44 protein-coding genes and 2 pseudogenes are annotated in these 45,852 nt (G+C 52.9%); 5 read left to right on the top strand and 41 right to left on the bottom strand.

Annotation, left to right across the window (positions count from 1 at the left end):
• Positions 1-209: 209 nt before the first annotated feature.
• The 36 genes and pseudogenes from OVA10_RS22625 to OVA10_RS22800 form a co-directional block, all read right to left on the bottom strand.
• Entirely contained in the window at positions 210-578 is a 369-nt protein-coding gene (locus tag OVA10_RS22625; protein ID WP_268196841.1) for a hypothetical protein, read from the bottom strand.
• Positions 579-731: 153 nt separating this feature from the next.
• Positions 732-1,070, bottom strand: a complete 339-nt coding sequence (locus OVA10_RS22630; protein ID WP_268196842.1) for a glycine zipper family protein — start codon at positions 1,068-1,070, stop codon at positions 732-734.
• Positions 1,071-1,152: 82 nt separating this feature from the next.
• Positions 1,153-2,013, bottom strand: coding sequence for a small-conductance mechanosensitive channel MscS (gene mscS / locus OVA10_RS22635; RefSeq protein ID WP_268196843.1), 861 nt, complete (start codon positions 2,011-2,013; stop codon positions 1,153-1,155).
• A gap of 617 nt (positions 2,014-2,630) precedes the next feature.
• Complete coding sequence (locus OVA10_RS22640) at positions 2,631-3,278, bottom strand: hypothetical protein (protein ID WP_268196844.1); 648 nt, start codon at positions 3,276-3,278, stop codon at positions 2,631-2,633.
• Positions 3,279-3,307: 29 nt separating this feature from the next.
• Positions 3,308-4,684: a VasL domain-containing protein gene (locus OVA10_RS22645; RefSeq protein ID WP_268196845.1), complete on the bottom strand. Its 1,377-nt coding sequence runs from the start codon at positions 4,682-4,684 to the stop codon at positions 3,308-3,310.
• A gap of 81 nt (positions 4,685-4,765) precedes the next feature.
• Positions 4,766-5,236 (bottom strand): hypothetical protein, encoded by a 471-nt coding sequence (locus OVA10_RS22650; protein WP_268196846.1) that lies wholly within the window; start codon positions 5,234-5,236, stop codon positions 4,766-4,768.
• A gap of 14 nt (positions 5,237-5,250) precedes the next feature.
• Positions 5,251-5,703: a type VI secretion system baseplate subunit TssE gene (gene tssE / locus OVA10_RS22655; protein ID WP_174339233.1), complete on the bottom strand. Its 453-nt coding sequence runs from the start codon at positions 5,701-5,703 to the stop codon at positions 5,251-5,253.
• On the bottom strand, positions 5,696-6,232 hold the full coding sequence (tssJ, locus tag OVA10_RS22660) for a type VI secretion system lipoprotein TssJ (protein ID WP_202665841.1): 537 nt from the start codon (positions 6,230-6,232) through the stop codon (positions 5,696-5,698). Before tssJ ends, tssE begins: the two co-directional genes overlap by 8 nt.
• The gene (gene tssG, locus OVA10_RS22665; protein ID WP_174339231.1) at positions 6,213-7,316 is read right to left on the bottom strand and encodes a type VI secretion system baseplate subunit TssG; all 1,104 of its coding nucleotides are present in this window, start codon (positions 7,314-7,316) and stop codon (positions 6,213-6,215) included. The genes tssJ and tssG overlap by 20 nt, the downstream gene beginning before the upstream one ends.
• Positions 7,271-9,034: a type VI secretion system baseplate subunit TssF gene (gene tssF, locus OVA10_RS22670; protein ID WP_268196847.1), complete on the bottom strand. Its 1,764-nt coding sequence runs from the start codon at positions 9,032-9,034 to the stop codon at positions 7,271-7,273. Before tssF ends, tssG begins: the two co-directional genes overlap by 46 nt.
• A 95-nt stretch (positions 9,035-9,129) precedes the next feature.
• A complete protein-coding gene (locus OVA10_RS22675; RefSeq protein WP_174339229.1) occupies positions 9,130-9,558 on the bottom strand; it encodes a hypothetical protein in 429 nt (142 codons plus the stop codon).
• A gap of 7 nt (positions 9,559-9,565) precedes the next feature.
• Positions 9,566-9,925: a hypothetical protein gene (locus tag OVA10_RS22680; RefSeq protein WP_268196848.1), complete on the bottom strand. Its 360-nt coding sequence runs from the start codon at positions 9,923-9,925 to the stop codon at positions 9,566-9,568.
• Positions 9,925-10,350, bottom strand: a complete 426-nt coding sequence (locus tag OVA10_RS22685) for a hypothetical protein (protein ID WP_268196849.1) — start codon at positions 10,348-10,350, stop codon at positions 9,925-9,927. The genes OVA10_RS22680 and OVA10_RS22685 overlap by 1 nt, the downstream gene beginning before the upstream one ends.
• 34 nt (positions 10,351-10,384) lie before the next feature.
• Positions 10,385-11,980 (bottom strand): type VI secretion system protein TssA, encoded by a 1,596-nt coding sequence (gene tssA / locus OVA10_RS22690; RefSeq protein WP_268196850.1) that lies wholly within the window; start codon positions 11,978-11,980, stop codon positions 10,385-10,387.
• Entirely contained in the window at positions 11,980-15,399 is a 3,420-nt protein-coding gene (locus tag OVA10_RS22695) for an ImcF-related family protein (protein ID WP_268196851.1), read from the bottom strand. The genes tssA and OVA10_RS22695 overlap by 1 nt, the downstream gene beginning before the upstream one ends.
• Positions 15,386-16,547: pseudogene (locus OVA10_RS22700) on the bottom strand (hypothetical protein). The gene OVA10_RS22695 and the pseudogene OVA10_RS22700 overlap by 14 nt, the downstream one beginning before the upstream one ends.
• A 3-nt stretch (positions 16,548-16,550) precedes the next feature.
• A complete protein-coding gene (locus tag OVA10_RS22705) occupies positions 16,551-16,817 on the bottom strand; it encodes a PAAR domain-containing protein (protein ID WP_268196852.1) in 267 nt (88 codons plus the stop codon).
• Between the two features lie 29 nt (positions 16,818-16,846).
• Positions 16,847-17,530 (bottom strand): hypothetical protein, encoded by a 684-nt coding sequence (locus tag OVA10_RS22710; protein WP_268196853.1) that lies wholly within the window; start codon positions 17,528-17,530, stop codon positions 16,847-16,849.
• A gap of 50 nt (positions 17,531-17,580) precedes the next feature.
• A complete protein-coding gene (locus OVA10_RS22715; protein ID WP_268196854.1) occupies positions 17,581-18,249 on the bottom strand; it encodes a hypothetical protein in 669 nt (222 codons plus the stop codon).
• The gene (locus tag OVA10_RS22720) at positions 18,246-20,150 is read right to left on the bottom strand and encodes a LysM peptidoglycan-binding domain-containing protein (protein ID WP_268196855.1); all 1,905 of its coding nucleotides are present in this window, start codon (positions 20,148-20,150) and stop codon (positions 18,246-18,248) included. The genes OVA10_RS22715 and OVA10_RS22720 overlap by 4 nt, the downstream gene beginning before the upstream one ends.
• Positions 20,151-20,158: 8 nt before the next feature.
• A complete protein-coding gene (locus tag OVA10_RS22725) occupies positions 20,159-20,689 on the bottom strand; it encodes a hypothetical protein (RefSeq protein ID WP_268196922.1) in 531 nt (176 codons plus the stop codon).
• A 1-nt stretch (position 20,690) separates the two neighbouring features.
• Entirely contained in the window at positions 20,691-23,327 is a 2,637-nt protein-coding gene (locus tag OVA10_RS22730) for a type VI secretion system Vgr family protein (protein ID WP_268196856.1), read from the bottom strand.
• A 77-nt stretch (positions 23,328-23,404) separates the two neighbouring features.
• Positions 23,405-23,614, bottom strand: coding sequence for a hypothetical protein (locus OVA10_RS22735; RefSeq protein ID WP_268196857.1), 210 nt, complete (start codon positions 23,612-23,614; stop codon positions 23,405-23,407).
• Between the two features lie 17 nt (positions 23,615-23,631).
• On the bottom strand, positions 23,632-24,048 hold the full coding sequence (locus OVA10_RS22740; protein WP_375336647.1) for a putative T6SS immunity periplasmic lipoprotein: 417 nt from the start codon (positions 24,046-24,048) through the stop codon (positions 23,632-23,634).
• Positions 24,049-24,092: 44 nt separating this feature from the next.
• Positions 24,093-24,665 (bottom strand): type IV secretion protein Rhs, encoded by a 573-nt coding sequence (locus OVA10_RS22745; protein WP_268196858.1) that lies wholly within the window; start codon positions 24,663-24,665, stop codon positions 24,093-24,095.
• Positions 24,666-24,679: 14 nt separating this feature from the next.
• Entirely contained in the window at positions 24,680-27,328 is a 2,649-nt protein-coding gene (gene tssH / locus OVA10_RS22750; protein WP_268196859.1) for a type VI secretion system ATPase TssH, read from the bottom strand.
• Between the two features lie 231 nt (positions 27,329-27,559).
• Positions 27,560-28,921 carry a group II intron reverse transcriptase/maturase gene (ltrA, locus tag OVA10_RS22755; protein WP_268196860.1) on the bottom strand — a complete coding sequence of 454 codons (1,362 nt, stop codon included), beginning with the start codon at positions 28,919-28,921 and terminating at the stop codon, positions 27,560-27,562.
• Positions 28,922-29,364: 443 nt separating this feature from the next.
• Positions 29,365-29,856, bottom strand: coding sequence for a type VI secretion system effector Hcp (hcp, locus tag OVA10_RS22760; protein WP_024558534.1), 492 nt, complete (start codon positions 29,854-29,856; stop codon positions 29,365-29,367).
• A 15-nt stretch (positions 29,857-29,871) separates the two neighbouring features.
• Positions 29,872-31,584, bottom strand: coding sequence for an OmpA family protein (locus OVA10_RS22765; RefSeq protein WP_268196861.1), 1,713 nt, complete (start codon positions 31,582-31,584; stop codon positions 29,872-29,874).
• A gap of 3 nt (positions 31,585-31,587) precedes the next feature.
• Positions 31,588-32,241 carry a type VI secretion system protein TssL, short form gene (gene tssL, locus OVA10_RS22770; RefSeq protein WP_268196862.1) on the bottom strand — a complete coding sequence of 218 codons (654 nt, stop codon included), beginning with the start codon at positions 32,239-32,241 and terminating at the stop codon, positions 31,588-31,590.
• Positions 32,238-33,575, bottom strand: coding sequence for a type VI secretion system baseplate subunit TssK (gene tssK / locus OVA10_RS22775; RefSeq protein WP_174340227.1), 1,338 nt, complete (start codon positions 33,573-33,575; stop codon positions 32,238-32,240). The genes tssL and tssK overlap by 4 nt, the downstream gene beginning before the upstream one ends.
• Positions 33,576-33,588: 13 nt before the next feature.
• Positions 33,589-35,136 carry a type VI secretion system contractile sheath large subunit gene (gene tssC, locus OVA10_RS22780; protein WP_268196863.1) on the bottom strand — a complete coding sequence of 516 codons (1,548 nt, stop codon included), beginning with the start codon at positions 35,134-35,136 and terminating at the stop codon, positions 33,589-33,591.
• A gap of 34 nt (positions 35,137-35,170) precedes the next feature.
• Positions 35,171-35,662: a type VI secretion system contractile sheath small subunit gene (tssB, locus tag OVA10_RS22785; RefSeq protein ID WP_050862708.1), complete on the bottom strand. Its 492-nt coding sequence runs from the start codon at positions 35,660-35,662 to the stop codon at positions 35,171-35,173.
• Positions 35,663-35,929: 267 nt separating this feature from the next.
• Positions 35,930-36,562 carry a PAS and helix-turn-helix domain-containing protein gene (locus OVA10_RS22790; protein WP_050862711.1) on the bottom strand — a complete coding sequence of 211 codons (633 nt, stop codon included), beginning with the start codon at positions 36,560-36,562 and terminating at the stop codon, positions 35,930-35,932.
• A 187-nt stretch (positions 36,563-36,749) separates the two neighbouring features.
• Entirely contained in the window at positions 36,750-37,061 is a 312-nt protein-coding gene (locus OVA10_RS22795; protein ID WP_268196864.1) for a putative quinol monooxygenase, read from the bottom strand.
• A 17-nt stretch (positions 37,062-37,078) separates the two neighbouring features.
• Complete coding sequence (locus OVA10_RS22800; RefSeq protein WP_268196865.1) at positions 37,079-37,825, bottom strand: SDR family NAD(P)-dependent oxidoreductase; 747 nt, start codon at positions 37,823-37,825, stop codon at positions 37,079-37,081.
• Positions 37,826-38,335: 510 nt separating this feature from the next.
• Between OVA10_RS22800 and OVA10_RS22805 the strand changes: the two genes are divergently transcribed.
• The 5 genes from OVA10_RS22805 to OVA10_RS22825 all read left to right on the top strand — a co-directional run bounded on the left by OVA10_RS22805 (position 38,336) and on the right by OVA10_RS22825 (position 41,260).
• Positions 38,336-38,557, top strand: a complete 222-nt coding sequence (locus OVA10_RS22805; protein WP_268196866.1) for an ANR family transcriptional regulator — start codon at positions 38,336-38,338, stop codon at positions 38,555-38,557.
• A complete protein-coding gene (locus tag OVA10_RS22810; protein WP_268196867.1) occupies positions 38,550-38,792 on the top strand; it encodes a TraR/DksA C4-type zinc finger protein in 243 nt (80 codons plus the stop codon). Before OVA10_RS22805 ends, OVA10_RS22810 begins: the two co-directional genes overlap by 8 nt.
• A gap of 608 nt (positions 38,793-39,400) precedes the next feature.
• Positions 39,401-40,629, top strand: a protein-coding gene (locus OVA10_RS22815) for an IS3-like element ISEc36 family transposase (RefSeq protein WP_172686953.1) whose coding sequence is annotated in 2 segments (ribosomal slippage) — positions 39,401-39,716 and positions 39,716-40,629 — 1,230 coding nt in all. Because the reading frame shifts where the segments join, the coding sequence is not laid out codon by codon here.
• 198 nt (positions 40,630-40,827) lie between these two features.
• The gene (locus OVA10_RS22820; protein ID WP_268196923.1) at positions 40,828-41,070 is read left to right on the top strand and encodes a YfaZ family outer membrane protein; all 243 of its coding nucleotides are present in this window, start codon (positions 40,828-40,830) and stop codon (positions 41,068-41,070) included.
• Positions 41,030-41,260, top strand: coding sequence for a YfaZ family outer membrane protein (locus OVA10_RS22825; protein WP_268196868.1), 231 nt, complete (start codon positions 41,030-41,032; stop codon positions 41,258-41,260). Before OVA10_RS22820 ends, OVA10_RS22825 begins: the two co-directional genes overlap by 41 nt.
• 56 nt (positions 41,261-41,316) lie before the next feature.
• On the opposite strand, the gene OVA10_RS22830 is transcribed toward OVA10_RS22825, so the two are convergent.
• The 5 genes and pseudogenes from OVA10_RS22830 to OVA10_RS22850 form a co-directional block, all read right to left on the bottom strand.
• Complete coding sequence (locus OVA10_RS22830) at positions 41,317-41,976, bottom strand: OmpA family lipoprotein (protein ID WP_268196869.1); 660 nt, start codon at positions 41,974-41,976, stop codon at positions 41,317-41,319.
• 971 nt (positions 41,977-42,947) lie between these two features.
• Positions 42,948-44,060 (bottom strand): IS256 family transposase, encoded by a 1,113-nt coding sequence (locus OVA10_RS22835; RefSeq protein ID WP_268196924.1) that lies wholly within the window; start codon positions 44,058-44,060, stop codon positions 42,948-42,950.
• A gap of 170 nt (positions 44,061-44,230) precedes the next feature.
• Positions 44,231-44,682: pseudogene (locus OVA10_RS22840) on the bottom strand (transposase); the annotation flags it as partial.
• A gap of 320 nt (positions 44,683-45,002) precedes the next feature.
• Entirely contained in the window at positions 45,003-45,542 is a 540-nt protein-coding gene (locus OVA10_RS22845) for a putative zinc ribbon protein (RefSeq protein ID WP_268196870.1), read from the bottom strand.
• Complete coding sequence (locus OVA10_RS22850; protein ID WP_268196925.1) at positions 45,424-45,828, bottom strand: putative zinc ribbon protein; 405 nt, start codon at positions 45,826-45,828, stop codon at positions 45,424-45,426. Before OVA10_RS22850 ends, OVA10_RS22845 begins: the two co-directional genes overlap by 119 nt.
• Positions 45,829-45,852: the final 24 nt, after the last annotated feature.

Consider the following 45,852-nt stretch of genomic DNA (forward strand, 5'->3'; position numbering starts at 1 on the left):
CCGTGCGCAAATGCAGACCGGTTAATACAGGATTGAAACTGGTGTAACCGACAGCGCATCAGTGCACCTGCAAAATGGCATTCTGGTCGGGCACGATCTTCCCCTCGTCGGTATTCGCGATTTGGTACCGCTCTTCTGGATGCATTTGCACCGCCGGTAACTCGTTGCTGTGGCTCTGTGTCAGTTGCCATGGTTTGCCACAGACAAGACTACATTTCGCCGCCCTTCAGACACAGCGCGGTGAGTCCCCGGAAAAAATCCCCCACGCTGATATCTGCCTGCACCGGCAAAGGCGCGCCCCGCAACCGGCACAACACCCATGCGGGTGAGAGCGACAGGCTCTCCTGCGGAGTCAAAAGATATTCATGTGGCAGGAGGGAAAAGAGCTCCCGCAGGGCATTTTCATCAGATGGAAATCTAATGCCAAAACGCCATTCCGCTTCGTGAAGCAGCTCCTCCATGTCATCACTGCAGAATCCCAGACCTGAAACAAGCCGGGTTTCTGTCGTAATAAAACCCGGGGCACTGTCGCAGCGACTGCGGATCAGATGGATAACCTCCGCGAGTGAGGGGGGCATAAATTTACCTGTACGAGTTGATGTGATGGCGCATAAGCCCGGAGCGTTTTCTGTTCTGCCTTAAAAAGCCCTTTTACTAAGCAGCCAGAACTCGTGCCGCCAGTCCACGCGATCGGCAGAAAGGGCAGTATGTTCGCTGCCCTGTCTCGTTTATTAGTGCAGGGCCTCGCCGGCCAGTCCGCCTGCGCCCGCCCCCGTGACGGCACCTTTCACCACGCTTTTACCCGTTGCGGCCGCGACGACTGCACCGGTAGCTGCGCCTGCCGCACCGCCCTGTCGGGCTGCCTTGCCTGTGTCACCGCTTTTGGTCATTGCTCCGGTGCCTGCACCGACAACCGCGCCCCCGACGGCTGATTTCACATCCTTCCCGGCAGCAGCGCCGACGGTTGCGCCAACAACGGCACCGGTCGCTGTTTTATCCATTGCCACGGCGGATACGGCAGGTAACAGCGCGCTCAGTAACACAAACGCACACGTTATTTTTTTGTTCATTGCTTCATTTCCTTTAGTTCATTGAGTCTGATGAAACTCTTAATCACACGACAACCGTCTGGTTGCACGGGATGAGCATGGTTCAGTTTCTATCTAGCCTGTCGCCATTTCGGATGCTGACATCCATCTGCGGGCGTGGTGCAGGAATACCGTTGTCGTCGAGCCCGCGCTTGATGGCTTCCGTCAGGTCAAACCAGACATCCCAGTAAAGGGCGGTATCCGTCCAGCAGCGCACCACGAAGTTCAGGGCCGGCGGCGCCATCTCGTTCAGTCGTACCGTGATGCCATTTTCCTGGATAATCCGGGCATCGGCCGTAACGACATTACTCACCACGCGCTTCACCTGCTCAATATCGGCAGACCAGGCAACCGACACGGTGATATCCACCCTGCGACGCGGCTCGCGCGAGAAGTTGATAATGTCCCCGGCGATGATTTTGCCGTTCGGCACGATAATGATTTTGTTGTCAGGCGTGCGCAGGGTGGTGGAAAAGATATTCACCCGGTCAACCGTACCGGCCACGCCGCCCACATCCACAAACTCACCGGTACGCAGGGGACGCAGCGTCACCAGCAGCACGCCGGCGGCGAAGTTCGACAGCGAACCCTGCAGGGCAAGCCCCACAGCCAGACCGGCGGCCCCCATCACGGCAATGACCGACGCGGTCTGGACACCCAGGCGGCCGAGTACGGCAATGATGGTGAAGGACACGATGGCATAGCGGACCATGACCGCAAGGAAGCCCGACACCGTCACGTCAATCCCGCGACGGGAGAGCACCCGCTCCAGCGCCGTACCGACAAGGCGGGCAAGTATCAGTCCGGTAATTAACAGAACGGCGGCCGAAATAATATTGACCGCATATTCGGTTAATAACCCCTGGTTTTTTACAAGCCACTCACCGGCCTTATCAACTTCATCTGTAATGTTCAGTTCTTTCATTTACTACTCCATTTTAAAATCTCACCCAAACGGGTGCTGGTTGAAAATAAGTTCAGGAAATGACGCTCCGTCATCCTGTATATACAGGTCGCATATATCACCCGTAAAAAAAAGTAAATACGACAAAGCCGGCAAGTAATAAGGCACTCAGTATCCACGGCAGTAAATATCGACCCCATCGTCCGGAAAAGGGGCTTATGACTTTACAGTGTCCACACTGTGTGGCATCAGTTGAAATAAGCGCCCCACAATGCCGGCATGGTCTTATGATTTCTTGACGCTCCAGACCCTCCCTAATTAAAATATAAAGTTACTCACAGCATTTCTTTGCTATTTCTTTTTTGATTTGATTTTTCACTTGCGAATTTCGAATGTTACGAACCGCGCCAGGGATTTATGATGCGGGGTGGATATAAGCGAAATATCGTTATTGCTTAAAGTGGGATTTAAATTAACGATGCCTGTCAGCGGGCCGTTATTGCGTATTCCGCTCCGGGCGGGCATGGTCTGGCATCGACGTTACGGGAAAATGCTCACCACAAAGTTGAGGCGTTGCCTGTGGCGGACAGCACGGTTCGCCTGGCGTTATCCGGCACTAAAGACAACTGGCTAACGCATCACGCCTTAAGCTCGCGGCAAAGAGCCCGTTTTTTTTTGAGTAATCGCTCGCGGGCCTTCTCCACTGCTCGTTTTGTTCTGTCCGGAAACAGTGTTGCCTGCTGCTCAGCAATGCTGAGATGAATGTTTTCCTCCAGCAGCCTCCACTCTGCGTCGCTCCACGGACGAAACCCCTCGCGGCTGCTGCTTGATTTACGAAGCCCCATTCTTCCCGCAATTATTTTGATAGCCTCAGGGGTTCTGCCTGGCAGCAGATTAAGCACCCCGGAACCGATAGCAGGATAGTGTTCCTTCAGAATTCGACGCTCCTCCTCCCGCCAGTACCTGCCGCTGGTCACTCCCAGCGTATCGGCCCGGGTAAAGACAGCCGAAGACGTTCTGTCTTTAAGAAGCGTCGCAATGAATGCAGCGCCTGCGCCTGAAGCATAGTGCTGACGAATGATATCGTCTTCTTCTGCGGTCCATCGTGGCGATGCCTTTTCCTGACAGTCCAGTTTATGAGCCATCAGGCGAACGGAGCCGGGCGTTCGCCCCAGAATGCGGGCAAGCTCAGGCAGGGGCATGGTACGGTAGTTGACCTCCAGAAAAGTGAGGTCTGCAGCTGACCATTCGCACCAGTGATTTCTGTGAAGCTCGTTCTCATCCATTGAAACTCCGAAAATACGCGTAGGGACGGTTACTGGCGTTCTGTTACGGCGGAATACCGCGTGATTAACTGCTTAAGATGCAGTTCTGTCTGCATCTTTTGCGCGGCCGGGATTGTCTGTGAAAGACCCGGAATGCTCATTTGCCGCAGCTGTTCTTCAACCGGTACCGTTTTACCAAATGCTTGTGTAGCAGCAAAAACCTGTGATTTGAGCTCGCTGACCGTCATGTATTTCCCTTTCTGCTCATCCAGCCCGTTCAGCCTGTCGCTCAGTTTTTGCAGGATTGTCATTCCCTGATGCCAGCCGTTCAGCTGTTCCGCTGGCAGTAAGGCGCTACTGAGCTGCTGTTCCCACTGTTGTACCAGAGGCTTAGCCTGCTCCGGCCACAGCGTCCGTGCCTGTTCAGCGAGTTTTCTGCCATAGGCGATATTCCAGTCGGGAGGTAATTTTTCCAGCCTGGCCAGCTGCTGCTGTGTCTGAGCGATTACCTGTGGTGGTAACGATGACCGCTGTTGCAGAATGGCCAGTTGCTCAGGCGTGAGCACTGCCGGTAACGGTGCCAGGGAGGCGGCAAACTGAATCTGTAGCGGGTCGGAACGGTGAAGAGACTGCCAGACGAATGCGGCAGCTGAGCTTATCAGCAGCATGGTACACATCCCGCCCGCGAAGGATTTCCACTTTTTAACCGGAGCGGGCTTTGTCAACAGCACTTCCACATTTGGCTGCGGTTCCGGTTGCGCGACATATACCCACTTCACTGCACTGCCTGGCTCCCTGAAATCGTCATCCGGACCACCAGCAAGGTCTCTCGAGGCTGCTGTCGAACCATTCATTATGGTGGAAGGCAACACGATACCGGGCTGAATGTTCGCTCCGGTGCCATCGCTGTTTTCCAGCCGGACGGCGCTGTTGTGCATCAGGGTACGCAGCACATCCAGCTGGCTCAGATGCTTAAGCTCCAGGCGCTGCAGTACCGTACCCAGACGGCCAAGCAGCTGTTCCGCCCGGTACAGCTGGCTGAGGTCGCCGTAATTCAGCGCCAGCGTGCGCATCCGCTGCTGCAGGCGCAGGCTCAGGCTGCTGAGGATTTCCATGCGGGCATGCACCGGCTGCGGCCAGAGCGTCCCCCACTGATGGCTTATCAGTGCTTCCAGTATTGCCAGCCCCTCATTGAGGCCGGACAGGCCGGCCAGTTGCATACGGGCAAGCGTATACCAGGCTGCCGTCTGCAGCTCCACGCCGTTCTGCTCAAACAGTGAGAGGCAGAGTTTTTCGGCATATCGCCAGTCAACATCCGGACGCGCCGGATGCGTCAGTTTGCACAGCTCATCGCGCAGGGCGGCATAATCCGGCAGCGCCCTGGGGTCGCCACCGGTTTTGATTTTACGGGGAGTCATGTTATTCACGGCTGAATATCCATATCAGAATGACGGACGTTGTTTTCTGGTTAAGCGGCTTCGCGCGGGTTTGCGGGCTCTGCAGGTCCGCTATGGCAGCCGCGATAAAATCAGGCCAAAAAATGCGCCTTCGTCAAAATGCTCTCCCGGCATGGCCGGTGCCCCTGGCTGAGTCAGTCGCCAGTCGTTAAGCTGACCTGCCTGCATGAATAAACGCCCCACTGAAGTGATGCACCCTTCTGCGTGAAGGGTCACGTCCACACGTCCGACCACGCTCTGGCCGTACAAAAATACCGGCGTAAACTTTACCGCCCGGTCGTCCACGCGCAGAACGATGCCGTCGATATCAAATGCTCCGACCTCCGCCAGCAGGTCCGTAACGCAGACGCTGAAGGTCCCCACCTTCAGGCCGGTACCGTCGAGCCACGCGTCCATCTGCTCCTGAAGCAGCGTCATTCTCAGGTGAAACTCTGCGATATCGGCCTGACGCCAGGTGGCTGATGCAACCGGAGCGGGCTGTCCGGCCTGCTCCTGTTTCAGAAACTGTGATTTTAGTGACATAATGTTATCTGACCTCAGAGACGGGTTGCTGAGTCCACATACTGCTGACTCTTCAGGTGTCGCAGCAGCACGCGACCTTCGGGCATAAATTCAGTGCCGTAGCGCACCAGACCGACACCTTTAAGTTCAGCATCAATCGCGTAGCACAGCTCGCCGGGGACGTTCTGCTCCAGCAGGACCACGGCGATTTTTTTCAGACGCGGCTCATATCTGAGCAGGACGGCAGACAGGGTGCCCATCAGCTCATGGGCCGTTCCCGGCATTCCCTGGAGAATTTTGGTCATATCCGGCAGGCCATAGTCCGGCAGATGAGCCAGCGTACCGGCACGGCAGTTGAGGATACGCTGCATATTATCGAGCACGGACAAAATCACCTGATTTTGCTCGCTTACCTGGTGGAGATCGAGGCCGCCGGTGAAGTTGCCATAAAGAGTTTCATACAATGAAGGACGGGATGGTTCACTCATCTTTCAGCACCTTCAGGGTCAGTCGGTTGTTGCCCGCTTCGATGACACGAGCCTTATCCGGATCAAGGTCCTCACGGCTCAGCACCACGCGCCAGGTGTTGCTCACCTGGTCCGGGGCCATGAACATGCCGGCCACCGCCACATACTGCGCACTCTCTTCCATCGGAATATCAATCATCACCGCCCCACCCGGCTGCAGGCGAATATCTTTCTCCGCCACAAGGTCTGCTTTGATGGCCTGACTGTCAGTCTTAAACAATGACGGGTAGTCGGTGCTGTCGAAGGTTTTGCGGTCCTTAAGCTGGTAGATGCGCACCACCGTCGACAGTGCCACGCCGCCAGCGTTAATGTTAACGGCCTCTCGGGCACGAATATCCAGATGCAGGGTTTTCACCTGCTTATAAAAAATCGATTTGGTCACGGCGACGGTGCCGTCCGTGACACTCTGGGTCAGCCCACAGCCAGCGAGCATCAGGATGATACCCGCGGCAAGGGCCGCCAGGGGGAATTTACCAGCGGTACTCGCCATGTTCATCGGTCTCCCTGCGGTGAAGATTTTCCTGAACCCGCTCATAGCGGCCCAGATTAATGGTGATTGTTTTGGGGTGTGTAGCTGTATTCGCCGCATTCAGCGGTCGCATCACGGCAGTGCGGCCCAGTTGCACGGCGCCTGCCTGCGGTTTACTGCTCATGGTCGCGTCCGGCAACAGGCTGCGGTCGACGCAGAGCTGCAGACGGACATCGAGGCGCGAGCCAAGGTAGACATTTAGCAGCGCCATCAGGTCCGTGTGCAGCTCCCCGCCGGGCAGCCAGCCCTGCACTTCTGCCGGATTAGTGGAGGTCAGGCGCATCAGCACCTGACTGTTCACGTCGGTGGCATAGTTACCCATCACCGGCCGACTGGTCAGGGTGACGGGCTGACTGACACTCATGGTCAGCGGCTTCTTCAGGGGCACGCGGCGCTTGTCGTGGTGCCAGATTTTCGCCTGTGTGTCTGGTGCCAGCAGGCGCACCAGCGAGGCCATGCCTTCTGCTGTTCGTCCCGGCAGCAGCATCACCGGCAGGAGTGCCAGGAAGCGTGAGGCGGGGGCGGCAATGCTGTCCGTGCAGCCATCGATGCCCAGGCCTGCCATGCCCAGCAGATACTGCGAGATGTTGTCCTTACCGCCGGCTTCAAAACTCGCCGGGTAAGAGTATTTACGCCAGATGCGGTAGTACTGGGCAATCAGCCGGTGGTTGAAGATATCGAGAAAATCCGCTGTCGCCTCATAGCCTTCACGGCGCTGGGTGATGTCATCGATATAGTGCGTCGGCAGTGGGGATTCCACGCCGTAGAGCCCCATAAAGGTTATGCGTACCGTCGGCGGCAGATGCGAATGCTCAGACAGCTCAATCCCTTTGACTTCAGAGGCCGGGAAGCCCATGCCCGGATGCGGCCGGAAGCGTACCGGCTCATGACGCACCTGCCAGGAACTACCGGTGACCGGTTTATCCGGCTGGCTCTGCTCGAGTAGCTGGCAGAAGCGATAAAAGTTCATGTACGGCATGTACTGCAGTAGCTGCTCCATCAGCCGGGCAGGCGTGGACTGTGATTCTCTTTCCACCGGATGCATTTTCCTTCTGGCTGAACGATGAGGGTGAGCTGGTTAAACTGGTTCATGTCGGCATAGAGCGCAAAGAAGCGGTTGAGCATTTCACCGAACAGGTGAATGTCACCCTCACCGGTGAAGCCGTTGCTGTCGAGGGTTACTTCGATATCCAGCCCCCGCAGCAGGTAGCCCTGCTCAAAACGCTGCAGGCGGTGGTGCTCCACATGCTGAATCGCCTCCAGACGGCGGGTGTTCAGTTCATCTTCCTGCCAGTTATAGAGTGCCAGCGTGCCGCGCAGCACTTCGGCGGTGCTCATCATGTTCAGGAACCCGGAGCCGAGGTGGCTCAGTACCCGCCAGTGAAAACGGTCTTCTGCTGGCGGGTAAACCGGCAGCGTGGGTTTGCAGAGGTTTTTCACCGTCAATGGCGTCTGCACCACCTGCTCACAGCGGTCAAGCAGCGTGCTCTGCAGCGCCCGGCGCGGTAACTGACCGTTGGTGCCGGTGATTTGCAGCGATACGGCTTCGCGCTCAAACAGCCTGTCATCCTCCCACTGGTGACCACCGAGGATAAGCCAGGTGTCATACAGTCCGGTGACGCCCCGCTTAACGCGGGTGTGGTAATACCGTGGCGGTGCGTGACGGCGCATCATTCCGCCCTTATGGCGGAAGCTGCTGAACGGGACGTATTCGGCATCACTGGTGCGGTTTGAGCCGGTGACCGAATCCACGGCATAAATCTCAGTGTGTCCGTCCTGCAGTCGTTTAGGGCGCAGCAGGTACTCACTTTCAAGGCCTGTAATGGTTAGCGGATCCGCTTCCAGGGTGAACAGGTTAATCACCGGCACACAGTGCAGACGAACCGCGTCATCAGTGACCGGCAGCTCTGACGGCCACGGCGTGCTGAACACGACTTCGATGTCGAAATACTCTGCACCGGCAGGCGGCGTGATACCGTCCAGTCCGTTGAGATGGACGAACATAAACTTGTCGCGGAAGGTGAAGTACTCCAGCAGCAGCTGGTAGCCGCTGAAGGCAGTATCCCCCTTCGGCCACAGCCCGTCTTCCTCTGCAAATCCTCCCGGCGAGAAGTACCCGTCCAGGCGAATACGGTCGGTCTGCCCGGGCAGACGCATATAAAGCGCAGCCTGCCGTCTGGTCAGCATCAGGTGCAGCTGGCTGCTGACAGGCGCATCTGCACCGAGGTACAGACTCAGGTGACTGAGGTCAGCATGAGACCAGTCCGCCTGGGTGCTGCAGGCAAAGCGCATCCGCAGCAACGAGCGTCCGTCAGGCTCGGTGCTCATGGTCACCCCTGAGATGTTCAGCGGGTTGAGCATCACATCACGGGTGGTGCGGTAGCGACAAACCGTGTTTTTCGGCCCCACCGGGCGGGAATACACTTCCAGACCCGCGGGCATCACTTCTGCCATCTTCACGGCCTGAAGTGCGGGCGTGAAGGCCACCACCGAGAGTGAAGGAATGGTACGCAGGTAGTGTGGCCAGAGCATGCTGACCAGCCCTTCGGTCAGTTCAGGCAGGTCGTCGTCGATCTTCTCCCGTAGCCGTCCCATTGAGAAAGCAAAGCCTTCGAACAGCCGTTCAACATACGGATCGGGAGTACCGGCCTTATCCAGATCCAGCATCGCGGCCCGATCCGGATGGGTCTGGGCGAATTCTTTCGCGGCTTCACGGAGGTAGCGCATTTCCGCGTCGTAATAGCGCAGGGTTAGATCTTCCATAATAAACCATTAGTTACATAACAAAATAATAACATCTATTGACACCAATAAATCACAAATAAACACACCGATAATAAAAGATAATTCAGTTGGCATCAGGAAGGAGAAACAGACTGGGCTACACGAAGGAATGTCAACGTACAAATCAAAAAGGCCAAATGAAATGGCAAAACAGTACGAGATAAAAAAGCACAAATGAACGCACGGAAGTTTTGACAGTAATTTCCACGTACAACATTTAAATCAATACTGAGATAATCAGCCAGGCCTGGTTGTATTTTAATGTCATAAAGCTTTCGAAACAAACGCTCATTATGAAGATAGAGAGCATTCAAAAACCAAAATACAACAAGAATGAAACATACCCCTTCAACCACAGCAACAGAGGGTTGAATTACTTTATTAAAAGATATAGACAAACCTAAAATACCACCACTCCATCCTTTGACCAGAAAGGATTTTTGGCTTAACCGAGTAATTGTATCCTGAATAAAATACAGTGCGGTTTTTTGTTCTTCATTCATATCTATTTCAACCCTGGTACAATACATTCAGTGCAGATGGCCCCTGCACTGAGCATTTGCGTTGCCAATTCATAAGTTCAGCCCGTGTTAACCGGGTGACGCCTCGAAGAATGTCACTGACATCATACTCTACACTTAAAGCTTCCAAACCTGCCGACTCATCCATTGCATAAACAGAATCACTCCTGGATATATTTTTTAAACGCTTTGGAGGATTTACTTTAATCAAACGAGATGCCATCAACTCAGTATAAATCCAAGGTGAACTGGTCTTTTCTGAGTCGGGTTCAACGCAGCTCAATGCATTCTCACCTTCAATAAAAATTAAGCATTCTGTTTGGTCCATCATTGATAACAATGATGACATCAACATAACATGGGCGTGTGCTGTTGAAACATTCCTCCCTTTATACGAATAGTGGCCGCTATCAAGCAAGTTATGCCTGTTATCCATTTCCCGGAGAAGATCGTCAGAATACTCCCATAAACAAGCATCAATAAATGCCCGAAGGCCAAAATGTTCGTATAACCAACCAGCAAAGCAAATAGTTTATACACATCTCGGTGAGAATGTGAAATAAATACATCTGCTTCCACTGGTGGAAACCATGCACCAGTCAAAAGACTGGCATCCAAAATACTATTGCCATCAAACAAACGAGATACCACATTAGTGGGAGACTCCGGCTTCATAGTTGCCAAAATCTCATCCCCTTTTCTTTTATAGTAGTCACGACGAGAGCTAATCATCAACTCTGATTCACTAAGGTTTATACGATACTTTTTGTACATTATGTCTCCTTACTGTCAAACGTTTAACCGAAATCTATCCGCACAGTACCGTAGCCCGAACAGGATCAATTGCAATCAACCCTGCCAGTAGTTGTTCCATGAAGGGACTCAGGCGAACCTTATCAGCCTCACTGCGACCGGCTTTCATGCGCAGGAGTTTCAGATGGCGGGCCTGGACCTCAAACAGCAGTTCAGGCTCCCAGTTGCTGAGGGTCACTTCACGGGCCCGTTCACCCAGTTCTGCAAACAGGTGCACCGCCAGGTCATTTTTACCGTACTGCTCGGCAATGCGGCCCATCAGCAGACGCAGCAGCCACTTCTGACGATCGGTGGTCATGCCCGGCCGGGTCTGTAACCAGCCAAGCGCGGCATCCGGACCTTCACTGTCGGCCAGTGCCACGGCTTCCGGCTCCAGCGCCAGAATGTCGTCGTGACCAGAGGTGACCGGGGCGGATGGCGTGTCATCACCCCAGCCGCCGGCGGTGTCCAGCACGCTCTGCTGGATCCAGTTCAGCGTCACTTCATCCGCAAACGGCGTGCCGTCACTGAACGCCAGCGTCTCGAGCCCGGACAGACGAGACAGCAGCCCTTTCAGGTCGGCAGCAATAATGTCAGCCAGGGTGTCCTGACCGGATTTCGTCAGGGCCTGGTGGATGTACCACTGCAAATCCAGCCACAGGTGATTGGCACCGCGCGAAAATGTACTGTCGGCCGTTTCCAGCATTTCAGCCCAGTTCTGCTGCAGGTAGAGGCGTTTGAGTAACGCGCGCTGATCCGCCCTTGGCGGCTCGATGCGTGTACGCCCCTGCGCATCCGGGGCCGGGATGGCCTGCAGTGTATCGTGACGCAGGCTCTTCATCAGATGGTGTGCTGACAGCCAGCCATCTGGCTGCTCGCGCAAATATTCGGTCAGCGTCCGGGCCTGGGCCAGCAAATCCTGACCGGACGTGATCCGCCCGATGGTCGGGGCATCGCTGTGGCTGGCAGACGACGGAGTTTCGCTGGTACTGGCGTTCTGCGGTACCACCGCATCCACGCCGCCCGCTTTCTGCAAACGGCTTTCCAGCGCGCCGTACAGCGCATTGAGGTCAGGACGGGTTTCATCCGGCTCATTTTCGGTAAGTCCGGCTATCAGCAGCAGCGCTCCGGTGGTACGCATCGCCTCTTCCCTGACCACTTCCGGGTACAGGGAAAGCGAGTCGGTCATGCGCGATCCTGCCAGCCATTCCAGTGCGGCCTTACGGCTGCGGTCACGCTGCGGGTGCAACTGTGCACCAAAGCGCTCCAGCAGACCAGCCAGCAGTTCGAGTCCTTCGACCAGCCCCTGCTCACCTTCGCGGTGCAGCTTCGCCCAGCAGTAGTACGTCCCCACGCGAATATCTTTGGCGGTGGTGGTCAGCAGCTTCTCAGCCAGCCGACAGATGAGCTCGGTATCCGCGCCGGAGAGTTTGTTGACCTCTTCACGCATCTGCTGGAAGTCATCGTCATAGCCGGGATCCTCACCAACGGGCGATGAACCGGACAGCGGCTGCAGCCAGCTGTCCCACTGCGCCACGCGCTCACGGGTGGCGTCAAGCAGAGGTGCCTGTTCGGTCTGGCAGGCACTGAGTAAGGCATTGAGTGTGCTCATCAGTACGTCCCCCCGTCGTCACTGGCCGTATCTGTCGCCGGGTCTGAGGGCACGATGCCGGTGGTGCTGAAGATGGTTTCCGGCAGATGGAAATTGCGCAGCTTCAGCAGCACCAGCGGGCCTTCTCCCGCTTCGGTACGCAGGGTGTAATTGAGCGTGCGACCATCCTGTGCCTTCCAGCTCAGGCTGTAACTGCTGCCCACACCCGGGTAAGCACTGACCGCGGCTTTATCGAGCAGGCGGATCCAGCCCCAGGCTCCGGGAATATCGGCGTACTGGCGGGTGCCTGCCTGCGTGCTTATCCAGCTCAGATTCGCACCCGGAGCCTCAGTGTCTGCAGGCCAGGTGAAGCGCTTCCACGCCGGCAGCTGGTTCACGTAGGTCAGCTTCTGGCTGTCGATAATCATGTCGGTCTGCATCACGCCATCGGCAGTACCCGGGCGCAGTTCGAAGTTCATGCCGGCGTTGCCTTCGGTGAAGGCCACATCCGAGATATGACTCAGGGTGTTGATGGCGTTGAGGAATGCCGGATTAAACGCCAGCCCCTGCGAGTTGATGCTGTCCGGCACCCAGTGATTGCCCTCTTTGTGCAGCACACCTTTGAGGCGGGTCTGCAGGAACCGAGCAATACGCCCGGAATCCGCGTTGAGGTATTTGGCGAGCAGCGGCAGAGAAACATCGCTGCTGGAATTGTTAAACGGATAGCGGCCACCAAAGGCACTGTTCCATTCAGCCACCACCGCCTGCTGCCACTGAGCATTGAGGCTCTCGGCCGCCGGGGTCAGCACCTGCTGCCAGGCCTGCTCCATCGGATTCACAAACACCGTACGCCCAAAGCCGCTCCACTCCTGACCGAGGCCTGCGGCAATCAGGCTGCCGTAGTCACGGGTTTCAGTCAGGTCCACGGCTTTGCCCTGGAACACCGTCTGGGCAATGGTCTGGGTCATGGCCTGCGGATCAGCGGCATTGGTGACCTGCTGCAGGCGCAGACGCACCTGCGTCACGCGAGTCAGGTATGACTGCAGGCTCAGCGCCTGCGCACCGGTATTGCTTTTATCCATCAGTGCCAGTACCGGACCAAAGGTTGCATCCAGCGGACCGTGAACGCCGGCGCTCTGGTCAATGGCATCCTTGTTATCACCGCCCAGCAGATTTTTGGCTGATTTCACCAGGGAGTCTGAAATCGCCTCACCAGTCTGCCCGGTGCGCCCCTGCACATTCAGGGTGTTCATCAGCGCCACCAGAGGTGACTGGCGCACATCGGCCATCAGGGTCAGCTGGTCAATGGAATCTGACAGCGTCACGGCCTGGTTCCAGCGCAGGCTGTTGAGGAATTCCAGCCAGGCCCCGCCAAAGTCTGCGAAATAGCGTTCAGTCAGGCGCGTTTTCAGCGCTTCCGGCGAGGTCTCGTCCTGTTTATTCACCTGGCGCTTGCTGTCAGTGAGCACCCAGTCGAGTTCGTCCCGGCGCGCCTTCACCACCTTTTCGATGGCCGGCTGCACGGCCTGCTCCCAGGCCTGACGGGTAAACATGCCCGGTACAATTTCGGTGGTGCTGAACAGACGGGATGCATCAGTATCGCCGGTCATGTCTTCGAGGCGCATATCGACATACAGGTGCGCCACCTGAGAGAGCATATTCTGGTACAGGGTAGATTCACTGTTACGCACGCCCATCAGGCGAACCAGCAGGGAACGCGCCTGGCTGATCATGCTCTCATCTGCCTGCAATTTCCACTCCGGGTGCGCAACCAGCTGCGCGCCATAGAACGACAGCAGCGACGGTGCCACGCCCTGCCAGACACCGTCTTTCACGCCATCACGTTTTGGCCAGTCGTGCAGCAGTGCCGAACTGAACCAGGCGGCGTCCATATGCTCCGGACGCGCCAGCATCATGTAGAGCTTTAGCTGGGCATAGGTGGTTTTTGCCATCTGCTCCCGCAGCGGGCTATCCGGAGGCAGCGCGTTAAAGGCACTGACCTGCTTCTGCAGATGGTCTGCAGCCGCATCCCGCAACAGCGGCAACGCGCTGTCCTGATAGCGTGGCCAGAGTGCGGCCAGCAGGGCGTTATTCTGGCTCAGCCCGGCCTTTTCGTACCACGGCACACCATGCTCAGAACGGTACTGCAGACGGGCCAGCGTTTTCTGCAGTTCAGACAACGCATGCAGGCGCTGCGCCAGCGGCTGGTTTTGTCGGACGGCAAGTGCGGCCTGAGCATTCGCGCCGTCAATCTGGCTGCGGTTGGTGACATAGGCAATGCTCATCCACACAGCCCAGCCCACCATCGCCAGGGCAGCGACTGACACAAACACTTTACGCCATGGAATGCCCGGCTTGCGCGGACGGAGTCCGGCAGGAAGCGTGCGTACAGACTCAGGCAGAATATCCCAGCGCTTATCCATGCCCCAGTGGTGCGTCACGGCACGTTCAGCACCGGCAGAGGGCTGACTGAACACCACACCGGCCAGCGGCAGCGGGCGGTACGGATTGAACATTACCGACAGCGGCGCGGTCACGCTCTCCGGTTCGCGAATGAGCAGGTCGGCAAGCAGCAGCAGGAAATTATGCTTCACCTCGCCGCAGGTCTGCTGCAGACCCTGTGAGGTCAGATCTGGCGTCAGGGCGGAGAGTTGCTCTGCCAGCCCTTCAGTACGACAACCGGCAGGCAGCAGACAGCCGGTCGCCTGCGTAATGCGCCCTTCCGGTTTACCGGCGCTCGGGTGCAGGGACCAGACGTATAAAGGGAGTTTCCAGCCAAGCGTTTCCATACGGGCACTGATGGCATGAGACAGGGAATCCATGGTGCTTTCTGACGGAACCGGCAGCGGCGGCTCCAGCCCTGGCGCAGACAGTTGGTCAAAGGCCGAGGTGACCCACACCAGACCATCCACAGGGCGGCGACGCAGTTTGCGCAGCGCGGTCAGCCAGGCGCTGTCTGCTGGCGTATTGAGGTCACCGCCCCACAGCAACAGTGTACCGCGGTCTTCCTGCCAGAGCTGAGCTGTAAGACCTGGCGTCAGCTGTTCCACCTCAGAGGCGGTGCCGGTTATCAGCAGGATGCGTGTTTTACGTCCCCAACGCCGACCGTAGAGGTTACGCATGGCGTCACGGATGGTATCAACGGTGACATTGCGAGGCGCGGTCTGCTTGACGCGACCTTCATCGGCAGGCAGGACACTTTTACGCTTCGCCTGAAAACGCGACCACTGTTGTTTAATCGCAAGGCTAATGGTTTTGCCATGGCGGACAAGTAGCAGAAGGATTATCACCGCCACAAATACCAGCAGCTTAAGGCCGTTACTGGTCAGTCCGAACGCATCACCCTTTTTCCAGATGGCTAATCCGATCGCGGCAGCAATCAGCGCAGTAATACTGATGCGTCCCCAGTTACCACGCCACACTGAGTTATCCTTCGCCATTCATCAGATTCCCTGTAGTTACGGTATTTACAAATCGCTGCTCTTTGTTACCCGAAAGCATCAGGCAATCTTCTTTTGTGAGCATGGTTATATCACTGACGACGGCGGCCATAATCCACGGTGAGAAAGGGCCGCTGAGTCCTGCATATTTCTCAAGCCAATGGCACTGTTGGGGGCTTCCAGTTGCCTTCATATTGCTTTGCACTGGCCAGAAGAGTGGAAAAATCATCACCCCATTCTATGCTGTCGCCCACAATTGCACGCGCGGCAATAGCCTGCGACTGGGTTGAGAAAAAGGTGTCGAGCTCTTCACTCAGCTTTTGGGTTGATTCAAGCGACATAGGCCGAAGCAGGCGAGCGTGATGGTTTAGCTGATACTTCGTTGCGACATCATCAGAGGTCAGCATTAAAGCCGAGAGCGAATCACTGTACTCATTCCCTCCCTGAGTCTGGTGAACCAACAAAAGCTCAACATCCAGAATCGGGGCTTTAATGCGTTCGCCCACCCAATCGAAGGACCGGTCTTTAAGAATCGTCAGTAATGGTACGGGATACGCCTGTCCAACTAACTGGAGCCAGCATGCTGAAAATTCTCTCTGCAATGTCTCATCAGGATCGTGAGAATCAGTCAGTAAGGTTGCGTGGAAAGGGAGGTCAGATAAGCGCTGTAATTCTGATATGTCCAGGCCCCCAATCAATGCTGAGAAAGCATCCTCACCAACAGGTAACGCTATTCCCCGAGAAAGAGAGCTACCCTGTTCGAGATCTTTGGGGGCCAGCAGAAATGTGGATGGCGTCAGTTCATCAGGCAGGATAACCCGACTATACAGAACCGCCAGATAACGCCCGGCCCAGGAAGTCCATTGCTGCTGTGCATAATCTGCTTCATCGGATTCAAACTGATGACTGTCCATTGCGTGGTTATACATCCAGCCGCGAATACAAATCGTTACGAACCAGATAAAAAGAGGGCCTCCGGCAACAATCCAGAGGTTAAATTTTTGCAATTCACCCAGAAACTGATTGGCATGGAGTACAAAGAGCAACACTCCAGCAATAACAGCAACAAGGCCTGCAATCAGCCAGATGACCAGTGAAGGCTCATCAGGTTCTGCAGCAATTGTGGCTTTCTGACGCTCCCAGCTCATAACTTATCCTACTGAACAATCCGGCGCACTGGAGATAACATGGCAGCCACATTCACATTCGCAGCCATCCACAACAACTTGTTTACCATCCGAAACCCATTCCGGTGATCCTTCGATAATGGCATTAACACCATGCCCTTCAACAGGACAATTAATTTCGTCGCCAACAAGAGCTACTTTCTTTCCGTTCACAATCATGGTCGAAGATGCAGATATAACCTCACCGCCGTGAGTGGTTTTATCTCCGAGCAAAACAAATCCTTTGGACATATCACACCTAACAAATTAGTTTGAATGTTTTAATTGAGTAGACGAAACTGAATCCACCCTTTTTTGATTTGTGGAACAACATCATCATTGAGGAATGCAGAACAAATACCAAGCTCACCGACGGCGAAAACTGTAGCAGGGTATCCGACCAATATATTTTTCCTGCCCGATGGGTCTGACTCCTCAACATCAGGAAGCCCCGTTTCTGCGTAATTATTAGCTTTTAAATATTGATTGCAGTCAATACTAAAACCTTTATCATTGACTTCTTCTAACGGTGCCTTCTCTCCAATATCAAGGCGAACAACCTTACCATTAAATTTATCGCCAACAGAAAATCGTTCTTTCGAATCTCCTTTTAAAAAGCGAATGGTGTTTGCTGAAACAATCATTTCACCCCCTGAAAACTTAGCATCCGCCCAACCAACAACATTTAAATCGGCATCACTGTTTTCATGATAAAAGAATATGGTAGGTACATTGTTCTTTACTTGAATGTATATTTCATCAGTGGCAGCAAGTTCAGGGGCGGGACTTAAAATATATTCACCAGCATCTTTTCTTGGATTGTTAGCCAAAACCCCATATTCTTTTAAAACTCCCTTATCTTTATAAACCCAATAGCCATAATACAAACCATCTTTAATTTTGATGCCATTACTGAATGCAACGGCAGGTAAAAACAAAGCAAGGAAAGACACTAACTTAAACATTATCCCATCTCAATATAGAATGAGTTGCGCATACTTTCCAGATAGCTAATTTAGCTAACTCTCTTGAAAAGCATCCAACCTTTTAACACCTCAACCTTATTATTCTTATTCAAAATGGAGTTGCACAAGCCATCATTACTCAATAAAACACTACTACTATAGTCTTCCATTGGATCGTTTTTTTTCTCTTTACCTCCATGTTCTTCGTTTGATTTAAAATATTCAGAACAGTCGATCTTGAAAACATCATTTTTTAAAATTTCTATAGGCGCAATTTCAGATGTTTTTTTAGCCTTCTTATTTCCAGAGAATTTAACACCCACCTTATATTTTATGTCACGATCACCATCACCATCGGTATTATCATAAAAATTTTTTGTGGTTGGAGCATCGATTAATATTACATTATCATTCAATTGGATGTTTGCCCACCCAATAGTTGGGCCACCTTCAATTTCTTCATGCTTGAAGAACACAGCACCAGAGCCCTTATTGATTGCAATATATATTTCATCGTTGGACTGGTCATCAATTTTATTTTTTAAATAATAAACCCCATCAACCTCATCAATATTCCCAACAATGCCAGCTATAGTCTTATAATTGTCATTAGGTCCATATGCCCATTCGAGATGATATAATCCAGATTCTAAAGAAAAAGCACTTGCATTTGAAAGAAAAGGGAAAATAAACAGAAAAATCACTAAAAATATTTTCATTGTACAATCTCCACGTGGAACGCCGGCTCACCGCTATGCAAAAAAGGGCTGATATATTTAAAACCATCATTATTGGCAGCATATTCCGTAAGAGCCTTATCAAAGGCTAATAACACACTTCGCTTACTTGATAGGTTTTTACTAATATCAAATACATTTCTCTCAGCATACATTTCTTCTGAAACACAGTGACGTGATACTAATCTTCCTTCACTTTGAAGTTGAATTACTTTTTCTGTCATAGCTGCTTTAACTGCAGCTGTTTTGCTATGATCATTCCCACCGGCATCTATGGCCGCTTTAATGACCTCTCTCCCAGCTTTAGCATAATATGCTAACTGTGAATCTATCCCCTTGCTTTGCATATTACCGTACATAGCATTCACTTGTTTTTCAACAGAACGTAACGTACTAGTTATCATGATTTTATGCACCCCTGACGATTTCATTATTTCTTTTATAATATCAAGGGAATGATTAGTTACCAGATTTTTCAAACTATGAGGAATATCTTTAGAAAAATCCACCACCGGCTCAAAGTCGTTAACTACAGATATTTTCTTTACATTCCCCTCGGAAGTAGTCTGATGCTTCTCTGGTTCATTTTTACTTCTACCAACAACAGACTTATCCGTCGTCGTAGTTTTTATATGAATTACATTGCTTTTCTTTTCTGAGTCTGCAGACTGACTTCCTTTAGGCAACACAATATGACTTCTGGCATACTCTATGGCTGCTTTAGTATTAGCATTTTCAATTCCAACACTTTTGAGAATCTCCTTTTTGGTTTGTTCAGAAACATAGCGGCTAACATACCCATGTTTTTGATTACCGTCAGGTATTTTCAATTTAGCACCCACGCGTAACATGTTTACGTTATGAATCTTATTAATTCTTGCCAATTTCTCTACTGATACACTATATTTCTTCGCTATTGCTGATAAGGTGTCACCTTTCTCAACGGTATAAGTTAGAGTCTTATGCGTTTCATCGGTTTCTTTTTTACTAATTGATTTAGCTAATTCTTTGTAATTATCAGCAAGAATAGTAAACACAATTTCTGAACCTGCGATAGCATTGACTGATTCAGTCATCCCGTTTGCATCAGTCACGCCTTTGATAAAAATCAGAGATTTCTCATAGTCTGACACTAAATTTGGGCATATTGAACTTGGAAAGGGAGAGATTGCAGCAATATAATTTTTGTTCTTGAATGCTGTATTATTTCCCGTAGACAGTTTAAATTTAGTATTAACTTCAGTATTTTTTAGTAATCCTTCCAGAGCTGATAAATGCTTAGTGATATAAAGCGCCCACTTCTTGCCATCTGCACTTTTCTCACGTGTACCATCAAGATATTTCCCTAAGCTATAGGCACCATCATGATGCAGTAAATAAAGCCATTCCCAGTATTCACTTTGATCTGATGTGTAACTCTCCATCACCTTCGATTTGTTAAGTAAAAAGGAATAAATTACCGCATAACATCCTTTTTCAGCGTCAAAAACTTCTTCATTACGAAGATCTAGTTGAAAACCAAGAATGTCTTCAGATTGTGTCAATGCATCTTTGATAAAACCAACTGTTCCTTGTGCTAAACCAGCTGCACTAGTAGTCCCTGCTGCCGCATCGGGGTTAAACCCGGACTCGACCTTAGTTGTTAATAATATATATGATATCTCTTTATAACTTAATCCATAGCGGACAGCTATGGTAATTATCATATCTATAATAGCATCCTGAACATCTTTATCAGCATCTCCTGTTGTACGGCTGTTACCTCTTAGCTTTCGGGATGTATCTATATCCGGATAGAGTGAGATTAACGAAAATGGCTTAATCTGATCATCAAAATATGCTTTTCCTTTCTTGGCATTTAAATACTCATATAAATCAGACATACCATACCTCAGCGATTGCTAATAAAGTCTATATTTGTATTGTCGTACGGGTTTTTCATCTCTCGAGATCTAAGCTCAGGAAGCTTGTTACCTGTAATAAAGTCACCTGAAAGATCAATAAATGGGGCATCAATATAGGACAACAATGAACCCTTTACGCTCTCCTCTTCATCCAAGCCTAGATGGTATCCGATCACAATATTTTCACTGTCATAGCATTTCATTGTGGAGGGGACCCAATCACCAGGCTTAACTACATCATTAAAGGAATAACCCTGTCCTTCCAGTAGGACTTTTTGGCTATTCGGGATGTACGGCAAAGAAAACTTTTTGTTATTTGTGCCATTTTTTATTTCCAAATGGTAATTTTTACAAATATTCTCCATTGGGCTTTTTTGATTCACCTGGCATTCAGCACTGACCTTTACCAAAGCTGCGCCACATTGCATTTGTGCTGATTTAGCATTCCATGTGCCACTTGCAAAAGTAAAAAATGGAGCCAGCAACATGCATAACAAAGATTTAAACTTAAAAGTCATATCACGCACTTTTATTTCCCTCACAATCACTGCATTGACAACCATCATCCTGGAATGACATATCTGAAAATGATGAACAATGTACTCTATCCACAATATTCTCACTATCGTACCAATAATCATTTTGAATCATTTCAAGTTCAAAAGGCTCATTCGGGTTTGATGAGTAAACTGGGACTGTTTCACCGTTCTCGTCTGTTTTACCAAATAATTTCTGCCCATTACTTGATGTCAACATGTATGCCGCAGCTGCAACTGGAATACCTGCATCAGACGATGCCGTAAATTTCCCACTATATCCAGACGGAAACTGGGGCATAACACTACTCATGCTTACACTGCCCATTTTCTGCGCATTGGCACATTTCCACAGGATATTACCTTCACAGCCCAGAATAATATTCTTACCCTGAAGCTGGATGAACGACCCATCCAGATTTTTCAGCACGACATCTTTCGCCGCCGTGATTTCAACTCGCCCTTCCGTGCTGGTTACGGTCACATCCTTTTTGGCTATCGCATCAAGCGCATCGTCCTGAGCCTGGATTTCTACTTTTCCCTTAGCCGCAAAGAGTTTCATCCCGGCCTTACGGGCCAGCATACTCACGGCTTCACCCGCTGCCACGGTAAAGCGCTTAAGTGCACTGATGTCAGTGTTTTGTTGTGACATAATCCCGACGCTGGCGCTTCCCGAGGCCATACGCACTGCCTGCGGACTGGTAATGCTTACCCCTTCAGGTGCATTTAACACCATCCCTGGCTGCGCGAGATCTTTGAGGGCATCAGTCAACTTCACCTGGCTCTGAATATCAGCGGGTAGCGCCTGCGCAGTTTCAGCTGCGTCTGACATGCTTCGGGCAATACTCAGTGCATTCTCCAGTTGGGCAATCGCCTCCTGCATGGAAAGCATCTTGTCCCCGGCAAACGGCTGTTTATCTGCTGTGATAAACACCCCGGCACCACCCCGGATAGAAACATGTCGGTCAGTACGCAGCTCAGCACCTTCACCGCGTGGTTCGCGGGAAGCATTGACGTTGTGGCCTAAATTGAGTTGGGTTTTGCCACCATACTCCGTGCTGAGCTTAACGTGCTCTTCGCCGCGTTTATCCTCCATCCGCAGTTTATTCAGACCCGCGGTCCTGACCACATTGCGCGTGCTGTTGGCCTCAGTAACGTGGTCAACGTGGCGGGAGTCGTGCATAGCATGGGCAATATACGGACGATCAGGATCGCCTTCGTGGAATGCAATGGCGACTTCAGTGCCCTGTATCAGCGGGAAGTGGAAGCCGTATTTGTCCCCCCCGTAAGGCTTGGCAAAGCGCACCGGCATACTTTCCATGCCCTGGCGCTTATCATCGCGGTCGGCATCGAACTTCACCCGGTACATGCCCGATGCATCCTGCCAGGCGTAGATGTCGTTATCCTTGGCGCTGGTCACACGCGCCATCAGCGTGCCGCTGACCACCGGGCGTTTTTTCGCGGCTGGACGCCAGCAACGGTTCTCGTAATACGGCATCCCTTCCCACATCACGATCAGGGCATCTTTACGGCTGGCGATATAGCCCGTGCGGGTAATGATAATACCGTTGTCCGTTTCTGATGGCAGTGTCGGTGTTACCACACTTTCACTGATGGTCAACACCTGGGCCGGAGAAAGCAGCGCATCATTAGCGCAGCCGCTTATAGTCGTCTGTCCTGACAGAAAACGCTCGTGTTCAAGGCGAGCCCAGAAGTTGCCGGTTTCTGCTGAAGGTGTGATTTTGTCGCCACGTTCAAGATGACGCGGCAGGTAGTGATAGACCTCACCATAGGTAACACCGTCACCGTCGCCCCGGGTCATGTCCGCCGGTACAGAGGCCAGGACATTCTGGGCTTCACGGTGATTGTAATCACTGGCGGTAACATTACGCTCAACCACGTTCTGTCGGACGTTAACCCCCCATACCGAATCCGCTGCATTGTCACTCATTCCCGATGGACTGCTGAGCGGCAGAGACTTACCGAACGTCCATGCGCTCTGCTTGTCTGCGAAATGTACCACTTCAGTCTGGGTGTCAGGTTGCAGAGTGAAGAAGTAGAAAATCCCCACTTCAGCCAGCAAACGCTCAATGAACGCAAGGTCATTTTCCTTGTACTGGTTAATCTGCTCACGCTTCGGATAGTCGGCTTTGAGAGTGAACTCATACTCCCAGCCTTTCAGGCCATGCTCCTGCAATACTTCGGCGACGACTTCAGGTACCGATTTATTGACAAAAAACCGGTGGGTGCGGAATTGCTTGCGCAGCAAAGACAGGAACGGCTCAATAATAATCTGGTACGTCGCCTGGTCACGTGAGCCACTGATACGCTTAAAATGCGTCACCACACCATGCACCACTTTCTGCCCGGTCAGCCCCATCAGAGGCCCGGTTCCCATGGTCAGCGTGGCAGGTTTGGTCAACAGTTGTGCTGAACTGATATTCTGATCGCTGCTGGTAAAGATGATGTCGTAGTGGTAAAGCTCACTCATGAACTCCTTACCGTTAAACTCTTCCACATCCAGTGAAGCTGTGCAGGACGGAATATCCAGACGGTAGCGGTTCAGCCCGCCTTCTGTTAGCGCAGACAGGGTGTTCTTAAGCGTATCTGTCAGACTCATGATTTTGACTCCATGGGATAACCTGCAGTCCATGACTTTCTTGCCGACGGGCAAGTAACAGGTTTAATCAGGGGTACTCAGCGAGTACGAAAAAGCGTGATTACGGCTCCAGCCCCGAGGGCGCAGGCGAGAGTTTTCATCAGCAAAGCGGTCATTTCAAAATTATTCATGCCGTATTCGCCGTCGCCGCTAATGGGGATAAAGCGCTTAACGAATGTGTAAGAACACGTATCCGGAAGAAACAGCACTCCCGCCACCACTAAAGTTAAAAAGATAAAAACCTTCATGGCGTTCTACCGGGGCACTATTCAGAAACGTCAATAGAGCCATAAGACCTTGAAATTTCGCGGTCGGTCAAAGGAAAGTTATATACCTGGGTATCATTAACGCCTATTCCGACAACAAAATTCCGGGGTTCATCTTTGTTGTTTGCTGAATGAAGCACGAATTCAACAATGTATTTATTACCATCCATGAAATGGTAGTAAGACGGTGGAATGCACAATGCACCATCAACAATCTTAAGATCTGGTGAGAAGTTGAATTCTTTCTCTTTAGGCGGCGTACCCCGAAGATTGATACCCATGTCTGCAGGCTGATAATCTCGCGCATCATTAATACTCATGCAAACGTCATTACCTTTTCTGCTCACCAGCGCAGTTTCATCCAGACTCATTCTGTCGCCAGGGCCCGGGCAACCAGTCAGGGCTACCGACGACATGCCTAATGCAACGATAAAGATAATTTTTCGAAAATGGTTCACACTCACCACGGAAAACCTCTCAGAGAATTTTTATACCCTTCACGTATTGCCGCCTCAGAAATGTCGCCATCAAGCGTAATGTCGGGGTACTTTTTATTTTCAAGGTGCCACCAGATTTCATAACCAAATGTCTGCAAAACAAAATTATCGGCAATAATCTGTGCCTGCTGCTCCATCGGATAGTCACTCAGCAGGCGACCATCAAGCGTATAGCGATAACTGACAAACCAGCTCACCAGACCTCGTCCAATAACATTCATCCCTTTTTCACGCTGCCAGACATGGCTCATTTCGTGAATAAACATATGCTGAAGCGAATACAGCGATTGTGAAAAATCATCCCGGTACTGATTGATGAAGTAGATTTCACCATTAGGCGTCATTGCCGTATTCGCATCCTGCGCATTAAACGGCAGATAGCTGCCATGATGAATTTTCACCTTCTCGTAATCGATCCGGTTACCGAATACCGTTCTGGCTAAGGCGACTTCCCCGGTGGTCAGTTTTCTGACGGAATCGTCGTCCCGCTTTTTGACGTCCTTCTTTTTATTCTTGCTGGCATCATGAATGGTCATTCCCTGCCTCCGGATTAGCGTTCAGCCGCGCCTGAAAATTCAAGCCCAATCCCTTCATCATCATTCCAGCCGAGCGTCAGAGAGTGTGGTTTCTGCTTCGCCGCCATATGGGTCAGCAGCTGCTGACTCAGCACCGGCAGAATCTGCTGATTGAGCAGACTGTCAACGTTACGCGCACCGGTATCCGGCAGCAGGCAGGCAGAAGTGAGAGCGTCATACAGGCTCTCATCTATCTGCGTGGTCAGGCCGTAGTGACGGTTCAGTCGCTTGCTGACCTGTGCGAGTTTCATCTCAACGATGGTGCGCATAGCCGCTTCCGCAAGAGGACGGTAAATCACCGTCTGGAAGCGGGCCAGCAGCGCCGGCTGGAAGTGGTCGCGCAATATCGGACGCAGCAGTTCATGCAGATCGCCTTCGGTGGCCTCCGGCTGTTCGTCAAGCAGTTGCATCAGGTGGTCGCTACCAAGATTCGAGGTCATCAGGATAACCGTGTTACGGAAGTCGATTTCGCGCCCTTCGCCGTCGCGCATAAAGCCGCGGTCGAATACCTGATAGAACAGGTTCATGACGTCACGGTGTGCTTTTTCCACCTCATCGAGCAGCACCACGCTGTACGGGCGCTTGCGAACCGCTTCGGTGAGAATGCCGCCCTGACCGTATCCCACGTAGCCCGGAGGGGAGCCTTTCAGCTGCGAGACCGTGTGCGGCTCCTGGTACTCGGACAGGTTGATGGTGATGAGGGATTTCTCACCGCCGTACAGCACGTCTGCCAGCGCCAGCGCAGTTTCAGTCTTACCGGTGCCGCTCGGACCAACCAGCAGGAACACGCCCTGCGGACCGTTCCCGGACGTAAGCCCGGTTTTCGCCGAACGCAGACGCTGAGCGATAGCGTTAAGGGAGGCATCCTGCCCGACCACACGTTTACCGATTTCATTTTCCAGGGTCAGCAGTTCGGTCTGCTCGTCTTTCATCAGTGAAGCGATCGGCACGCCCGTCCAGTCGGCGATGACCTCTGCGACCGTACGGGTATCAACATCCACCTGTATCAGCACGTCGTTCTCCTGCAGCAGCGAGAGCTGGTGGCGGAGGTCTGCGATGTCCGAATGACGACTGATATCCTGACGACAGACGTTAAGCTCCACGGCGGTCAGCTGCTGCTGTTCAAATTCGCGCGCCAGATGCTGCAGCCGGTCTTCCAGCATCGTGCGCTGCAGGGCAATCACGCTCAGGCGGTCGCCCTGCCGGAGGCTGCCCGCCACGATATCGTCCAGCAGGGCCTGCTCTTCACATTCCAGCGCCGTGAGCTGCGTCTTCAGGCTTACAATGGCTTCCGGCACCGTATCCATACTCATTCGGACCCGTGCTGCCGCCGTGTCCAGCAGGTCAACGGCCTTGTCCGGCAGCTGTCGCCCCGTCAGATAGCGGCGGGACAGTGTCACCGCAGCACGCACCGCATCGTCGGTAATATGTACGCCGTGGTGTTCAGCATAGCGGGATTTGAGACCGCGAAGCATCAGGCAGGCTGTGTCGTCATCCGGCTCGTCGACTTTCACCATCTGGAAGCGACGCTCCAGGGCAGCATCGCGCTCAAAATACTGTTTGTATTCAGACCATGTGGTGGCCGCGATGGTGCGCAGTTCCCCACGCGCCAGGGCCGGTTTCAGCAGATTGGCCGCATCTGCGCCACCTGCCTGGTTGCCCGCGCCAATGATGGTGTGAGCTTCATCAATAAACAGCAAAATCGGGGCCGGTGACTGCTGCACGGCGTCGATGACGTTTTTGAGACGCTGTTCGAATTCACCTTTCACGCCAGCGCCCGCCTGCAGCAAACCAAGGTCAAGGGTGCGCAGGATGACCGGCTTGAGCGATTCCGGGACGTTGCCCTCGGCGATACGCAACGCCAGACCTTCAACCAGTGCGGTTTTGCCGACACCCGGTTCGCCGACCAGAATCGGGTTATTTTTACGGCGGCGTGAGAGAATATCGACCATCTGGCGGATCTCAGTGTCGCGCCCGAATACCGGGTCGATTTTGCCCTCTTTCGCTTTGGCGGTAACATCGAGGGTGAATTTATCCAGCGCGTTCTGCAGCGCCGGGTTTAGTTCGCCTTCTTTCAGCTCTGCACCGACCGGGCGGCCCACAAACTCCACGTCACTGCCATGCTCCTGGGCCAGTTCAGCCTCAAACTGCAGCTCCGGGCGTTCATCAGATTGTGCATCCAGCAGCGGACGCAGGCGGGAGAGCTGGCTCATCCCGAGCGTCAGCAGTGGCCACAGACCGTCGCAGTGAGCAAGTCGTGGATTTTCCGTCAGCGCCATCAGCAGGTGTACACTACGGATACTTTCCTCTCCGGCTAGTGAGGCCTGCATCCAGGCTTCCTGCATCAGTTTCTGAATATCTGCGGACAGCTGCGGGCGGCGGCGTACCGAACGCGGTTGATTGTCCAGCCAGCCGAGCAAATCCTGCCACAGTGCATCCATATCCCACTCGTAGCGGCGTGCCAGTACGGTCAGGTCACCTTCCCCCTGCTCGAGCAGCTTCAGCAGCCAGTGCTCCGGCAAAATTTCCGCATGGGCACGGGTCTGGCAGAGCGAAGCCGCCCCTTCCATCGCACGGGCACAGTAAGGGTTCAGACGTCGCAACAGGATGGCTGGATTTTCCATGAATCTCTCTCTTTGTCGGTTCCTGGACACGCTACCGCCCATCGCTGTTTCCCGTGAAGGGGACCAAAGCGCATACGGTCAGGCTGGCAGTTTGTGGTTTTCTTTGCTGAAAGCCCGTTTCACACAGGCACTCAGATCGGGATAGGGGCAGTCCTCACGGACCGCCTCCTCCCACACCACCGTACGTACGGGTCCGTATACGGCGGTTCAGTTATGTTGATCGTCACCTACCTACATATCAGGCAGGCCCATATCTCGGAAAAATTTATTGGGCATCGCTATACACAGAGGTTGAGACTGGCTTATTGCCCATTGCTTTTGCCGACCACCTGCGGTCATTGCTGCAAGGTCATGATTTACACCTCTCTCTCGAAGTTGATCGTAACGGTTTCGGCATGTTTTCCATTGTTTCCACACCAGACTACGTAACCTTCTCCTGAGCCATTTACCCAACAGTCTTGCTGTAGATACATTCTCGTTGAGAGCGTAATAGTTCAGCCATCCTGTCAGATACTGGCGAAGAGCACTGATCACTCGTTCGAGTTTCCAACCCCTGTTTCTACCTGTCAGTTCTCTTATTCGATTTTTAAATCGTTTAAGCGATTCTTTGGCTACGACACACCGTATTTTTCCGTTGTAACGCCGGAAGCTGTACCCCAGAAATTTGCGGTCATAAGGCGGTGATACCGCGCTTTTCTGCTCATTTACTTTCAGTCTCAGCTTACTATCCAGCCAACGGGTGATGCCTTCTTTAACCCTCTTTCCGGCCCTCTCGCTTCTGACGTAGATGTTGCAGTCATCGGCGTAGCGAACATATTTCAGTCCTCGCTTTTCCAGTTCACGGTCCAGCTCATCCAGTAATACATTCGACAGGAGCGGGGACAGCGGGCCTCCTTGCGGAGTACCTTCTGTCTGGGGTCTGACGACTCCCGCTTCCATCACTCCTGAGTTCAGGAAAGCGCGTATCACCTTCAGTACCCGTTTGTCCGTTAACCGCCTTGCTATCCGGTTCATCAGAACATCGTGGTTCACACGGTCGAAAAACTTTTCAAGATCGAGATCCACCACCCAGTGGTGTCCCTCTTCCACGTAACTTTTCGCCCTATTCACGGCCTGATGTGCAGATCGCCCAGGACGGAACCCGTAACTGTTGTCGCTGAACGTTGGATCCCAGAGGCTTTGCAGTACCTGCAACACTGCCTGCTGGAAAAAACGATCAACTACCGTCGGAATACCCAACTGTCGGGAACCTCCCGTCGGTTTAGGGATTTCCACCTTGCGCACCGGCTGTGGTTGATAAGTGCCTACCAGCAAACTGGTGCGTAATTCCCCCCAGTGCAGCTTCAGGTATTCGGGAAGTTCGTGTACGTTCATCCCATCAATACCTGCGGCCCCTTTATTGGCTTTAACCCTTTTCAGAGCCTGCTTCAGGTTCTCAGGACTGAGAATGACTTCCATCAGATTGTCACCTGACGACGGGCTTTCTTCCTCCGGGTGTGCCAGACCGGCTTCAGCCCCGGGCAGGCGTATGACCCGGGCTTCACCCGGTCTCCGCCTGACAGGGTCGCATTGCGTTTTCTGCTGCATGGCCATTCTGAACCTCCGGTGATACTCACCACTCATAACTGTTCAGGCCTTCAGGTCTCCCCTACTATGCCTTCTGCTGACTTCTGGATGCCGATCGATGCCTCTTGCGAGGCATCCAGTCCCGGGGACGGGACGACATACAGATCTCCCGGGGTAAGCCCGACAGCCTTCGTTACACACCTGCCTGATCTACCTACACACCCCTTGATGGTTATGGCTTTTCGCGACCTTTGGCTCGCTCATCCGAATGCATAGGCCTTATCAGATTCCTGTTCGTCAGGTCATAACTTTGCTCCACACTTCCTTCAGACCCCGCCTCACGACGACGCCCTTGCGCTTCACTAGTCCTTCGCCACCATCAGGCTGGACAGGGGACTCTCACCCCCAAGCTGTCGGGCATGCCCGGCACACCAAAAAACTGCGGACAGGAAAACCTGCCCGCATCAGGATTACGCCGTGGCGCGTTCGTTCCAGGAATCGGAATGAATGATGTTGCCGTCTTTGTAGGTCCAGGTGATTTTTTCGTAACGCAGTTCAATGCGCTCAAGGTGGTTGTGCTTCTCTTTAGAAGGATCCTTGATGTCATACATTTCAGGATTCACTTTAACGACCTTCACGTTTTCCAGTTTGGTGTTGAAGTACTCCACTTCCTGGCCCGCGTCGTTGATTTTGTACCACTTGAATTCCGCAGACTTGAGGGTCTGACCGGTAGTCACAGCCTTGTAGAGGTAAGGGCTGGAGGAGTCGATTTCCTTCGTGAACAGGAACGGGGTGTGGATACGGGTACCGGTCAGTTTGCCGGTGTTGTTATCGGTCGGGATGTACAGGTTATGTTCCTGAGCGACCACTTCGATGCTGCCTTCACGATCCTGAACGTCCACAGAACCTTTAATGTCCGCGCCGCCGTCGTCTTTCAGCCACAGATAAACAGGAATTGCCATGGTTTACTTCTCCATTTATTGAGTTGATGCGTCACTTTCATCCGGTGACGCTGGTTTGCCCGGCACCTGACAGGCGTCAGCCTGCGGCACAAGGCTTATCTCTACACGCCGGTTGGCTGCGCGGCCTTCCGCCGTGTCATTGGTGGCGACCGGTCGGCTTGCGCCATAGCCCTGCACCGCAAAACAGCTTTCCGGCACGTCACCGGTGTCACGCATCCAGTTGCGCACCGATTCAGCACGCTTCAGGGACAACGGCTGGTTGATCTGCTGGCTGCCGGTGTTGTCGGTGTGACCCGCCACCACAATCAGCCAGCCCGGTCGGGCTTTAATCCCCACCAGGGAGTTCACCAGCACTTTGGTCGACCCCACCTTCAGATCCGCTTTTCCGGAATCGAACAGCGACATGCTGTCGAGGCGAACGGTTTTCGGTCCCTGAATAATCTTTTTGATAACCGGAGGCGGAGGCGGGGGCGGAGCCCAGTCATTCACGGCCGCTTCTACCGGCGGGATCAGACGCAGTCCCTGATACAACCCTAACCGGTAGCGAACAGGCTCCCCTCGTCGCTGCCAGTCATCCAGCAGCGCCCCGTCAGCACGCAGACGCTGCTGCGCCCGGAGCTTGGGGGCAACGGGCTGACCGTCCAGATGGTGATAGAGAGCAAGGTGATCACCGACATTGCGGATCAGACGCTGGTTATTCACCCAGGACGCCAGCATCGCCAGTGCCAGGAAAATCCCGCCCAGTAATCCGGCATAGCGCCAGAACACCATTCTGCGGCTGACACCACGTCGGCGCGGTAACGCCGGCATCAGCAGTTCAGGCAGCGGCAGTGGCTCTGTCGTCACAACGGCATCCGGTGGCAGCGCCGTCACGGCGGTGATGTGCTGTTGCCAGAGATTGCCCGCGATACCGCTCACCGGCACCATGCACATACCCTGCACGCAGGGCTTCATCACCGGCAGTTCACCCTGTCGTACCGACAGCAGGTCATTCACCGCGCCGCTCTGCCAGGCAAGCAGACTGTCCAGCCACAGGCCCTGGCTCAGACGCGAAAGACGCCCATCTGAACCGGTCTCCCGGGTCCACTCCGTCAGTGACACATTGCCCTGACCAGGCTGATACACCTGAATACCGCTTCGCTGGCTTACCGTGGTAAACCAGACGGGCTCTGCCTCCGCGCAGGCCACAGGAGGTGATACCCAGGTCACGGTCCACATCGGGGGGATAGTGCCAAATGTCGCACGGCACTGGACGACAGCACGCTGCCAGCCTCGCAGGGACTGGGTAAAATCATCGCCGGAGGTGTGCTGTTCAGGCACCACCGCCAGCATGACGGAGGTTTGCGACACCAGTGCCGGGCGCACCAGACTCAGGTGCTGTGCCAGGAATGGCAGCTGTTCCGCATCCTTCACCCACAGATACCAGCCCTGCCGGGTTTCCCGGTGACGGGAACCGGACACAAACAGCGGGGCGTTATCGCCACAGACGAGGATAACCGCCCCCTGAAAATCTTCCGGCGGCAGGTTTTCATCCACAATTTCCCGTACAGCGGTCGCCCGCGCCTGCGAAGCCCGACGCTGACGCCACAACATCACCCCGGACACCAGAACAACCAGCAGGCTGAGTGCCACGCGGCTACCCGTGGACAGTGGCCAGAATCCCAGAATGAGCCACAGCGCCAGCACGGCACCCAGGGCAGTTAACAGACTTCGGTATGCATCCCGCATCGCTTACACCGGCCTGACGGTCTGGCTTACCAGCTCGGTAAGCGAAGACGAAAGGAAGAACCACAGAGCCACCAGGGCGACAGCGGCCACAACCCAGGTCAGCCAGTACCAGCGACGACCGCTGCGCAGGCGTGATGCCCGGGCAACGATGGGGGCGTCCTGTGCCAGCGTAAAGGCCGGCACCCGCTCACCTAACGCCCGCACCACATCTTCGCGTCGTTCATCGTCTTCGGCCCGGTATTGACCAACAAAGCCCAGTTGCAAAGTGCGGTACATGCAGGTCAGCACCGCGATGTCTGGTGCTGTTTCTTTAAGCAGGTTGCGAATACGTTCCCACAGCTCTTCACCGGCATTGAGGGTGCCAAAGAAGTGGGCCTGTAACGGATCGCGACGCCAGGTCAGGTAACCATCATCGGTGGTTCCGCGATTCATCACGCTCTCATCAAGCAGGGCACACAGCGCATAGACCATGTGATCACGGCTGATGTCGCTGTAGCCCGCCTCCGTGAGCGCCCCTTTTGCCTCCTGCACCAGACGACAGGCCCGGCGGTAAAGCCCCTCCCCGTCCCGGACTTCCTGACCACCCCGCAGCTGGCTGGCCATCAACCAGCCCGGGTAGAAAATACGTTCAATCTGACTGAGTTCGGATTTATTCATGAGCGCAGCACCGCAAAGAGTTCAAGATTCACATCTCCCAGTGAACGCGGGGTATAGAAGGTGCAGCTTCCCGCTTCCAGCATCGCCCGCGCTGCCTCACTACTCAGATCCAGCGAGAAATACTGGTTCTCAAGACGCAACGGGACAGCGGCCGGAACATGCGTCAGCGGTTTGATAACCATCCCGCTCAGGGCCACATTCACCACATCGGACACATCATCCAGGCTGCCCGCTTTACACAGCTGCGGGAATTTCGTCTGAAGTTCATGGTTCGGCATCGAGGAACGAACGGAGAGGTAGAAATCAGCCCCTTCACGCAGGCGAGCATCGTGCAGGGCACCTTTCCAGATCTGATCCTGGTGCTCCAGGTGAATATTCACCACCCGTGACGGCAGGCTCGCTTCCAGCAGCTTATCGAGCAGTGCCAGCAACGGCGGGAATACCCGTTCCGGTGCATCGTGCTGATAGGCAGGAATATCGTCGGCGTCATGCTCCAGTGAGAAGGTCAGCAGGCTGCCGGCAAGACGGGTCAGTTCGCGGTACAGCAGCTCCGGGTGACGTTCAGGCGTCTGAAGCAGTTCCGTCAGCACCGGTCCGACGCTGTTAAGGGCATTCAGCAGCCAGAACAGGGAGACATCCGCGACCGCAAAGTCGGCCATCCGCTCATTGCTTTCACGGCGCATGGACATCAGGCGACGACGGCGGGCCTGCAGACGGACCAGCAGGTCGCCCAGTTCGGTGGCAAGCCACGGGCTTGCAGCAACGGACAGCATCGGCGGGATAAAGGCCGGGTCACGGCTCCACTGCCCCTGCGCATTCCGCACCAGACGAGCCACCGGACAGGTCAGGTATGCCGTGTTTTCCTGGGTGGACAGACGCAGCGTGATGGCATTGCGCAGGATCGCCAGCTCACCGTTTTCATGCCCGGCCAGCTCCTGCACCACCACGCGCTCAGCTTTCCAGCGACGGGGGCGTTCGCTCTCCTGCCCGTTATCGAGGTTGCCACCACTGGCACTCAGCAGCGGTAGTGCGGCAACCACCTCAACAGCTTCAAAGCCGTTTGCGACGGACAAATCACAGACCGGCGGAATATTATCCGCCAGATCCGTATCAACAATTGTGCCGTCCTGAAAACGTACGACCAGACGGGTAGAGTTCAGGCGCGAGAGCACCAGTGCAGCATCATCAAATTCTGCCGCCACCACGCCCCAGGGATGAGAAATACCCATCCGGGCGACCATGTCGGCAACGTACTCATTCCAGCGAACCTGCTGCTGGAACTGTTGCGGGGCCAGAGCGGCCCCATCCTCCCAAAGCGGACGATAAATTTTCATCCCTGCTCCTGGCTTATGCTTTTGCTTTCGGCATCTGGGATACCAGCGACAGGCTGACGTCCATACCTTCCACCTGGAAGTGCGGTACGGCGTAGAGCTTCACGCGGAAGAAGCCCGGGTTGTCCTCGATGTCTTCCACCACCACCTTAGCATCGCGCAGCGGGTGCGAGGCCTGCAGGTCATCGCCCGGGTCGGTCATCTCGGTCACCAGACCTTTCACCCAGGTGTTGAGCTCAAGCTCCAGCAGACGGCGGTCCTTGGTGGTACCGATATTTTCACGCTGAATCAGCTTCAGGTAGTGAGCGATACGCGACAGCAGGAAGATATACGGCAGACGGGCGTTGATGCGGCTGTTGGCGGTCGCATCAGCCGTGTCGTACAGGGCCGGCTTCTGGGTGGAGTTAGCGCTGAAGAAACAGGCGTAATCGCGGTTCTTGTAGTAACTCAGCGGGATGAAGCCCAGGTTCGCAAACTCAAACTCGCGGGTTTCCGGTATCATCACCTCTGACGGGATTTTCACCTGGCTGCCGGTGCCGAGGTCATACAGGTGGATGGGCAGGTCCTGAACGGCACCACCGGCCTGAGGGCCGCGGATTTGTACGCACCAGCCGTTGTTAATGAAGCTCTTCACCATGTTGGCGGCAAAGGCAAACGAGGCGTTGGTCCACAGATACTTCTCGTGGTCAGGCCCTTTGACGTCCTCAACGTAGTTGAAGCTGCGCACCGGCACGGTATCAGGGCCGTACGGTAAACGTCCCAGCACGCGCGGCATCACCAGGCCGATATAGCGGGCATCGTCGGTTTCACGGAAGGATTTCCACTTGATATATTCCGCCCGGTCAAAGTAGTTACCGATATCCTTGATGGCCGCCACCTCTTCCATCGAATCCTTGAGGAAGAATTTAGGGCCGGCCGAGCCGATAAACGGCATGTGCGCGGCAGCAGCGACCTTCGAGATGTTGCGCAGCAGGGCAACGTCCTGCGCGGAGGCATCAAACTCGTACGCGGAAATCAGGGCCGCAACAGGCTCTCCACCCGGAGAATCGTACTCTGAAACGTACGTGTGCTGGTAGAGCCCGCTCTGGATAATCTCCGGCGCGTCCTCAAAATCCTGGCGCAGGTAGTCTTTGGACATATCCAGCAGCTCAACCTTCACGTTCTGGCGAAAATCGGTTTTATCCACCAGGGACTGCACGCCCCGCCACAGGCTTTCAACGGCCTGGAAGTCCGGGTGGTGCATCACCGCATCCAGCTGGCGGCTAATCTGGTAGTCCAGCTCCGCAATATGGTGGTCGATGAGGTTGCGGTCGAGCTTCTCCACCTTTGAGCCCGCTTTCGTCAGGCACTCCAGAAACACCTGCATGCCGGCCGTCAGACGTTCATTCGCGGTCGCCTCCGACATCGCCTGCGCGTCCTGCCAGATGTCCAGCGCGCTGAGCTCAGAAACCGGGTTCAGGCTGATTTTTTCAAACAGGGAGGCATACACCCCGCCGGCGGAAGGACGGTCCAGGACAACGGTTTCGCCACCGGTGTTCAATTCATTCTGTACAGACATGAGCATCTTCTCTTTGTTAATCCGTTACGTGCTGCGGGCGTTATGGCTGTTTCGGGGCAAGGGCGGAGAGTTCACCGCGCAGTTCAGCGCTCAGTGACGGGTCGAGGAGGATTTTTTCCAGCTCCCGGCGAAAGGCGGTGTTGTCCATCAGGTTGGCCTTCAGGTCGCGGAGCAGGCTGCGCATGGCAAGCATGGCTTTCAGCTGTGGAATTTGACGGGCGACCTGTTCCGGTTCAAAATCCTTCATGTCGCGAAAGGCGAGCGTAATCGCATCTTCGCTGCCGTCGCCGGCCAGGGTATTTTCCACCGCCATGCTGACTGACGGCGAGAATTCCGCCAGCACGCTGTTCATGTTATTTTTATTAATGTTGACCTTCTGGCGTTCAGAAAGGGGACGCTGTTCGGCACCGTTGCTGAAATCACCGGCAACCAGCAGCTTCAGGGGAAGTTCAACCTTCTTTTTAGCTGTTCCCGTATGCAGATCGAGCTTTATGTTGACCCGGGACTTCGGTATTTCTGACTGATAGCTCATTGTCTGTCCTCCGTTTGTTTTTTTATTTACCTTGTTTCAGTCAGACTCCTGAAAAGGGCTGAACTGAAAATACATCAGCCAGAAATACGCCATTCGCGCAAACCTGTGACTCATGTTTTTGACAGGGACACCGCCTGTCCTGATGCAGGTTTATCCTTCCCCCTTCGTACAGAGCGGTATTAATCTGGAACCCGCAGAGCCCCTTCCCTGACTTACGGGTATTTAACTTCGTTTTTTAATTCAGGCATACTAGAAAAATTACAGGTTTCAGAATTTAATTGAGAAAGGGATAATGTCCTGATAGCCTCGCTGGTAAGCAAGGATCACCAGCTCTGTCGTATTATCCGCCCCAAACTTTTTCTTAAGGTTTGCCAGATGAAAGTCAACAGACTTTAAAGAAATGCCCGTACTTTCAGAGATAGCTGCTCGTTTTAACCCCTTGAGAAGAAAATACATCACTTTTGACTCGATGGCTGTCAGGTTATATTTCTCACCATAGTTACAAACTTTAATACTTTCTGATTTGCCTGCAAGATTGAAGAAGTTTATGTTTTGCGTAATTTCCACTGCGGTGGCTATGGTTCCTGCCGGTTTACCCGCCGCATCATAAATAACTTTCTTGGTTGTCATCAGATTAACCGGTGTCGTACCGTTCAGAGGCTCAACAACCGAATAATTATCGCCTCTCAGTATGTCTTTTTCATGATTTACATAAATACTTGCATTATCAGCCCAGGGCATATCAAAATCATTTAGGCCGACCAGAGAGTCGAATCTTTTCCCCGCAAGACGGGAAAAAACAGCATTCGATGCAATAAAACGGTGTTTTAAATCCTTTACAAGGATGATACCGCAATCAATCGTTATCAATGGATCTGAAAGGAACTTTTCAATCGTCATGCCTGACATCACAGTTAATCATTCAAAATCAAGCGAAGTTATCAATATCGCAGGCCAGGATATCAGACTGACCTACTTAACGGCCCAGGGTTACTGGGTTGCAATAAAATACACGGGCGAGTGCGAAATATTCACAGGCGTAACCCGGGAAGACGTGATGGAAAATATCCTTAAAGGTCTTAAATGCTTAAACTAATATGCAATAGAGGCGAACATCTGATTTCTCAACAAGTACGGCTGCTGTATTTTCAAAAAATTCAACAACGTAGGGCATTCTGCAGTGAAGATCAAAATCCGCCCTTGATTTCCATTTTTCAATCAGACAGACATCCCATGTTGTGCCATCAGCGCCTGAATACTCGATTTCCCGCGTCAGTTCATAGCCCATACAGCCTTCTTCAGACAGGGTATCCGGGATGAGTTTACGCAGACTGTCTGCAAGCTCATCGGCCATCCCGTTCTTCGCCAGAAACCTTGCCACACAGTGAATCTGCTTCATTTTCCTTAATTCCTTTTTTATCGGGCCGTATAGCCGCCATCAACCGGAAGTAATGCGCCGGTGATAAACGATGAAGCTTCACTCATTAAAAAATCAATAAAATATGCGACATCCTCAGGGGTACCTATTCTGCCTAATGGCTGCGCCTGAGCTTCATCCCTGTGAACCTGCTCAGGATCCAGTCCATTTTTTAAGGCATAACGCTGGACAGCATTTCGATAGAGGGGCGTGTCTATCGTCCCGGGACATACCGCATTACAGCGAATACCAGACTGTGCATAATCCAGAGCAACAGTCCTTGCCATTGAGGCTATTGCTGCCTTTGATGAATTGTAAGCAAAGCTGTCTGGCTTGCCGATAATAGCCTGATCGGAGGATACAATGACGATGCTGCCTTTCCGTTTTTCTTTCATAAAAGGGATCACAGACCTTAACAGGAAGTAGGTGCCTTTGGCGTTGACATCCATAATTCTGTTAAAATCATCTTCTGTCGTTTGCTCTATATTTGCAGAAAAATGCACACCAGCGCTTACCACTAATGCATCAATTCTGCTCTCCCGTGCAAAGACGGAACTGACAGCCTCGTCCACGTCATTACGATTTGTTACATCACATTTGACAAATATTCCGCAAGACTCTGGCGGTTCAGCTTCTGGCGCGAATAAATCAAAATTGTAAACACGATAGCCACGTGACAGGGCAAGGAGCGCGGTTGCTTTACCTATACCGCTGGAGCCACCGGTTACAATACAAATCTCAGACATGACGTCCCTTTCAGTTAAATTATATCAACAGACATAAAAATATATCTTTCACTACCAGCAATAATCAGTTGCGCTGATTGCATCTGAATGGCAGATGCCTTGCATAAGCTGAAAAAGGGATGGTGTTACAGCTTTCACAGCCCGACACAAAGATGCTTTTGATTTGGATTTTCACTCGCTCTCGCCGTAACACCATCAGGTTAAGTTTGCACAATTTATAATGCGATGTAAATGGATGCCAGCCAAAAATAACCCGCCCCTTCAATGTTTAAAATTACACAAAAAAACACCCCAGACTATTTTAAAAAAGAAAACATGTTTATTTTGATATAAAAATAAGATCTAAAAAACACTTGCATTACCCGGAGAATAAAATAATGGTTAATGCTGCATTTATTATTCTCAGCCAATTAACCAGAGTTTCGGGTACAGACTTAATCCCGGCTCTACTATCACGGCCCCCGACAGTGAAAGGGCAAAGGATCGCAGGCACAGGACAAGGAACCAGCAATGAAACCATACAGTGAATTCAGCTGCCTGGCAGAACAGGCGGTCAATGCGGAACGAGAAGGTAATTATCACGATGCCGCGCTGTTCTGGCAGGATGCATCAACGGCAGCGCGGTTCAGGGTTAATCTGGAGTGGGCGCAGGCACGTAAGGCATACTGCGAACAGCGTTGTGTTCGCGGCTCAGCACCTCAAAAAACCGGGGGAGAATACCGTCATGGCTGATATTGCAGATGAGGCGCAGGGCGCAGAAGAACAGCTCATCGCACAGGGCTTAACCTCCATTCGCGCGCAGCTTGCATCTTCTGGCACTGAAGAGTGCCGGCTTTGCGGTGTCAGCATACCCGAACGCCGTCGCCAGCTGCTTCCCGGCGTCAGTACCTGCGTGGAATGCCAGGAGCGCAGGGAGTTTTATCAGAAAGTCGGCTCCGTCCGTGTTTTTGATAACGAAGCAGACTGACCTCTACGCGAACTAATCCGAACGGATGCCCTCACACGGCTTAAGGGAAAATTGCCTGACGCTTCTTTGCGCGTCCTTTCAGCCTCCCGGAGCAGTGGCGCTCTTTATGCTTTACGGTGCGGCATGGGTTATGCTCTGGACTCCCGACTCAACATTTACCCGCCCTTCGTGAAGGGCATACAACGCTCACTGTGCTGATTAAAGTCTGTATTGCCGTGCATAGTGCTATGGGGTTGCTTAATTTTACGCTGTAGTACTTCTGGCAGCGCTCGGGCTGATCTTCTGCTCAAACCCTTTGCCCACCTTCGACAAGTAAGCCCCGCCTTCCCGTCGACATTGCGAGAAGAAGACAGCACCAGTAAAAAGTTCGATAAACTTCGCACGCCGGCAAAACGGTAAAAAAACAGAAATAAAATAGTATTGAACATGCAATATGTTACCTGCTGCAGGCTGTGAGTGATTAGCCTCAGGAGTAGCTACAGGTGCACCTGAAAATTAAATACGGGGGCGATACCTATAGACTGGCCCCATGAATCTCCAGACAGTTGGTATCACTTAAGTTAGTGATAGTCTTAATACTAGTTTTTAGACTAGTCGTTGGAGTTCGGATGATTGATGTTTTAGGTCCAGAGAAGCGCAGACGGCGAAGTGTTCAGGAAAAAATCGCCATTGTTCAGCAGAGTTTTGAGCCCGGAATGACCGTGTCGCTTGTCGCCCGTCAGCATGGCGTTGCTGCCAGTCAGCTGTTCCTGTGGCGTAAGCAGTATCAGGAAGGCAGCCTCACAGCCGTTGCCGCAGGAGAACAGGTTGTGCCCGCATCGGAGCTGGCATCTGCGATGAAGCAAATTAAAGAGCTGCAGCGCCTGTTGGGCAAGAAAACCATGGAAAACGAGCTGCTAAAAGAAGCCGTTGAATATGGCCGACAAAAAAAGTGGATAGCGCACGTGCCCTTGTTGCCGGAGGATGGCGAATAAGCCTTGTCAGTCGTTGCCTCCGTGTCTCACGTGCGCAACTGCATGCCATGGCCCGTCGGTCGAAGGACTGGCAGGATCGTCGGTGCAAGCGCAAGCCTGATGATACCGACGCGCTGGCCCGTATCCATACCGTTATCGGCGATCTGCCCACCTATGGTTATCGTCGGGTGTGGGCACTGCTGCGCAGACAATCAGAAACTGACGACATGGCGGTGATCAATGCCAAACGCGTATACCGCATCATGCGTCAGAATGCGCTGCTGCTTGAGCGTAAACCGGAAATACCGCCATCGAAGCGGGCGCATACAGGGAAAGTGGCCGTTGGAGAAAGTAACCAGCGGTGGTGCTCTGACGGCTTCGAGTTCAGCTGTGATAACGGTGAAAAACTGCGGGTCACGTTCGCGCTGGACTGTTGCGATCGCGAGGCACTTCACTGGGCGGCCAGTACTGGTGGATATGACAGTGAAACCGTGCAGGACGTCATGCTGGGTGCCGTGGAGCGTCGCTTCGGTAACAGCCTGCCGACATCCCCCGTTGAGTGGCTGACAGACAACGGTTCAGCCTACCGTTCTTATCAGACGCGTCAGTTCGCCAGAATGGTAGGACTGGAGCCTAAACATACGGCGGTACGTAGCCCGGAAAGCAACGGGATGGCAGAGAGCTTCGTCAAAACGATGAAGCGCGATTACATCAGCATCATGCCGAAACCAGACGGGTTAACAGCGGTAAAGAACCTCGCGGAGGCCTTCGAACATTACAACGAATGGCATCCGCATAGTGCACTGGGGTATCGTTCGCCACGGGAATATCTGCGGCGGCGAACCAGTAATGGGTTAAGTGATAAAAAGTGTATGGAAATATAGGGGCCAAACCAACCTAAACCTCGTTTAACAGAGTTATCAAAGGGTGGAAACGGAGGTTGTGCACACCCGACAAACACGATCACACAGAAACAATTATCTGTCTCTTGTTTCTGTAGCGTCATTATAAAAACCGCACGCTCACAAAGAAACGGAACTTTTTTCATGAAGAAAATGTAGTTGGTCATGACCTTAATGGTAATGGGTGGCGCTACCGGCGCACACGCCCTGAGTATTCAAAGTCAGGCGGGAGAACATTACACTGACGTCAGTGCAGGTCTGGGCACCGAGTCCACCGATTTATACTCAGCTCTCAACTGGGCATATAATGACAACGACGGAGATGTTAAGGGGCTGGCGATAGGCCTCATTATCCCGTCAGGTACGATAAATATTTCAGGCGGTGGAAAAGTGCTCTATCTCTCTCCCCAAAAATGCGGATGATGGCTTTGCTGTGGCGGTGGGTCGCAAACTGGAATGGCCACTCACTGAGAAATTTAGCCTGTATGGTTCAGGGTATTATTCTCCTGATTCGCTCTCTGGTGGCGTGAATGACTATCGCGAGGCCGAAGGTGGCGTTCGCTGGCGTATGACAGGATCGTCGCAAATGGTGTGTATCTGGGAGCTGGTGTAAGCTTCTGATTGAGAAAAGACGGGCGTCGGATATAACGCCCGTCATTAATAAATAAATCAAAGCGGGCTGAGCGTAATTTCGACCCTGCGATTTTGTGCTTTACCTTCTTCCGTACCGTTCGATGCAACCGGATTATCTGGCCCCACACCACGGGTACGCACGCGTGTGCCATTAATTCCCTGAATAATCAGCGCACTCCCGACACTCTCTGCCCGCTGTTGGGACAGCACCATGTTCTTGTCTCGCGTCCCCGTACTGTCAGTGTGCCCGACAATGTTTACCGCCGTTTTATCGTACTCTTTGAGCACCATCGCAACGCCGCTTAAGGTGTTGGCACCCGCAGGTTTTAATGTACTGCTGCCCGTATCAAAGGTAACGTTATTGGGCATATTCAACACGATACTGTCGCCCTGACGGGTCACACTAACCCCGGTACCTCTCATTTTATCGCGCAGCTTCGCTTCCTGCACGTCCATATAGTGCCCAATTCCGCCGCCGAGAGCAGCACCTGCCGCGGCGCCAATCAACGCACCTTTACCCCGGTCTTTTTTCGAGGAAGAGAGCATACCGATCCCGGCACCAAGCGCTGCCCCTGTCGCTGCACCTATACCCGATTTAGCCGCCTGTGACTCTCCAGTGTAAGGATTCGTGGTGCAGGCAGAAAGAAGAAAAAGGGTGGAGAATCCCACTGCGATACGTTTCAGAGATGTTGCCATGCTGTTTCCGCTAGTTTTTAAGTATTTCACCGAGCAATGCATCTGCTGGAAGGTCACAGGACAGACTGTTAATAACGGAACGTGCCTTCGGTTACAGCTCATAACAAAGCCCGGTATTCAATAAGATTTTTATAAAAAAGTGAATGCTAAGTATTTTCAGCTAAGCGACAATATTCTCAGACGCAACCGGGATGGCCCTACGGCGTCCACCGCCTGACTCAAAGATGCTCTCATTTTCACTCGCCGTAACGCCATTTCGGTTGAGCCGGGGTAAACTACAATATCTGGCAAAAAGCCAGTTTGCAAAAAATGCGGATTTATAAAAGGAATGACGCAACATACCGCCAACGAAAAAATAAATCATTTTGATATATAAAATTACCAGTCAAGGCAACTTGCCAGCATCCCTCAATATGAAACAATGAATCGTTTGTTGCAAATCCACACTATTCCCTGTTTGTCTGGACGTTTAGATTTACCAGCAGCCGCCCCGTGCGGCTTTTTTTATTTTTCTTATTGTATAATTTCACACAAAACGTGTGTGACTGATTATTTCTTAACGTTGACTTTTCACTGAAAGATTTATAACTCGGTATCTTGTCGTATCGCCCAGTACCATCAGCTCAGGGACGACAAGCAGAAATGCGCCGGCACCGGGCTGTAGTGAGCGCTGAACCAGGTCGAGTCTGAACAGCATGGCGTAGGTTACCCGCTGGCGTGGGGATGCCGATTCTGTCATCGGCGGAACTAAGAGGCGTCGACAGACGTCATTGCCGTAGCGCTTACATTTATATTGCTGCCAGGCAGGATTAAAAGGAAACAGAACGATGGATTTAATTGGGAAACTACGTGGTATTTTGAGACGTCAGTCGGTCAGGAGAGAATCTGAACCTTCATCAGCGCATGAACGTAACACGAAACTGGAGGGCAAATGGCTTACGAGTTATTGTCAAATCTGGTGTATGAAGCCATCAGGCAACGCTCCGATCTGATGCTTCATCGTCCACCTGTTCGCCGTCTTTGAACGGCACGTTGTTGGCCACCAGAGTCAACAGCTCAACCCCCTTAAGTCGATTCCAGCTTTTTTGCGCTGTCTGGAGCAGCTTGAATACCATTGCCAGCGTCGTTGCTTTTGAGCCGCAGTTCTTCGCCCGTTTGCTGCGTAGCCTGACTGTCGCAAACGCTGACTCGACGGGATTAGTCGTCCTTATTGACGCCCTGTGCGCCGCCGGAAAATCGTAGAAAGCGAGCAGCTCTTCGCGATCCTTCGTCAGCTTCTTCATGGCAGCCGGATATTTGTCGCCATACTTCACCAGCATCGCATCCAGCGTCGTGTCTGCTGACTCACGATTCTCTGCCAGCCAGATATCCCTCAGGTCACTTTTTATCTTCGGCTGCACCAACTTCGGCAAGGAAGCCATTACGTTAGCGGTCTTATGTACCAGACAGCGTTGGTGCCGGGTATCAGGAAACACCTTTGCCTGTGCATTCGAGAAGCCCATAGCCCCATCGCCGGTTGCCAGCTTCGGCGATGCCGTCAGCCCACGTGAGCGAAGGCCGCTCAGGAGCTCGTACCAGCTGGATTCCGACTGCCTGTAGCCATCTTCAACCGCTATCAGTTCTTTACGTCCGTGTTCAGTGACGCCGATGACAACCAGAAGGCATAGCCTGCCGTATATTGCTGTAAATGCCATCAGCCCAAAGATAGACATACCGCGTATCGCCCAGGCATGGTGCTCATCCAGCCACTGCGCTTTCAGACGACTGATGGTGCTGGCTGAGAGGCCGGAAGCGCCTTCGCTGAGTAAGACAGACAGCACTTCGTTGAAATCGCCGGTAGAAATGCCACGCAGGTACAGCCAGGGCAACAGCTCCTCAACAAATTTAGCCCGCTTCAGGTAGGGCGGTAGCAGGGGGCTGTTGAAGCGAATGCCGCTGCCACTGCGATCCCTGACCTTCGGCACTTTGATGCAGACATCGCCGATGCCGGTTTGAATACTGCGCTCGTGAGGCTCTGCGTTGATACGCTGCGTAACATCAGCTTCCATGATGCGGTTGAGCATAAACTCGGTGAGCTCACGCAGAAAATCCTCGCCGCCAAGTTACATCAGGGTGTTGCTGAATGTCATGCTGTTGTCAGCCATCGGTTGACTCCTTCTAAGATAATTGTCTGATTAACCATTACCTTACCGGATAAACCGATGGCTCTCACCATCCTTCCGAATTTACACCACGCCCTAAGACTCTACCATTTCGTGTCTGCGGCCAGATGGAGCTTGCACCATACTCTGCGCCTGCCAGCCCCCTTTAGCCTGACTTTCCATTCCTCTTCGCCGAAGACCTTCAGGCCAGTAGCATCGATAACCAGAGTCGAGATTCCCCCCCGGGCTGGCGTCTTTATGCTGATGTTGGCGCGCTTTGCACGATTGCTGACCAGAGAGTAGTCAGCGCAGCGGCAGAACCATCAGGTAAAAATCGAGTCAATGAAGCTAATGCCCGGAGCGGCAGGTTTAACACGCGCTTCATCAGAACCTGGGTGATCGCCATATCGGTGTAGTGGAGAGATCGGCTACGGCCTTCAGGCTGTGCACTGTCAGTCCATGCAGCAATAGCTGATTCATCAAGCCAGACTGTAATCGAACCATGCTGCCTGAGCGCGTTGTTGTAAGCTGACACGTTGGTGATTTTAAACTTTTGCTTTGCTATAGGGATCCGATGCGGAAGAAACTGTAGCCATAAGCTCCGCCAGGCACCTAAAAGTTCGATTGATTCACCAGTTCGCTGCCTGACTTCGGTATGCAAACGCAGAATCAATGACCGGTAATCGGCCATACTCTCGCGGTACGGCAATCCAGGCGTAACGCTGAGCGCCACCAGTTCCGGGTCATGGTCAACGGCCCGCTGCAGAAACGCACGCTGACAGCATCAGACGCCCGGATATAAGATTGATTCACAATGCAAACTCTCTCTGGATTAAATCAGGGAGGCCCCCTCTGTGGTGGTATCGCGTTCATAAGGATGGGGGACTACCTGATACTGCAGCAGTAGTTTCTCTGCCAGTTCACTTCTTCGATGCTGTAGATACCGGTCTGACACCGGTAACAGTGCTTCAGACCATGGTAATGATCCCCGCACCACGCGCAGTACCAGGACAGCGTCATTACCGTTGCATCCAGTCCGTTGAGCATATTGCGCAGCTTCCTGTGCCGGGCCTCCGCTTTCACTTCCGGGTCGAGATGAGCGCAGTTCATCAGCACATCCCGGGACACGGCCAGCGTATCGTGTTCAAACCACGCCGGGTCGCTGAAAGTGCCGGCATGCAGTACCAGACGACATCCACAGGAAGCACAGCTCCATATCTGCCCCTGTGCGCTCATTGCCTCACCGGCCGTCACAAAGTGACCTTCACGGTCATTTGCCAGATAACATTTCAGCAGGCGCATCCCCTTACCTCTGCCGTCCGGATTTCCGCTCAGAGAGCATTCTGCTGAACTCACCGGTTCGGCAGCGCAGGCAGTAGTGCTCGCCATGGTAATGGCTGTCGCAGCCACTGCAGTGCCAGTCATACTGGTAAACAAGCGGGCGGGCATGGGGTACATAATATTTAAGTTGCCGGGTAAGACAGGCCTCCTCAGGCTCTGGTCTGACATACGGACAATGCTGATCCCCGTTATCTGTCATCATGTCGGACCGGTGTTCAAACCACGGTCGCTCAGTGTTGTATTCAGGATGGTAACGCAGCGCACTGCCGCACAGATGGCAGGTGTAGCGGTCATACGGATACCGCTGTGCCGTTCGGGCTCCGGTGAGACGACCATGACCGTCAAGGGCTATGAAAGATTTGGCATACATCGTGGTTCTCCTTACCGCCATACG

Source organism: Lelliottia sp. SL45, assembly GCF_026672535.1.
Lineage (GTDB): Bacteria > Pseudomonadota > Gammaproteobacteria > Enterobacterales > Enterobacteriaceae > Enterobacter > Enterobacter nimipressuralis.

Bases quoted from the DNA above. Each gene is read 5' to 3' on its own strand.
- OVA10_RS22795 (WP_268196864.1), bottom strand. From the start codon at position 37,061: ATGAAGCAGATTCACTGTGTGGCAAGGTTTCTGGCGAAGAACGGGATG.
- tssH (WP_268196859.1), bottom strand. From the start codon at position 27,328: ATGGAAAATCCAGCCATCCTGTTGCGACGTCTGAACCCTTACTGTGCC.
- OVA10_RS22765 (WP_268196861.1), bottom strand. From the start codon at position 31,584: ATGCGGGATGCATACCGAAGTCTGTTAACTGCCCTGGGTGCCGTGCTG.
- OVA10_RS22640 (WP_268196844.1), bottom strand. From the start codon at position 3,278: ATGGATGAGAACGAGCTTCACAGAAATCACTGGTGCGAATGGTCAGCT.
- OVA10_RS22705 (WP_268196852.1), bottom strand. From the start codon at position 16,817: ATGTCCAAAGGATTTGTTTTGCTCGGAGATAAAACCACTCACGGCGGT.
- hcp (WP_024558534.1), bottom strand. From the start codon at position 29,856: ATGGCAATTCCTGTTTATCTGTGGCTGAAAGACGACGGCGGCGCGGAC.
- tssK (WP_174340227.1), bottom strand. From the start codon at position 33,575: ATGAAAATTTATCGTCCGCTTTGGGAGGATGGGGCCGCTCTGGCCCCG.
- OVA10_RS22695 (WP_268196851.1), bottom strand. From the start codon at position 15,399: ATGGCGAAGGATAACTCAGTGTGGCGTGGTAACTGGGGACGCATCAGT.
- OVA10_RS22715 (WP_268196854.1), bottom strand. From the start codon at position 18,249: ATGAAAATATTTTTAGTGATTTTTCTGTTTATTTTCCCTTTTCTTTCA.
- OVA10_RS22735 (WP_268196857.1), bottom strand. From the start codon at position 23,614: ATGAAGGTTTTTATCTTTTTAACTTTAGTGGTGGCGGGAGTGCTGTTT.
- OVA10_RS22790 (WP_050862711.1), bottom strand. From the start codon at position 36,562: ATGACGATTGAAAAGTTCCTTTCAGATCCATTGATAACGATTGATTGC.
- OVA10_RS22805 (WP_268196866.1), top strand. From the start codon at position 38,336: ATGAAACCATACAGTGAATTCAGCTGCCTGGCAGAACAGGCGGTCAAT.
- OVA10_RS22820 (WP_268196923.1), top strand. From the start codon at position 40,828: ATGGGTGGCGCTACCGGCGCACACGCCCTGAGTATTCAAAGTCAGGCG.
- OVA10_RS22720 (WP_268196855.1), bottom strand. From the start codon at position 20,150: ATGTCTGATTTATATGAGTATTTAAATGCCAAGAAAGGAAAAGCATAT.
- mscS (WP_268196843.1), bottom strand. From the start codon at position 2,013: ATGAAAGAACTGAACATTACAGATGAAGTTGATAAGGCCGGTGAGTGG.
- OVA10_RS22630 (WP_268196842.1), bottom strand. From the start codon at position 1,070: ATGAACAAAAAAATAACGTGTGCGTTTGTGTTACTGAGCGCGCTGTTA.
- OVA10_RS22745 (WP_268196858.1), bottom strand. From the start codon at position 24,665: ATGACCATTCATGATGCCAGCAAGAATAAAAAGAAGGACGTCAAAAAG.
- OVA10_RS22685 (WP_268196849.1), bottom strand. From the start codon at position 10,350: ATGTACAAAAAGTATCGTATAAACCTTAGTGAATCAGAGTTGATGATT.
- ltrA (WP_268196860.1), bottom strand. From the start codon at position 28,921: ATGGCCATGCAGCAGAAAACGCAATGCGACCCTGTCAGGCGGAGACCG.
- tssC (WP_268196863.1), bottom strand. From the start codon at position 35,136: ATGCTCATGTCTGTACAGAATGAATTGAACACCGGTGGCGAAACCGTT.
- tssG (WP_174339231.1), bottom strand. From the start codon at position 7,316: ATGCATCCGGTGGAAAGAGAATCACAGTCCACGCCTGCCCGGCTGATG.
- OVA10_RS22845 (WP_268196870.1), bottom strand. From the start codon at position 45,542: ATGACTGGCACTGCAGTGGCTGCGACAGCCATTACCATGGCGAGCACT.
- OVA10_RS22625 (WP_268196841.1), bottom strand. From the start codon at position 578: ATGCCCCCCTCACTCGCGGAGGTTATCCATCTGATCCGCAGTCGCTGC.
- OVA10_RS22800 (WP_268196865.1), bottom strand. From the start codon at position 37,825: ATGTCTGAGATTTGTATTGTAACCGGTGGCTCCAGCGGTATAGGTAAA.
- OVA10_RS22675 (WP_174339229.1), bottom strand. From the start codon at position 9,558: ATGAATGAAGAACAAAAAACCGCACTGTATTTTATTCAGGATACAATT.
- OVA10_RS22680 (WP_268196848.1), bottom strand. From the start codon at position 9,925: ATGTCATCATTGTTATCAATGATGGACCAAACAGAATGCTTAATTTTT.
- OVA10_RS22710 (WP_268196853.1), bottom strand. From the start codon at position 17,530: ATGTTTAAGTTAGTGTCTTTCCTTGCTTTGTTTTTACCTGCCGTTGCA.
- OVA10_RS22725 (WP_268196922.1), bottom strand. From the start codon at position 20,689: ATGACTTTTAAGTTTAAATCTTTGTTATGCATGTTGCTGGCTCCATTT.
- tssE (WP_174339233.1), bottom strand. From the start codon at position 5,703: ATGAGTGAACCATCCCGTCCTTCATTGTATGAAACTCTTTATGGCAAC.
- OVA10_RS22810 (WP_268196867.1), top strand. From the start codon at position 38,550: ATGGCTGATATTGCAGATGAGGCGCAGGGCGCAGAAGAACAGCTCATC.
- OVA10_RS22830 (WP_268196869.1), bottom strand. From the start codon at position 41,976: ATGGCAACATCTCTGAAACGTATCGCAGTGGGATTCTCCACCCTTTTT.
- OVA10_RS22850 (WP_268196925.1), bottom strand. From the start codon at position 45,828: ATGTATGCCAAATCTTTCATAGCCCTTGACGGTCATGGTCGTCTCACC.
- tssJ (WP_202665841.1), bottom strand. From the start codon at position 6,232: ATGGCGAGTACCGCTGGTAAATTCCCCCTGGCGGCCCTTGCCGCGGGT.
- tssA (WP_268196850.1), bottom strand. From the start codon at position 11,980: ATGAGCACACTCAATGCCTTACTCAGTGCCTGCCAGACCGAACAGGCA.
- OVA10_RS22740 (WP_375336647.1), bottom strand. From the start codon at position 24,048: ATGTCGTCGGTAGCCCTGACTGGTTGCCCGGGCCCTGGCGACAGAATG.
- OVA10_RS22730 (WP_268196856.1), bottom strand. From the start codon at position 23,327: ATGAGTCTGACAGATACGCTTAAGAACACCCTGTCTGCGCTAACAGAA.
- tssF (WP_268196847.1), bottom strand. From the start codon at position 9,034: ATGGAAGATCTAACCCTGCGCTATTACGACGCGGAAATGCGCTACCTC.
- tssB (WP_050862708.1), bottom strand. From the start codon at position 35,662: ATGAGCTATCAGTCAGAAATACCGAAGTCCCGGGTCAACATAAAGCTC.
- OVA10_RS22650 (WP_268196846.1), bottom strand. From the start codon at position 5,236: ATGTCACTAAAATCACAGTTTCTGAAACAGGAGCAGGCCGGACAGCCC.
- tssL (WP_268196862.1), bottom strand. From the start codon at position 32,241: ATGAATAAATCCGAACTCAGTCAGATTGAACGTATTTTCTACCCGGGC.